Here is a 57,671-nt window from a genome sequence, read left to right as displayed (position 1 = left end):
AACGATGTTACGTGGACCACGAAGTGCACGAATGCTTATGGCAACGCGTACAACAAGCGTGATGACTCCTACCCGACCGAGGGCGCGAAGGAATGCGGCTCCATGGATTATGACACGGGCCAGACCGTGTACCCGAACCTGATCGACCATGGTCAGGTGACGGTGAACGACGCGCTGCCGGCCGGCGCATCCTTCATGTTCAAGTACTACACGACCGCCGGTGCCGAGGAGGGCGACCCCATGGTGGGTGGCCGTAACTGCGCTACCACGACGGGCAGCGACGGCACGAGGCTCGACTCGAAGTGCATCGGTGTGGATTACGACGTCGAGTCCCTGAAGAAGAACGCGGTGACGGGTTCCGGTTACGTGGACTCGAACGGCCAGTACCAGTCGGAGTTCGAGTGGCACATCGGCTGGTCCCTCAGCGGCTCCAGCGGTGACGCGGGCAAGACCCTCGTGCTCCACGAGACCCTGCCCGAGGGCGTCAGCGATGTCATCGTGCAGTACACGAACCCCGACGAGTACAAGGATGGTGCCGTGACGGCCGACACGTTCGACTGGAACAAGACCTACGATGTGTTCGCGCTCCGGCCTAACGGCCTCGTGACCATAGGTTCCTTCTCCGACATGGAGAAGGTCGGTGACCAGACCGTCAACACCAGCGGGTCCAGTGCGAAGCTCGTCAGGACGGGTGAGCGCACGTTCGACATCATCATCGACAAGGCAGCGAGGAAGGGGTACCTGGCCATCGCACCGACCGCGATTGACCCGGCCTACGTCGCTGCCAACGGGAAGCCGAGCACGAACGCTCAGGGCCGCTACTGCGCCACGGTCCCCGTGGAGAACACGGTCACGAGCAACATCGCGGCCAGCGTGGATGACGCGGTGGCCGGCAAGTACCTCGACGGCGCGTACACGCACACCGCGAAGAGCGGGGAGAAGAACTACACGGTCTGCACCGTGAGCAAGAAGAGCGGCGGCTACGGGAACGCGAGCGAGAACGGGACGGACTCCACCTACACGATCAACTACAACAGCATGGGGTTCCAGCTGAACGGCGGCAAGCCCGTCACCATCACGGACAAGCTCACGAACCTGCCCGCGAACGCAGCGGTCGCGCTCCTCGGCCTCGACCAGCCGACCGACTACAGCGGCAATGGTGGTGTGACCATCACCACCTACGCGGCAATGGGGGGTGGCAGCGGATCCTGGCAGGAGCTATGCGGGTCCGGGGTCCGTGACGCGCAGGGCAACCAGTCCATCCCGAAACGCTGCTCGGATTACGTGGATTGGGACTCCGCCACGGGCACCATCAAGTTCAAGAACATTCCCGACGGCCGTTACGTGCTCATCCAGTACAGGTACCGGTTCAACAGCCCGGACTCCAGCATCCCCGGCCTGAGGAACGAGTTCAAGACGGACAGCACCACACAGGCCACCGGTGTCACGGACGGGTCCACCACGAACGACCTGACGATAATCCACGCGGCCGGCACGATCGACGCACGCTCCGTGAAGGTTCTGAAGACCGACGCGGGCGGCTACACGAAGCTGAAGGGAGCCGTGTTCCGCGTTGACAAGTACGACGGGACGAAGTGGAACGAGGACACGAAGAACAAGGACCTCACCACCGGCAGCGACGGCTACGCGGTCATCGGCCAGATCGACTGCGGGGTCGCGTACCGCGTCACGGAAACCACCGCACCTGACGGTTACGCGCTCAGCAACGTGCCGAACTACTTCTACATGAAGTGCGCGGACGGCACCACCACCGCGATACCCGACGACTTCAGGGAGGTCGGTGGCAACGCGGTCATCGCCGGGTCCGTCATCCAGGTCCGCGACGTGGAGCGGCCACTCGCGACGCTCACCATCGTCAAGGCCGACGGCACCACGATGGACCAGTGCGACTCCATGCGCTGCCCGAACCCGCTCAAGGGAACCGAGTGGGACCTCACCCCCACGGACGAGAACGGCACCGCCACCGGCAAGACCACGCACATCGTGGATAACGGGGCGAGTGACGGTGACCCGCAGGAAGGCTGGATAAGCGTAGCGAAGCTCGAGTACGGCTGGTACAAGCTCGTGGAGACGAAAGCCCCAACGGGCTACATCCTCGACTCCACGCCCGTCGTGTTCCAGATGGCACGCGACAGCTACGGGTTCGACGGCATCACCATCAAGAGCGCGTCCGACTCCGCGTCCGTGCACTACTTCTACGGGAGCGCGTCACTCCTCGTCGGCAACTACACGACGCCGCCGGCACCGAAGCCCAGCATCACCTGGTCGAAGATCGGCAGCGACACCGGCACGGTGCTCGAGAACAGTGAATGGGAACTCCGCGACTCCACCGGCAAGCCGATGACCGTCGTGGATAACGGAGCGAATGACGAGGACGACCGGGCCGGCTACCTGAAGGTCAGCAGCGGCATCACGAACGGCTCCACCTACTACCTCACGGAGACGAAGGCCCCCAACGGCTACAAGCTCAGCACCGCCACGCACACCATCACCATCACGGACGACGCGAAGGTGACCATCACCGGGGCCGACGCTGCGAAGGGCAACGCTATCACGAACATCCCCGAGGGCCAGAACCCCGGCCTCAGCGAACTTGCGCAAACCGGAAGCATCATCACGCTCATCATCCTCGCGGCCGTCAGCATCGCCACGCTCATCACGGTACGTGCCATGAAGGCCCTCGACACCAGCAACACCACCACAAGCAGCAGCACGAAGTAACACGAACCACCGGCCGGTAACGGCCGGAACGGCACCACGAAACAAGCGGGGCCGGGCAGGGGACGAAACCCCGGAACGGCCCCGCAGCCGTTTCCACACAAGCAACAAGCAGGGCAACGCGCAAGGAGAAGACCACAGGGACGTAACGCGGGTGGGCCGGGATCAACGAAGAAAATCCCGGACCACCCGCGTTCGTTTTTCTGTTCTCTTCATCCGTCACCGGTGACTGGTCCCGGCAGCGGTGCGAATCCAGCGAGCGACTGGGTAAGAAGTCCCGGACCACCCGCGTTCGTTTTCCGGTTGTTCTTCTGCCGGTCGGTGACTGGCCCCGGCCGCGGTTCGTCGGCTTTGGATGGTGCGCGTCAGCGAGCGCGTGAGTATGGATAATCCCGGACCACCCGCGTTGCTTCTTGTTTCCCCTTCTTTTTCTTCTTGCCGGTGATGGTGCGTTGCTTGTGCGGGGTTTGGATATGCCTCTTGCGATTGCTTGTTGCCCTGTTGTGTTTGGAGGGTTCGTGTCATGGCTCGTTATCATTTGACTCCGGAGGGTCCTAAGCGTTGCACCGCGTCGGTGCGGCCGTGCAGGTATGGGGAGCATTACTCGGACCTTGGGGATGCGATGGATGCGTTCGAGGAGCGGGTTGCTGCCGAGGTGGAGGCTGAGTCTGGTGACGCGGTGGCTGGTTCCTCCGGTTCCGGTTCCGCTGGTGATGGTGGTTCCGGTTCGGGCATGGTGCCGGGCGGTCCGATGGGTCGTGGTGAGGTGGAGGATGATTTGCTGGCCGCGACGGGCGGCGATCTTGGTCGGGATTACCACGGGTTGGATTGCGCGTCGCGGTCGGAGCACCGGTGCATCTGGGTGAGTGATGCCATCGCGGGCCTGCTGGGTCGTGACTCCGCGAACGCGGTTGATTGGACGATGCGTGACCAGTCATACGCGCGCATGATTCAGAACTACATCTCGTTGGATGGCAGCCCCGTCGGGTATGACCGGGAACCGCCGGCGGAACTCCTCGCTACGCGCGGCCGCATCATCGAACTCCTCGATACGCTCGCGAGTGATGAGGAATGGAGGACGGACCCGGTGGAGGAGCTGCGCGGCTACGTGCGTGACGATGGTCAGGTGACGGGTTACGTGATCGACGACCCGGATGGTGCGAAGCGCGCCGGTGTGAGGGCCGCTGGGAAGCTGGAGCGTGTCCTCGGGAAACTCGAGCGTGAACGCGGCACCGGTATCGAGTCACCGTATGACGATGGCATGCCTGTCACTCCGGAGGATTGGTCATCCATCGACACGGACCTCAAGCAGCGCTACGCGAACCAGGACCCGACCACCATCAGCCCGGAGGAGCAGCGCATCATGCGTGACGTGCACCTCCTCAGCGGCCTCAAGTAATAACCACCGACGCTGACGTCCCCGCACGTGTTGGATGGGACTGCACCTTTTTCGTCCGTGTGCCCGCCACCGGCATGAGCAACGCATCATTACCCGCTTGCGGAGGAGAAGGAGCAAGGGAATGAGTAGTTGCGCGGGTGGTCCGGGATTATCGTTTAGCGCCGGGCGCTCGCTGGTTATGAGCGTTACGGGCTTTACTAATTGCTTATGTTCAAGACCATCAGCGCAGCGTCGTCTCTTTGTCTGGTCTTCTGCCTGTTTGTGTCTTCTTGTTCAGCGCATTAGCGCGGCTTGTCGTTATCGTTCTGACCGCTGGTGCTGCTTGTTCCGTGTGCTTGCTTCGTGCCTTTTTGGGTTGTTGTTCGGTCCCTGTTGCGGTTTCTCGTATGGTTGCTTCGCGTGGGTCCGGTGCTTGAGCGTTGGTTTTCGTGTGGTGCTGGTGTGTGGTGTGCCGTCCCTCGTGACCGCGGTTTTTGGGGTGCTTGTGGAGCCGTTGCCCGTGGGGGATTAGCAGGTGGTGCGTTCTGATGGTGGTTTTGCTGAGAGCCGTTTTCAGCGCGTGTTTTCGTTGGTGCTGTACTGGGTATCGTCGGTAATGGCCCCGTGGAGCGTGATTCTCGTGCTTCACGGGGCCGTTCCGATGGTTCCGGGGTTCCCGTGGTGGTTCGTGTGGACGCGGGGCCGGTTGGTGCCGGGGCTTCACGCGTGATGGTGCTACTTGTCCGTTGGTTCCTTGTCCCCGTTCTCCTCGTCGGGTTCGGTTCCGTTATCGTCGCTGGTGGAGCTGGTTCCCGCGTCATCGCTCGGATCCGTTCCCGCGTCGTCATCATCCGGTGCGGGGTTCTTCTCGATGGCCTCGATGATTTGCTTCTCGGCCTCGGCTCGTTGCTCGTCGGTTATCTTCGGTTCCTTCAGTATTGCGAGTTGACGCTTCACCGCGTCGATAGCTCCGGGTCCGTACTTCACGGCAACACCACCGATGATGAGGCACGCGGCCCCGGCTCCCGCGATGACGATTCGCGCGGCTGACCACGCGTCGCTTGAACCGTCGCGGTATGCCGCTTTCTTCAGCAGTTCGACTGCGGCTTGCGGTCCACCGTTCTTCGCGGCCCATTGCGATAGCTCCGCGTAATCCCATCCCTTAGCCATGACGCGCTCCTTCGCTTGACGTTTGTTCCGTTCCCCGTCCAAGTTGGACGAGGCATACCTGCTACGGTACGCGCTTATGCCTGATTGTTCCTCAGCTGGCAACTGATTCTTGCGAATGCTTCTCCATTAACGAACGAACACGCGGTGATGTGAACTGTGTGCGGCATCATCTGCCGGGCATCACAATGGCTAACCGAAAATCCCGGACCACCCGCGCTACTTGTCATTCTTCTTTCGTTTGTTTCTTCTTTCCTTCTGCCGGTGTTGGGTCTCGTGTTCGTGATGGTGTTGTGTGATATAGCTACCGTGCGGTGTCCGTGATGTGTAGCGGTTCACCGTAGGGGTTGAGGGGCCAGTGCGATTCTGCGTGGTGGCCCGCTTGGCCCGCGGGTAGCGCGGGTGCTTGGTTTGGTCTGGCCTCGGGTCGTTAGCATCGGGAAAAATGGTCCGGCTCGTGGCCCCCTGGTGCCCGCGCTTCTCTATTGCCCGTTTGCTCCTGTCCGTGCTTCTCTGACGCCGGGCGTGAATCATGCCTCCTCACCTGGCTCGGTGCCATGACGGTGCGTGCCTGGCCTGCCTTGCTTGGGTCGGCCGCCGCGTGGTGGTCGGGACTGGTTCTTGGGGGTTCTCCTTCGGTCCCGTGACGTGCGGTGACGGTTCGCGTGTGCTGGTGTGCGTTCGCTTGGTCGGATATGCCCGTTCCGAATGAGGGGCCGGCTGCTGTTCTGTTGATCGTTAGCCCGGTTCGTACTTGGTGGCCGGCCCCGTTCCGTTCTGTCCGTTTGGCCGGCTCATGGGAAGGGAAGCATCATCATGGTCAGGGGAATCGTACTCGTCATACTCGCGCTCCTCGCGTTCCTCATCACCGGGTCGCTCGCGGCTTGGCTGGACGAGAAGCGCATCGGCTGGCTCAGCCGCGTCTTCATGCTTCTCGCTATCCTCACCGGGGGCTACTCCGTGTGGAGGATACTCAGCGCGGTGCTCGCGTTCCTCGGGCCGGGGGTGAGCCGGCTCATACTCATCATCATGGTCGTCGCGCTCATCAGCGCGGTGGGTCTCATCTACCTCCGCATCGGCATGAAGCAGAAGGCCAACCGAGCGAAGCCCCGCACGCTCGATGACTGAGAGGATGGGGAAGTTGCTGACACTCGAACGTAACGTACCGATGGCCGACCAGCATCAGCAGTGGATGATGCGCAGGTACTTCAGCGCGGCCTACTTCATCACCGTCAGCTCGAAGCTAGTTCCATTCGAGGTGCTGATGGACATCTTCAGACAGCATCCCGATTGGGAATGGGTCGGTCAGAAGGAGGAAGGCAACGGCAAAAGAATCACGAAGAACGGCAAGCCGGACGGGCTGCACGGTGTTGGTTATCCCTACCGCGGGTACCGTCACTACCACTTCTACGTCCAGCTGCCGAAACCCATGCGCGGGTACGACTTCGTGAAGTACTGGCCGAGGAACATCTGGATGACGCCCGCCCGCTCAAAGGAAGGTTCCATCCGATACGTCCAGAAGAAGGAAACGAGGATAGCCGGGCCATGGGGCACCGACAAGCTCCTCGACCCAGAGACATAACAAGAAGGGCATAGTAAGAAGGTGCAGCACAGTAGCGCGGGTGGTCCGGGATTATTGGTTAGTGAAATCCCGGACCACCCGCGTTCGTTTTTCTTCTTTCTTCATTCGTCGCCGGTGGCGGGTTTTGGCTGTGGTTTCGTGGGTCGTGTGTTCGGGGTTATGATCTGACCGCTGGTGCTGTTTGCCGTGCGTGTCCGTTCCGTTCGGTTGCCCTGATGGTGGGGCTGGAGGTGGTGGTTCTCGTGTCTGATTGGTCGGTTCGTGATGGTTCCGTGGTGAGCGTGAGCGTGGATGGGGGACCGGGGCCTGATGGGTCGCCGCGCGTGGTGGATGTGCTGGTGAATCGGGTCACCGGGGATTTGAGGTTCGTTCTGTCGGATGGGTTCGTGTATGAGCATGACTCATCGGACCTTGGGTTCGGGGAAACGGACCCGGTGCGTCGTGCCCGTGCGTTGGAGGCCATTGCCGTGGTGACGTCGGTTCGTCTTGACCATCCGGACCTGTTCGTGGATAGCGATAAGACCCGGTACGCGGGGTACCGTTCCGGTGGTGCAGCTGCTGGTGTGGATGCTGTCCGTGGTGCCGGGGATGTGGATGCCGGTGGTGCCGTTCGTGGTGATGCTGCTGGTTCGGCTGGTTCCAGTGATGGTGTGTTGGATGACGGCTCGTTGCTTGTCGTGACGCGCGTGCCCGTGGCGGATTAGCTTCTCCGCTTCTCCGTGGGGTCGGCTCCTCGAGCTGATTGGTTCCACGGTGCCGGGGAATGGTCGGTGGAGCAGACGGGTAGGTAGCGCGGGTAGTGTGCGGGGCCATCGGTGAAAATCCCGGACCACCCGCGCTACTTTCTTTTCTCCTCCTTTTCTTCTCCTGTGGCCGTCCCGCGTCGGGTTCGTGCGTTGCTGGTCTTGCCGCTGTTGGTTCTTTCCGTGCTCGTGCCTTGTGGGGATATGCGGCTCGTGAGTGATTGTTTATTGTGTTCCGCTGGGCCTGCCCGGTGGTTCGTTCCTTGATGTGTGGAGGTGCTTGGTATGGCTGGTTGGCATGATGCTGGGGATGGTGTGGTGCGTAGGTGCACGGCACCGGATGGCCGTTGCCCGTATGCGGATTACCCGACGCGGGATGCCGCTATGAGGGCCGTGGAGGAGCGTGCGGCCGAGGAGGCCGAGCGGCTTGGTTCCCATGCCCCGATGCGTAAGGGGCCGCATCGGTCATCCGCACCGGCTGCTGCGGCTGCTGGTTCCGCTGGTGGTGCTTCCGCTGGTGATGGTGCCGGTGCTTCTGGTGTTGCCGTTCCCGCGGACGGGAATCGTGCGCCGGCCGGTGGTCTTGCCGGTGTTGCCTCGCGGCTCCGCGCGGGTTTCATGCGTAGCGTGGCTGGGTTCCGTGCCCGGCTCGCGGCATGGAGGAGCGGGGCCGGTGCGGTGCCCGGTGCTTTGGATAATGCAAAAAACGTTGCAAATAGTGTTGCTGAAACGCAAAACGACTATAGAACCGGCCCCGCTGCGGTTCCTCGTGCCGCTGGTTCGGCTCCGGTCCCTGCCGATGCGCCGGGCGTGGCCGTTGGGTCTCCTGCCCGTGGTTCCGGTGCCGGTAATGCCGGTAATGCCGCGGGTGGTGGCCGTGTGATTGGTTCGACGCGTGAGCTGGCCGCTTACGCGCTGCGCGTCATGGACAGCTACGACGTGGAGTTCCTGAAGCGTACGGGGGATTGGTCCCCGGAGCAGCTGAGGGTGTTCATGGATAGCCCCGCTGAGTGGAGGCATCAGCTCGCGCTGGCGTATCAGCCGGGTTATCGGGAGCTTGATCTTCAGGTGAGCCGCGCGTCCCTCATCATGCTCAGCGAGGGCCGTGAGGTACCAGCCGGTGATGTGGAGCGGGCCACGGTCGCGAAGCTCATGAAGCTGGCCTACGTGACGAAGGCCAGCGTCCCCGCCGGGGTGTGGTTGAGGCTGAATGATGAGTGGGATGACTCGTGGGCCGACCCGGATGAGAACCGGGAGCAGATAGCTCGCGACCTCGCCCGCGTCGGTATCGAGGCCCGCGTGAACGGCCTCGCTAAGCGGTACGCGCGTGGAGTAACGGATGCTCCGTTCGACTCGATACTCGGTGAGGCCCAGCGCGGTGCGCGTGACGTACTCGGCCAGAAGCTCTGCCGGAGGGACCCGACGTATGAGGAATCCCCGATAAGGCATGAGCTAGCGTCGATGCTCGAGGGCATGGACCGTGAGGACCTCGAGGCACGGTTCCCCGCACCGGAGCCGAAACCCGGTGACGACGAGCTGCTCCACTCCATGACGCTGAAGGCCCATAAGCAGGTGCTGGACCTCGTTGACGAGGCACGCGAGCGTAGGGACTGGAACGCGTTCTCGGACCGCGTGCTCGTGCTGCGACGCATCGACGGTGTTGTGGATGACGACGACACCAGCCCGCTCGACCTGCCGGATGATGCTTCATGCCTCGCATACGCGGCAGCGGTGGCCGGGGGCAGTGTCGAAATCCGCCGCTCCGCATTGCCGCTCCTCATCGACATGCAGGACCGCGAGGAGGAACGAGGCTACCGCGAGGGGGCCGAGAAGAACGCGCTCCGCAAGGCCGCGCGCATGGCCAAGCAGCCGCTCGCCGGGAGCGGGAACGGCAACGCTCGTAAAGAGCATAGCCCCGACGCGCTCATGATTCAGGAGGCCCGGCTCACGATGCAGGAGCACGAGGGATACGGCTACTCCATGGACGCGCTGGACCTCGAACTGCCCGGCACCACGACGGACATACCGGGAACACACACCACCACGAACGGTGGGGGAAACGGCAAGACACCGACGCACGGGTACCGGCCATTACGGTTCCTTGACGATGAGGACGCTGACGACCTCCGCAGAAACAAGACCCTCCAGGCAAGCTACCTGCGACGCGGCCCCGGCATCATCCACGCGGCACGTCAGGTCAAGCAGGAGCAGGAGGAAGAGATGCGACGGCACCAAGCCGAGCGGGCACGACGAGCGGCACCACGCGGCAACGGCACTGGCAGTGGAACCGGAGCCGGAATACCCGGCTTGACATGGCCCATGGGGGATAACCGGGCACGAGCAGCCGGCCCCGCTCAGAAACCGCTACGAAAAAGCAGGTGACCGGCACTGACCCAACGGCAGTGTGCGCCGGTGGTAAGCGAAACCACGGCCGGTGAACAGGACCGGCGGCGCTCAACGGAGGAGGAGCAGCGAAAGGAAACGAAAAAGCAGCTAAAGGCAGCGAAAAAGTAGCGCGGGTGGTCCGGGATTGTCGTTAGTTGTAATCCCGGACCACCCGCGCTTGTTTCCTTGTTCTTTCTTCTTCTGGTCGGCTGGTGGTGGTCTTGGCCTTTAGGCTCGTTCGAGCGTGACGAACCTTGCTCGTTCCCCGCCGGGGAGGCAGGTCTGGAGCATGATGGGGTCGGGGTCCACCTCGTTGAATGCGAAGTCCCTGAGCTTGGTCGCACGGTAGTGCTCACCGTCGATGATTACCTCGTCACCGACCTTCACGTCGAGTATCCATGCCCCGCCCTCGTTGTTGTGCGCCGCGTAGTCGATGAGTGTTTCACCGGGGCCGCCGTCGTAGGTGGTCTTCACGAGGCCCCCGAGGTTGATGGCCCACGCGCATTCGGATTGCGGCTTGCCCTGCCCGGCGTAGCATGTGCGGACCGTGGCGTGGTTCACGGGTTCCTGCTGTACGGGTGCTGGTTCGGGGTTGGTCTGGTTCCCCTCGGGCTGGTTCACCGGTGGTTGCTGCTCCTCGTTGGCCTCCTGGGACGCGGCATCCTGCTCGGCCTTGGCCCTGGCGGCCTCCTCGGCTTTGCGTTGCTCCTCGGCTTGTTTCGCGGCCTCCTCGCGGTCGTGCTTCTCCTTCACGGCCTGAGTGATTCGCCTGGCGCATGCCGTGGCTTGGCTCACGGTCATTTTCTCCTTCAGGCAGTCGGGTAGCTCCTCATCCGTGAGCGTTGTCCCGAATCGCTCCTCGGCCCGCTGCCTCGCGGTGCCGGTGATTATCGCCGCGCGTTGCCCCTCCGTGGTCTCGCGGGCCATCCCCATGCGCTGGTCCTGCTGCGCGGCGGTGATGCCCGTCTGCTCGGACGCGCGGTCGGGTTTGGTTATCCTCGAGGTGATGAGCACGGCACCAGCCGCGATCACCAGAACGATGATGATGCAGGTAACGACCAGCACGATGCGGCTGGTCCTCCTCGTGACCCTAATCATTCCAGGGTCTCCTTTCCTGTTCTTCTCCATTCGTGCTTTTCCTTTGTTTAACCGGTCGTTGCCATTCCCGGTTATTGCTGCCCCCGTCGCTCCGAACCCGCATCACCTGGCCCCGGTGGTTCCGCGGGGCCAGGTGATGACCATCGGCCCCGTAGGGAACGGCCACCGATGATGAGCAGGGAAAGGCAATAGGTAGCGCGGGTGGTCCGGGATTATCATGTCCGGCTGGAAATCCCGGACCACCCGCGTTCGTGTTCTTCTTCGTCTTGTTCCCCGGCTGTTCCCCGGCGGTGCTTGTTCCTGGCCGTGGTTCCTTGTGGTTGTGCTGGTGCCTGGCTTTGGGTTCGTGCGCCGGGGCTGGTTTTAGTGTTGCTCCATGCTGCTTGGTTTCGTGTTGGGGCCGTCGTTCTGCGCGATGAACCATTCCCAGTCATTCGGGTCCTCGGGGGTCATTACGTCCAGCATCTTCTCGAACTCCTGTTCGACTTCGCTGAGGGAGTCCATGTACCGCTCGTGGTGGAGGTCGTCGGTGTCGTCCCCGTCGTCGGTTTCCTGTTCTGCTGGTGGTTCGGTGCCGTTCGTCGGTTGTTCCGGCTGCGGCTGCGTGGTTGGGCCTGCGGTGGTGCCCGTGTCGTTCTGGGCCGTGTCGTTCTGGGCCGTGCTTGGGGTTGTGTGGTTCAGGATGCTGAGGAACCACGGTTCATGCTCCTCGTGGCTGTCGTCGGTGCTGAGGTCCCATCCCTCGTCAGCGTCGGGGTCGTTCCAGCTCGTGGGGTCGTTCTCCTCGTCTTCGCTGGTTATGGTCTCGTCTGTGATTGACTCGTGGGGTACCCTTGTCGTTGGTTCATCCTCGTAAGCGGCAGTGATGCGCGGGTCAGGGTCATCCGGCCCGTCATCGGCAACGTCGGGTTCCTCCATCGGGACCGTGGCCGTGTCGGCTGGTTCCTCAGTTCCCGTGCCGGTGCTTGTCGTGCCTGTTGTTTGGTCTGCCGGTTCCGCTGCTGGTTCCTCGGTCTTGTTCTCCGCGATCTCGATGCCGGGGACCTCGATCAGCTGGATGCCCGCACGGTCCATCAGGGCAGTGATGATGTCCGTTGCCGTTCCGGTGATGGCCGCTGTGGATGGTGTGATGATGCGTGTGACGCTCCTATCCGCGAGGAGGAGCGCGAGCTTAGCGTGTGGTTCACCGGGCATGGTGACTTCACCGACCTGCTTGGTGACCCTCCAGCCGTTCTTCTTCACGTAAGCGTGGCAAGCTCGGTTCAGTTCCTTGCCGTGGCTGATTGCCTCCGGGCTGGCGTCGGGGATGGTGACGTACACGACCGCTGCGGTGTCGTTGGTGCTGGTGAACCGGGTTGCCGGTGGTTGAGCCATGGCCTTGGCCGGCTTCTCCTTCCCGACCGGCTTGTTCGTGGTGGGGGAATCGGGTATGAGGGACTCGGGAACGTAGATGCGGCCCGTGTCCGTCTTAACCGCGCCTGGCAGCATACCCTTGTAGAACCTGCGTCGGGCCGTCCTGCTGGTTATGCCCATGTGCCTCGCGTACTCGGTCAGTTTGATCATTTCGTGGCCTCCTCGCTCCTGCTCCTGCCGAGCGCGGTCCTGCCGGATGCTGACTCGTCGGTGCCGGCCTCGTCAATGGGCCTGCCGTACTCGTCAAGTCGGAACGGCAGCGCGTCCGGTGTGGAGAAATCCACCAGTAGCGCGTCGGTGCCGTTCCCCGCGTTGTTCTCGATGACCGGCCGGGAATCATCCTCGTACATCCCGCGGCCGAACGAACCGTTAACCATCAATCCGCTAACCATCAACTTGCTCCAATCATGTGCCGCGCGGGGCCGAATTGATACCGGACCCCGCAAGAATCTTGACACCATCGGCAATATCGTTGAGCAGGTCAAATGTCCCCATTTTGGTACCTTTTTAGTACCAATTTGGTACCAAAACCCAAAATCGGACATCTCAAGGCAGGGCTGGGTAAGGGTCGAAAATGGTACCAAAATGAGGACACCCCCAGAAGCGCGGAACCAGTCACATCACCAGGTGAGCCGCGCGTGGAAGCTGGCTATGACACCCCGGACGTGCGGAACCAATCAACGAACCACGCGATGGGCAGACGAACCAGACCACGCGACGGATTGACGAGTGAAGGGCACGCTTAGAAGGTCGCGTCAAGGAGTCACCACAGCAACGCGCGGCACGTCGAGGAGACGCGGACCGACCCGCGGCGCTCAGCCTCAGCCTCAAGCCCAAACAAAAAGCCCAACCCAAAAGGACAACGTAAAAGCAGCGAAGCAGAAACAGGAGAAGAAGACGAAAATGCTGCGCGGGTGGTCCGGGACCACCGGTTAGGGGCCGTTGGGGCCGGGCGCTTGCTTTTCGTCCCGTAGCGTTTCTCGTATCCGTTGCCCCGGTTTGTAGCGGTAGCTGGACGGGGACCATTGCTTCATGGCCGTTGGGCAATGGTCGTCGGAAAATCCCGGACCACCCGCGCCCGCGTGTCGTTCTTCTTCGTCTTCTTGCTCTGGTTCTCGTGTTTCGTCTTGATTCGTGCCGTAGTGCGTTGGTGCGTGGGCTTGGGGGTGACGCTGGTCATGGTGCGGTTTTTCGGGCTGATGGCCACGGTGCCGTGCTCGTTGGGATATGCGCCGGGTGACCGCGGTCATTCACGACCTTGGCCGTTGGTTTGTTTTTCTCCTTTCTGTTGCACGGTTGGGCCGTTCCCCGGTATTCGCTGGGGAACGGCCCAACTTGTTTTCTCCTCGGTTCGGCCGTTTCGTCCCGTGTGCTTGTACGTGACCCGCGCGTCGGTTGTGCCGCTTGCGCTTTCCAGGGGATATGTGCCGTGCGTACCCACCACTGACTCGGTACGGTTCCATGAACGTCCTTTGTTCGTTAGCGGGCCGCTCTTCCCCCCGGTGTTTTGCCGGTGAGCGGTCCGCGTTTTCGTCTTTCCTGAAGTCTGGTGCCGGTCCCGCTGCGGTGCGGCTGAGGGCCGGTTTCACGGGCCATTCCAGCGTCGCGCGTAGTGCGGGTCGGAAACGCGAAAAACGAGGAGGAGATGAACGGGCTAATCACCGGGGATTAGCAGGTGGTGGCTGCCGGTGATTAAAACGCTGAGAGCCGTTTTCAGCGCCGGTCATGAAACGCGCTGCGGAGGGGCAGAGCGGAGGGTTCCGCGGTGCTGCTGACGGATGGCCCGGCACGTGCCGCGCGCACGGCTATGGTCCCCTTCTACTAATTAGCAGTAGACAAGCGTCGGCTAGAACCAGCCCCGATCGGTGAGAAGAAGGAAAAACAAACGTGCGCGGGTGGTCCGGGACTTTCGTTAGGAACGTCTGGCACTTGATTCGCGTCCGGTCCCGCTTGGTGCTGATGCTTGTTCTTCCTTGCCTTGGCTTTGCGCCGGGCGTGATCGGCTTCTCGTTTCCTCTTGATGGTCGCTGACCCGTACCTGCGGCGCTCCCGACCAGTGCGGCTGGCCGTCGTTTTTTCTTGTTTTTCCTGCTTCGGGTCTCCTTGACCCTCGAAAAAACGAAAAACCGGAAACTATTTTTGAGGATTTTCCCGGGCCGGTTCCGGTCCCACCTTCCCTTTTATTGTGGAGCTGACTCGAAGGGGTCGGGTGGGGGAGGACCCGCGGGACGCTGGATCATTCAACTTCTTCTTTTCCCCCTGTTCTCTTTGGTCCGGCTAACTGCCCTTCTTTTCTTTCGTCTCATTGTTCACCGTATCGGCCTTGACTTTCACTATTTTTGTATATCAAGTTCCTTTTCCCAATTAAGGTCGGAAACCTGCCCTGAGCCTCGGCCTTGGTTCCGGAACATCGGGGTTACACGTTACTCACCCCCGAAAAAATAGGGTGATTTTAGAGGCAAAAAATAGGGTTTTATTTGACTTTTCTCTTGTGTAACTGTGTAATTCGCTTTTTAGAGAGGTCCTCAGCCCTACTCCCGCTTGGGATTCCAGTGGTTATATAAGAAAAGTAAAAAACGCGGAAAAGCGGGGTAAGACAGCGTGGAAAGGGCCATTTCGGGGCCGATTTGGGGTCGATTCTGGGTCGATTCTGGCCGTTTTTGAGGCCGTTTTGGAGGGTTGAGGGGCTGAGGAAAACCACCGGCAGAAGAGACGTCTTAGACCCCGATCGCGGAAAAACACAGGGACGGGCAAAGACTTCGGACTGATGGATAGACGGTAGTTCCAAGCACCGCCCGGCACCAGTAGATTCATACAAAAATGAATAACAGAAAGTGATACAAGGCAGTATCTCCGTCTTGGCTTCGCGCAGCAGTCTGGACCTATGGGGTAGATGGCTCGGAATGGGGTTCCGCTGGATATTATGTACGAAGGAACGGAGATGAGAACCCGCTCCACGACATCAGCACTTGCAAGTACTTCTTGTCGTTCTTTCTCTCCTAAGTAGTGGGTCGGCTCGAGTGAGGCCCGGCGAAAGCCGGTTCGAGCCGACCTTTTTTGTTCGGTACTGGCACCTGCTCGATAGCATCCCACGGAGATCGCGCGGGATTTTAACGACATCCACGATATTTCCCGGGCGTAATCTTCAAAGCCCTCCTCGGGAGGGTGGCTCGTGCCTCACACGGGTCCTACTTAGGAGAAGCATCATGCGTATTGTTTCTGGCCTTAACTCGGCAAATGCCGAGACGCTCAAGTTCGATAACGTCAGTCGAGACGACGTACCGGACACGCTTCGCAGGTACATGCAGAAACGAACCTACAAGCTCACCGAGGTGCGTCAGCTCCTCAGGTCCATGACCCTTGTTCAGTCCGAAGCGGATGAGTACGAAGGAGGGTGGTTCGACCTCGAGGACTCGAAGGGGCAGAACTGGTGGGTGGTCGTTGACCATAAGCTCCAGAAGAAATGGGATGCCGGCCGTAAAGGGCTGATAGCAAGACTCGCAGCGAGCCTCATGCTTAGCGCGCGGGGTCTTGACACGATGGCCCTCAGCGTCGTGGATGACCGTGGTGATGAGATGCAGCAGAGCAGCTCCGTCGATGATTACCACCTCTACGACCGCACCGAGAACGGCAACTGGGCCGAATACGTCATGAAGGAGAACGACGACCCCATCACCGGTCGTGAGCTATCAGCGCTGCTCGTCACTGCACGTGGCTGCGACGGAGTGCCCTCGGTCCGGAGGTGCATAGACCTGAACGGCACGTACTACGGTAAGGTCAGCAAATCACGGTTCGGCAAGCTTGAGCTTGCCCAGAACGAGGTGCCCGAGTTCACTATAAGGACGAGCGGACCGGACCTCGCATACAAGTACATCCGTCCACTCATAGGTGAAAAATGCTATGACCTGCTCAGCATGGTGTTCGGCTATTCCCTCATCGAGCAGGCTCCGAAGAACTACTTCATTGCCTCGGATAGCGGTGGCACTGGAAAGACGACGCTCCTTACAAGCTTCTGCGACAGGTTCAGCACGGTAGCGACAGCGAAGCCGAACATGGCCGGCCTCACCTCAACCGATAGGTACGCGAATGGTCTTGCCTGTGCACAGCTCATCGGGAAGCGCTTCGCTTTCGTGGACGAAGCCGGGAAGCTCGGTCCGAAGGCGGCCCAGGTACTCGCTCAGATCAGCACGGGCAGTAACCTCACGGCACGTTTCGGCAACGCGCAGCAGACGGACTTCTACTGCCGCGCGGTCCTATTCCTCGCAACCAACGTAGCGGATGAACTGCCAGACATCACCGCGACGAACCGCAGGCGAGTCAATGTTGACTTCAACCGGGCTAAGGATGGTGCGTGGGAGGCCCCACTCGAACCTGCCGACGCTAAGAAGACCAGCAGGGCCGCGGGCAAGGACATAGACAGCGTCCACACTTACGCGGAGCAGGGCCGCTGCATGGATGAAATGGTCGCGCATGGCATTAGGCTCATCCTCGAAAGGCAGAAGGAAACCAAGAAGTACGACATCTTCGATGGACTGTCCATGGAGGATAAGGTCTCTGCCCGAAACGCTTTCGGTGATAACGAGGACATCATCAAACTCGCTACGATGCTCAGCGAGGATCCGGAGGTCCAAGCATGGCTTGACCCGGAATGCCACAAGAAGAACTGCAACACTCGTATCAAGGCCAAGGGCCTGTCCGCTGAGTCGCTCCTCCCAAGCGTCAGGAACCCGGAGGTCATCTTCAAGACCTGCGGAATAAACCTGCGCAACGGCCGTCGTCAGCTGAACGGCAAGCTGGAGCGGGTCATCCAGCTCACGGACAAGGAAAAGGCACAGAACCTCTGGGACGTGCTGGATGACAACCCGTTCCAGGAGAAGGACGACATCGAACAGCTCGGCAAGGTCCTCCAGTACAACGGCGACGAGATGCAGTACAACTCCGCGGAGCATAATGACGTCGCGGTGGAGGTGAACCGCAAGATACAATCCAAGCTCGGCCCGGATTACGAGGTCAGTCTCAAGATGCGCGGCCGGAAACCCTGGCTCCTCATTACGAAGAACAATACGGTGCTCGCTGACCTGCACCTTCTCTGCATGAACAGCGAGAAGCCACAGCCCGGCGAGGACGCAATCCGCATCCGGCCCTACGGGGAAACGACCGTGTACATGAGCGACGAACCCGGCAAGAACGCGCCGGGCCTCCTCATCCAGCGCATCCGCAACGGTGAGGCCATCGGCCACCGCAAGGCATGACAAGCCTGCCGGGCGGAACCGGTACGCCGGCGGCGTCAGAACCGATCGGCACAAACACAACCAAACAAAGAAACCAGCGCGGGTGGTCCGGGATTATCGAGTATCGCCGCCCGCGCTTGGTTTCCAGCGTTGCTTTTCGTGTGTTCCTGTGCGTCTGACCGTGCCCTGCGCGGTAAGCGTAAAAACCGTCCGACGAACGCTGATTATCGCTGGTAGCGTGCTGTCTTAGAGCATAGGAGGGGTGGAAAAACCCGCTCCGTGCAAGGAAAACCACGGGGATAAGAAATAATCTGAGATATTTCGGTGGTGACCAAGGAAGACCGGGGATTGGCCCCGGCGATTAGGGGAAGGAACCCAATAATGGCAAGGAAGCTGATGGACATCGCTCAGGACGTGCTGAAGGAGCTGCCGCGCGTTGGCACCGGTCACTACTCCATCACCGATGGTTACGGATTCAGCGCGGTGGAACAGGACGCCCCGGAGGGTGGCGTGTACATCCAGCCGGATGAGCTGGATTACGGCTACCTCTACCTCTACGATGCTACGCATGAGGGTCTCGGCTCATGGGATGATGACGACACCGAGGGCGACGACACGGTTAGCCGCCTCGGGGTGATTCTCCAGTGGGCCGATAACGAGGACCGCAGGGGCGTCGAGTACGGTGACGAATTTACCTACGAGGCAACGAAGAGCGTCTATGACCGGGATCGCGACTGGGCCATGGAGTACGAACAGCGGAAGTACCACGAGACGGACAGCTGGCAGGCATCCCTCTTCACCGCGGCACCGGGTCCCGATGAGGACCCGTACCAGTGGCTCGTGAACCACATCGCCACCGAGGCCAGCGACCTCCTCGAGGACTGACCCCCGAGGCCAAAGGGCCGTTACCGGCACGCGCGGAGTGGATGGGAAACGAGGCTCCGCGCGTGCCCACCGACAGCGAGCGCCGGGCTTCGTCCGTTAAATCCCGGACCACCCGCGCTCGTGTTTTTTATTCGTTCTTTCTTTTGTTCGTTTTTTGTTTTGTCCTTCGGTTTCTCGTGGGGCTTGTTTATTGAGGGGGTTGTCATGATTAGGGAAGTGGATGGGGTGTTTTACTGCTCCACGAGCGACGCGGCTGTGTTGTTGCGGTTGCCTTACTTGCGTGTGATTCGTCTGCGTGAGATGCGTTTGGGGGATTCGTGCGTGAGGATTGGGAATCATTGGTTCTATAACCTTGATGAGGTTCTGAGGCTGAGTCGTGAGGAGTTCCGTGGTGGGGACCCGTTGGAGCGTCTGGCCGGTGTGCTGAGTGGGGATGGTGCCGTGCAGCGGTTCCTTGCTGGTGAGGCCGTGGCTGGTGTGCTGACGGATGTTTGGGCCAGTGGTCCGAGCGTGGAGCCTGCGTTGACGCAGTACTGGCCGCGTTATGGCCGTGAGGTGGAGGGCATGGGTATTTCGTATGAGCGTTCGACTGACCCGGTGGATGGCAGGTTGCATCTTCGGGTCGTGTTGCGTGATGCGGATATGCTTCGCGCGTTCCTGGAGAAGCATGGCCACGGGTCGGGTGAGTCGGGTTCGCGTGAGCCGGGTTCCGGTAAGCGTTCCGGGAAAGGCTCGGCTGGTTCTCGAGGCTCCGGCAGGGGTGGTTCGGGTAAGCGCGTGCGTGGCCGTAGGTCGAAGCGGCTGGCCGAGTGATGGCCAGGTGACGTGGAGGTGGTTCGTGCGCCGGGTGTTTCGTTCCCGGTGCGTGGATACCGCTGGTTTTTGCGTTTTTGCAAAGATCGGTGGTGATTGTTTGTTGTTTTTTGCGTTTCCTATCGTGACCGGCCGTGCCGGTCGGTTGCCTCGGGTACCGCGTCGCTGATCGTCGCTTGCGCCGCGGGCGTCCGGACCGGCGGCCGGGTGGGGATATGCACGATTCGTTGGGATGATTGACGGGGCCGTGCGTGGCTCATGTGGCTCGATGCTTGCGCGGCTCGTCGGAGGGAGAAGAATGATGGTTGGAACCACGAGCATGAATGGAGCCGGGTCCGTGACCCGGAGGAACGGCCGCATGACCATGCGGCTTGCTGCGGTGCTGGTTGCCGCGTCGCTCGGACTCGCGGGGCTTGCCGGCTGTGGTTCGAGCGGCAATGCGGAAACCGGGTCGAACGGCTCCACGAGCACAAACACGAATACGGGCACGAGCAAGGGCAAGGCCGGTAAGACGGAGGAGAGGAAGGGCCTCGACGCGAAGCAGACCGGCAAGCAGGAACTGCGCTGGAACGGCCTCCTGAGCGGGTTCGATAACACGAACAAGGACGAATACGTGTTCATGGTGGATCTCGATTGGAGGAATACGGGTGATGGTGACGCGCAGGCGTCCCAGGTGCTCACCGGTGAGGTAACGACCCCAAGCGGCAAGCAGGGCAAGGTCACGTTCGATTACCAGACCCCAAGCACCGACGTTGCTGACCAAAGCCTCTTCAAGCCGGAGAACCCCACGCTCAAAGTCGGTGAGACCGGCAGGGTCAAGCTTTACATCCACATGCCATGGGACGAGGTGAACGCGGTCCCCACACCGAAGAACCCCATGCAGCTCACCATCAGGGACAACGGTGGCAACGAGTTCCACTGGACCATTCCCGTGCTGCCCATCCAGACCGACCCCGTTGCAGGTGACGGCATCACACCAGCCGACCCGAACGACCCGGATAACTTCATGCCGAAGTACGACTGGGTGAAATGACGCTGAAGGCCGGAGCCGCTGAGACGGCCACGGAAACGCGCACTAACCAATGAAAGGCCCCGGCATTTTTATGGAGCGCCGGGCCGTTCACCGTTCCGTGTCGTTGATTATTGCTTCGTATTGTTCCCCGGCCTTGAGCGCGGGGGTTGGTTTGATTGGATTGATGGGAGGTCATTATGAGCGTGGATGATGGTTTGAGCGAGGCCCTGTCCATGAGGGGCGAGGAGGATGCCCGCATGGCCCGTATCGTCGGTCCGGCCGTGGATTCCACCACAGACATCGAAGATGATGATGACGACTGGAGGAACGACGGGTACGCGCACTATCCGGATGGCTCGTTCGTCATGAACCCCGATCGTGACGGCTGGGTTGGTCCCGACGACGTGATGAACGACCCGGGCGACGGCATACCGCTGGATGGCCCGGTTCACGCTGGAGTGGATTACGGGTACGAGGACGTGATGGGGATGCCAGCGAGGCTAGCGCGGAGCGTCACGTACTGGCAGGAGGACCTCGTGCCACGGCTCCTCGACTATGCGAAGGGCCGCGTGAACCTCGTGCTGAAGCACTACGCGGAACGCGCGGGGGTTCCGGGCATCGACACGCTACCCATCGAGATACTCGTTGAGGACGCGCTGGACGAGCACATCATCAGCCGCGAGAGGCTCGATGACATCATGCGCTGCGTGGCCGACACCACGGGCGGATGGGCCTTGAGGGAACTTCAACTCGACCCGCCCGCGTTCAGAGCGGCGGCACTCGCGGCGGCCCGGATCACCGATTACTACGACCCCGAGGCCGGCGACCGTGAATGGGAGACCGACCCCGAGTGGCTCGAGCAGGCCGAGTACGTCGTGGAGAAGACCCGCGAACGCAGGCAGCAGCACAGGGCCGGCTCACGCAAATGGCACCCCACACCGAACCGGCCACCGCTGCCACCGGAATCATGGCCGGGGCACGAGAAGCAGGTCCTCGCGTCCTGGGCACGCGAACGCGCGTTCGAGGTGTACGGCAGCATCTGCATGGACGAGCAGTGCGTCGTCATGGACGTCCCCCTATACAGCGAGAGCATCTACCGTTATGGGCCGCTCGAACCAAAAGCGCGGGAGGCCCTCCAACGGCTCGTCACGCGCACCATCTGGTTCCGCAGGGACGTTCAGCTCAGCGTGGGGGAAGGGAACCCCAAGGAACTCCTGCCCGAGGGGTACGTGAACCGCGCCGGCGCACCGCTGCCCGGCTATACGGACCGGCAACGGCAGGCCCACGTCATCCTCCACGCGGCCCTCGAACAAGCCCCCGGCCTCAGCGGGGAAGCACAACTCGAACGCGACTTCATACGCACCACACCGGTCCCCATACCCGATAACCCCCTCGACTGGCGCTACGCACCATTCGAGGAACCATGGTGGGTCTGGAGACGAGCCGAGTAACCAACTCGCTGGCCGTCACCAGACCAGAAAACCCACGGCCGGTGCCCGTCACCAACGGGATGAAAGGGGAATGAGGAACGAGCGCGGGTGGTCCGGGATTTAATTAACCGATAATCCCGGACCACCCGCGTTGCTTTTATTCGTCCTTCTTTTCCATGGTCCTGTCGCTTATCCTCGCTGTTTCTTCCTTCCCCATCGCTTCACTGGTGCGGGTATCCGTGCGCCGGGCGTCGCGGCTCTCCGGGTTTGCCTCCGCGCGGTGCGCGTGGGATGATCGGTGGCACTTGCTGGTGGTTCGTGGTGGTGGTCCCGGTTCCGGGACTGGTGCTCATGGACGGGTAATGCGCGTGGGGGTCTGTTATGGCTGGTGTGGATGCGGGTGCGTTGAGCTGGATTAGCGACGTTACCGGTGGTGATTGGGGGTGGCTGGATGATGCTCGGGGTGATGGTGACTGGCTGGGGTGGCTGGATTCGTTCCGTGCCGCTACCGAGGGTGGGCCGGTGCCCGTGTCAAGCGATTCGGATGCGGAGGCCCTGCTCGTGGAGCGCGGTAACGCGAAGGAGGACGTTGCCGCTCTCCGCATGACGCTGAGCGTGGGGCATAGTGACATCGACGCGCGTGCCAAGAGCCGGTTCGTCGTGGACGCGAGCGACGTCCTCGCTCGGCTCTACACGGTCGGTGCCGTGCCGGACCCGGAGTGGGTGGCCGGCTGGTGTGCCCCGATCTGCGGTGAGCTTACCGATTATGACGCGCGCGTGGTGATGAGTGGCCGTGGTTGGGCCGGGGCATGGCTGCACCGGATGCTCCTCGTCGCGGGCCGTGAGCCGTTGAGGAGGCCGGGCCGTTCCATCATCGGTGATGCCATGCGCGAGTGGGTAAGGATGGCCCCCGCGTTCGGCAAGGGCAGTGACCCGCTGGATGACAGGGACGCTGATTACCAGCGGGAATGGATGCCATCGGATGCCGCGGTGCGGTATGCCGCGGCTTATGGTGTGGAGCTGCCATGCCCCACGACGCTCTGGCAGACGCGGGCAATCCTCACGCTCCTCAGCATCGCCTGGGAGGACACGGACCCGCGCAGCATCGAGACCGACGGTTACCCGCACCCCACGTGGAGGGACCGGCTCGCGAGTTCCATACACCTCTACGGTGACACGGGTTACCAGAAGGGCTGGGAACACCTGCCGGGCATCCTCGAGCGGCGCATCGACCATGACTTCGCGGAACGGGACTGGAACGCGCTGAGCGATGACGTCATCTCGCTTCTCAACGCGCACGACGGGCCGGATGAAGTTGGCCTCGGCAACCTCGCGGCCATCGCCGGTGGTTCCCGGCCCATGACGCTCGACGTGCTCGTGGATTGCAGCCTCTTCTGCCGTTTCCAGCCCGACGCATGGAACGACGGGGAGCAACTGGTGCTCTACCGCTACGCGGAGCAAGGCACGATACCCGAGGACCCGCTCATCGACGTGCCCGGAGCAATCCGCGCATCATACGACGGGTACGAGGACTGACGGCACGAAACACAGCGACGCCCGGCGCTCGACGGGAGGGACCCGGCTGCCCGGTGGTGGGCATGCAGGAAAGTCTGCGCGGTCCGGGATTTACGGGGATGAGGCATCGACGCTGATGCTCATTCGGTGGAGGTGTATTTGGTGGTGCGTTCCGGTTAGTTACTCCATCGCGCACCACCGCTCGGTCATGGACCGGGCCGCACAATGGCCGTTGCCCTTGTCTAAGGGGCTTCGGCATCCCTTGTGTTCCTTACCGGCCGGAGGGCCAGCGGGCTATTTATAGGTGCCCTAGCGGATGGGTTTCTGGGTGGTTGGTCCAGGGAAGGCACACACCATGTGCGACGGTGGGTGCTCACCCGTGCTGAGGTTCGTCAGCAAGGAAGGCTGGACAAATGGAGGTTCAGCCTTCCTCTATTGTACATGCAGCCGTTCACACGGGGTGAATCGAGCGGGAAATGCCCTATTTGGACAGCTTCGTTGACGTTTTTCGCTCGAATAATTAAGCTCATAGCGAACATTTTCGACTTTTTCCGAGGGGTGGCGCGGGTGGTCCGACTTCGTGAAAACCTAATCAGGAGTAGGGTTTACGCGGTGTTCCAAGCGTGAGACACGCTGAAAAAACCGCGTCGATGGGTGTGTGGTAGTATTTTTCGCTTTTGCATTATCCCGCACTTGGTGTACCATAGGAACCGTTGCGAGGAACAACCGGTCCGACCGTCTAACGGGCCGACAAGTGAATTACTTAATTCGGGATTAGTTACCCCGGATTGGTTTAAGAAAAGGTTCCCGTCGGGACACCGGCGGTCAGGTAAGGAGAAGCATCAAAATGCGTATCGAATCTTCAAGGTAACGGCACCGTAGCCGTCGGCCCAAACCCCAACGCGTAGAACCCGCATGGCCCCTCCATACCCGTATGAGCGGGGGAGTAGGCCTTAGACGCGCGATCCGTGAACGGCATGACCGTCATGCGCCGCGCGGCGATGGTCGGGCAAATCATCAACGCGCTTGAGGGCAATCCAACGTAGGGCCACAATCACCATCACCAGCGAGGGCACACCGTGCCGCTCGTCAGTCCCAACGCACCCTAAGTCGGTTTTCGATGACCGGGGCCGCGGGCCTGGCGGAGCATACCCAAAAACAGGGTACGAGGACTGAAACCGCGCAATGACAGCGCGAACCACAATCACCACGAAGCGCCGCGCGGCACGACAACAAGCAAGCGCGGCGATAACGGCACCACGACGTGCCGAGGAAGGCTCGAGAAAATGAGCAGCAAGACGAAGACCGGCCGCAACAACAGGACGAAGAAGAACCGAGGAGCGCGCAAGACGCGGAAAGCGGACAAGCCGCAGAACCGGCAGTCGTACCGTGAGGACACGGTATCGGATTGCCGCATGAGCGTATGTGATGTTCCGATGAAAGTGCGGGAATACGTCGAAACCCTCATTCGGGAGGGATACGTCGTTGCGATTGACAACCCTCAGATTGGGGTCAACGAGGAAGGTGAAAGCTTCGCGGTGACACCATGGGTGGCCTACTACGCAAAGACCGAGGAGGAGTTGGAGCGCGCCGGCGACGTGTACCAGATGGTTTTCGAGATGAACTGGGGGGACGATCTCGTCACCGAACGTATCGAGGAGGCCCTCCGGCACTGCAACGCTCCGACGGTGGGGGACCCGCGCTCGGACTTCATGGTGGCCGAAGCAGTTTTCCTTGGCACGTACACACATGTCGAACCGCTTGACGAATCGATCAAGGAGTACGTGAACGCGTATGAGCAGGCGGCCCTCGCCGCCCTTCGTGATGATGCCCCGCTCACCGAGTGCCTAATGGCCGCCATGGGTGCCCCGGTTCAAGGAGGGAAGGACTACATGCCGGTCGTCGTGTACGAGCACTGAAGCCGGGACCGCGGCGGAAGTTCAGGACCATCAGCGCGGCCCCCGGTAATCCCTTTGTTCGTAGGGGTGACGGGTATACGCCGCGCTGGTGGCCCGGACCCCGCGTACCCGAATAACTGGGTGCGCGTATTGAAACCTGCGCATCATTGCGCGGAAAAAACAACCAAAGCCGTGCACCGGTTAACGATGAGAAGAAAGAAGTGAGTGCGCGGCTATAGCGGCACCATGACGTGCCGGGAAAGGCTCAAGAAGATGAGCAACAAGAAGAACCCGACCAGCACCACCAGCGTGAAGAACGGGAACAAGGTGCAGCACTTCCCCGAACTCGTGAGTGAGTACGCGGACGGCTTGCGGAAGGAGGGGTACGTCACCTCCGTCCTGCCACCGAAGCAGGGGCAAGCCGGGAACACCGGAAGCGTTGTGGTCCAGCCGTGGGTCGTGTGCTACGCGGCGAACAAGAAGAACCTTCGGGTCGCTGAGGTCGCATCCCAGCGGCTCCTCCTGAAGAACATGGGGCACGTCGAGGTTCTCGTGCGAATCATCAAGGCCCTCCGCGAGAGCGACGCACCGACCGTGGAGAACCGCAACGCGGAATCCCTCCTCGCGGGTACGGCAATCATAGCCACGATCGACGAGATAAAGGACCCTACGGACGAGGAGCTGGCGGAGTACGTGGAATGGTACGGGCAGGCGACGAGGGCCGCTATCCGCGACGGCATGCCCTTCGCGGACTGCTTCATCGGAACCACCGGTGTCCTGCAAGTACCGGGTGACCCGGACCAGCTCTGGGGCCAAACGGGAATCATCCACCGGAGCTAAGACCCAAGACCGGCACAGCGGAAGTTTAGGACCACCGGCGCGCGACCCGGCATTCCCTTCATGCGTAGGGGTGACGGGAGCGAGCCGCGCCGGTGGTCCGGACCCCGCGTACCCGGAATCACCACTGTGCCACTCGAAACAAGAACAACGACCAACAAACACACAGCAGGAAGAACAATCGTCCCCGCGCAGGTGGCGGGGCCGGTAAGAAGAAAGGCAGTAATCATGGAGAAGCGAATCGGTAATTGGTCCGCGATCCGCGTAAGCGGTAAGCACGGCATCGGAGAGAGCGGTCAGTCCCTCAGGAGCGAGGTCAGCGACTTCGCGCGGGGATGCTGCGGCATCGACCCGGACCGCTTGGACCTCACGGCCGCGACGCGCGAGTTCCGTGAAGCCCTCAACGCTCAGATCGCGCACTGCGGTTACCGCGTGAAGGGGAACGACCTCTACCGCGTCAGTGATGACGCGTGGCCCCTCTCGACGTTCATCGAGACGGAGGAGTGGAGCTTCGCGGATTACGAGGACGTCATCCACAGCAACATCATCGGTGGCCGCGACGGCGCGACCGAGTGACGGCCCGCTGAGCAAAGAAGCAGGGGCCGGTGGCCACGAGCCTCCGGCCCGGCCGGAACCACGGAACAGTAAGTAAGGAGCAGACCCATGGGAATGACCGGAGCGATGCTCAGCTCGAGCATGGTCGCCTGGTCGGGGCTTAGGAGAGCCACCGACGAGTTTATGAGTAATGACCGGTGAGGGGAACGCGCGCGTCAGTGGCAATAAGAAAACCACGCGCGAACCCAACCGGCAGTAAGGAATAACCATGAGGAGCACAGCAGACCCGCGGAAGGAACGCGCGACCATCAAGAAGGCCGCGTGGCGGACGAAGCCATGGAAGGAGAACGCGAAGCGTCCCCATCGGCTTGAGGATGGAGCACACATCCTCTCGCTCCATGAGAACGAGGACGGCTGGATGGAATGGTATGTGGAACGGGCAGGCAGGGTCACATGCTACAAGTCCCCGCTTGGTGGTGGTCTCTGGTCCTACCAGCAGGCTGTGAGGACCGCACCGGCCGTGCCCGGCAAGTACGTGCCGCCCCGGTACGAGTGGGTCAAGATCCGCGAGGAGAACGAGTTCAAACTACCCAAAAACCGGGCGAACATCCACTGTGCGATAGCGAAAACCCTCGGACTCTACCAAGGGCAGCAAACGCAACGAGCGCAAGCAAGCCGCGCAGCCCACGAATAAAGGGGAAGGAACGCGGGCGCGGGTGGTCCGGGATTATCCACGGATGGTTAGGGCCACTCGCGTTACTCCTTGGCACTGGTCTGCCCGGTCCGGTGCCGTTGGTCCACGGGCACGTACAGGCAATCAGGGAATGAAGAAGACGGAAGGACAGGAGCAGGAACCATGAGGAGCAACGTGAAGAGGAACAAGAAGACGGTGAAGAAGTACGGGAACCCGCAGCGTAGCGGTGGCGCGGGGCCTGATTTGGCCTCGTGGGAGATCTCGGACATGTGCCCGGCGATGCGGGGTCTCGCGTCGTTATTTGATGTCGAGATGGAGTCGAAGCACCGACCGCACATGGTGCTGAAGCCGTGGAACGGTCTCCGCGCGTGGATGATGATCGACGCCGCGAGCGGGAAGGGGGTGGAGGAGACGTATGACCGTTTCTACCAGCAGTACCTTGCGAACATCAGGCAGCTATTGAAGGAGGGTGTCCCCGATGACGTCGCTGAACTGATGAATGTGGAGTTCGTCGGGGAGGAGAACGAAGAGGCATGCGTGATGATGTTGTTCGCTCTGTCCGTGATGGGGAAGCGCGCGGATGTTCCGACGGTGACGCAGTACCTGACGTTCGTCCATAGCCTGATGGATGGCTCGCGGCTCATGGGGTGCAGCGCTCAGGACTGCTTCGCGGTTTTCGTGCATGGGGACGAGGAGAACGGGGTCAGGCTCAAGCTTGGTGCCGCCGTTCCCAACGTCATGATGTCCGTCCCCGCATAAGGGGGAACGCGCCGGGGGCGATGATAGCCCCCGGCGTTGATAGGAAACAAACCAACAAGAAAAAAGGAAAAGAACATGTCGAAGAAGACGGTGAAGAAGTACGGAGGCCCGAGGAAGAACGAGGCTCCTGCGCGCGGGTTTGTGGACGAGGGGGATTGCAGCCTGCCGTACATGCGCGTCATCCCGTTCCCCACTGACGGTGCCGGTAGGCACGTCGGGCCGCGTTTCCTCCTCATGGGGGGCAGCGAGGAAGACCTCGACTGGTCCGAGCACGAGACGAGGAACGAGCGCGAGGAGGTGCTGTACGACGTGGACACCGCGGATACGCGCAAGAAGTTACGGGCGCTGGACCCGTCCATCACGGAGCAGGAGTGCCGGGAAGTCATCTCCTACATCACCGCGATGGACGTCCCCGATGAGGACCATTACGGTGCGAACCTTGCCATGCGGCTCAATCGGTACCGCATGCTCCAGTACATGGCCGGGGGCGATAGCGTGTGGGACCACCTCATCATCGGCCTCGAACGATGGAGGCCGACGGCAGGCTCGGACGAAAACAGCATCCTTCGCACCGGGCTGGCCCTGGTGGCCAGCATCGACGACGAGGCCCTGCGCCGGGCCGTGAACATGAGCAACAGCATAAAACGGAAGTTCGGGATCGGGTACAAGCCGGGCGCAGGTGCATGGGTGTACACGAGGCGGATCCTCAACTCCGCCCTGCGCGGCATGTAGCCGACAAAGAAGAAGAGTGAATTAGCGCGGGTGGTCCGGGATTTTCGGACCGGGTCGTTCGCGCTTAGCTGGGAACGCGCCGGGGGTGGTGGTCGCCCCCGGCGCTCAATGAAACAAGGAACGAGGAAAAGGACGAGCGTGACCGAACCAAAACAAATCCCGGCCCACCCGCGTGTCGCGCGGGGTGCGTGCGCGGGTCGTCTGGTATCGTTGGAGGGAAGCGCAGGGGCATCCGAGGCCCCGCGCGTCACCGAAACGGGGGACCGGATGGCTATTCAGGTCGGGCAGCACATCAAGACGTACACGAGGGGCGCGCGCAAGTTCAGGGAGACCTTCAGCGCTAATGGTCATAAGCCGATCGTTACCACGGTGGATGAACCGTTCTATGGTGGGGACGAGCCGGACTACATCATCGAATGCCTCGGTGGCCGGAACCATGACAAGCCGGTGACGTACCGGGCGTATGGGACCCCGGTGGATGACAGCGAAGTGGATCTGCCGAGCCTAGCGAGTCGTTACTGCGGCACGGCCGTCGGTGATGGTGTCATCGTGCTTCGGCTGGGTGCCCGCGAATCGGCCAGCAACCACTCGGCCAATGCCGTGGATAGGGAGCCGGTGTTCCTCTGGAGGGGCAACGACGGCAGCGAGCGCGTAGTCACGTGGAAGGCCGTGAAGCGTTTTCTGGAGGGGAAGCAGGATACCCCCAGCGACATGTCCGAGCCGCTGCGCAGCTTCTACCTCAACCATGCGGAGATTGAGTATGGTGAGGCCGAGTACGTGCAGGACATCGAGAAGGCCAAGGTGAAGCGGTTCTGGGAGTTGGATGACCCGGAGCGCGTGAAGCGCATGGCCAGGGTCCGCAATAAGCGACGCAGGGAGGAGCTGAAGCGGGAACGCGAGAAGGCATCCAACGCTGCGTAGCCGCGAGCGTCAGTGGCCAGAGCGACGCCTGGCGCGTTGCCGGTCCAAGGGGCACCGCACACGAAACCAGTGTGTCGGTGCCCCTTCTTTATCCGGTGCTTCTATCCCGAGTGCGGGTATGTGCTTTCCGGTCATGCGTGGGTATGGTGCCCGTGCGATCTGCGCCCGGCGTCGGGATGCGCTGAAGCGTCAAGCGAAGCGTGGCCACCGGGCTTGTGGACGGATACGGGGAACGACCGGTGCGGTGATACGTGCCCGGTGCTGAGAACCGATATACATGACGGGTCGATGATTGATAGGAATCCCGAGGAACGAACCGTTATCCGCATGAAGGCCATCGGTGATACCCCGGCCGGGTGGCGAGCGGTTATCTTCAAGTGAATGGCACCGTATATATAAGGAGCAACGCACCTATATATAAAGGAGCAGTGCGCATATAGATAAGGAGCGGGCGAGCGCGTCCGGCCTCGTTTCATCAAGGCACGCTCCATCAAGAAGCAAGGGGCAAGTGCCCGGCGCATCATCCATGCCCCGGCAACCACATCCAAAATCCCGGACCACCCGCGCTGCATTTCTTTTCTCCTCCTTTTTTGCCTGTATTGCACCGTCCTTTGGTTCCGTCATTGTCCGTTGGCCTTTCGTCGCGTTCCCGCACATTCCTGTTGCCGTTCGGCTGTGGCATCGCTTGATGGTCTGCTGGTCGTCGTCGCTCGTTCGTTCTCCGGTTCGCGGCTCCGGGTTTTTCGCCCGGGCGTGTCGTGGTTCGTTCCGGTTCGTGGTCGTGGGGATGCGGCTGTTGGTGGTGTGGTATAATGACGGCACCCACGAGGGGGCGGGTATCGCGGATAATCACCAGGCAAGCGTCGATCGGAAAAATAACCGATAATATACCTTATGTGTGGTGTGCTATTATGTTCGGTTATGTTCACTGAATCGAACATGGTAATCGGGGGAGTTGGACCGGTTTCCGACGCGCGACACGCCCGGGCGGAGGCTGGAAAGCGAAAATAAGCCAAGGGCATAACCAGTCAATCCCTATTGACAAACCAGTAACCGAGTGCTACACGCAATCCGCGCATGAAGGGCTGTTGCAGGTATGAACCCGGAGCGTGGACACGGGTCGCCGGCCGCTCCGCATCGGTAGCATCACACAAGCGGACCGCTCGCGTGGAGGACCCGGCCGGTCCCCGCGTCGGCCTCGAGCCGTTCGGTCGGACGCAAGTGAATCTGGAGCGTGATGGTGATGGCAATACGGAATAACGGCCATGGCCGGTGGCACATTAACAAGGACGGGGACGCGAAGCGCTGCACCGCGACGAACGGTGACTGCCCCTACAGTCGGCACTACCCCGACGAGGCCAGCGCGATGCGCGAGGTCGAACGGCAGCAATGGGAGATACACAAGGACGACCCCCTCCACACGCTCAAGAAGCGGAACCGGACGCGCACCACGACCCGCTAACCACACGGGCCGAACAAGCGACGATATGCAGACCACGCACCGGGAGCCGAGCGGGACCGGTGCCACGGCCAAGCAGCCGCTCACTCCTCTTCTCGAAACGGAAGAACGGAATCCAAACGGGGCCGTGCCCCTGACCAAGCCATGAGTCAGGAGCACGGCCCCTACCGATTCACAGGGAATCAAAGGACAGAACGGGGAACCACCGGCGCTCAAGGAAAAGGAAAAGTCAGCGCGGGTGGGCCGGGATTTTCATATGGTGGGGCCGGGTGCCGCCGCTGCGGTGCGTGTGACCGGTCCGTGCTCGGGTTCCGTGGCCACGGTCACCGGCCCGTCGTAATCCACGTCGATGGTGCCATCGTCCCTGATGGCCATGCTCGTGTAGTCAAGCAGCACCAGCGCCTCGCTCCGCTCCAGCGTGCGGGGATGGAGGGTCGAGCCGTCGAGGGCCGCGAAACGCTGGATTGCCCGGTCCGTGTTCGGGATGATTATCCCCATGGCACGCAGCACCGGCAGGTCCCCGTTCACGAGGGCCTCGCGCATCAGGTTCGACTCGGGGTCACGCGCCGCCGGGTCCAGCATGGCACGGTACCCGGCTATCTGGGCCGCGTAAGCCCGGGCCGCGAATCGTTGGACGCCGGTGCGGGGAGCGGCATCCAACGAGCCTTCCCGGCTCAGCCGGAACCGCAGCTCACGGTCGTTCCAATCCGCATCATCCATCCATAGGGAACCGAGCCGGTACGTGGAGAGGATGGCAGCGCTCGACTGGTCATGGGCCGCGGCGCGCAGGGTAAGGGCCATGAGCCGGGCCGAGGCACGCGTCAGCATCGACGCTTCGGGCCCGGCGTCGCGCAGCAGCACCTCCAGCAGGTCAGCGCATGCCATCGGCCCGTGAAGCGCGAGCCGGTCCATGAGGATTGACTCCGTGGGGGAGGGGCCGGCCGCGTAATCCAAGGGAACGAAACCCGCGTACCCCAGCGCGGCGACCACGGAACGGTAATGGCCGTCCCCCACCCAACGCTCCACACGGGTGGCCGCGTCACGCATTACCAGCCCGCGCAGGTTCTGCAACCCCATCGTCACGCGCACGCGCGGCTTCGGCTTGCGACGGTACGAGTAACGGGACCAATCCACCGGCCCAGCGGCCACCGAGGCGTCAACGGCCTCGCGCAGCGTCGCGTAATGCTCACCGCACCGGCATGCCACCCAATCCGGCTCACGGCACGGCTCCACACCGTTCGTCAACGGGTCCAGATGATACAAGCGCACGACGGCCTCCTCGCAAAAGCGATCAGATCATGCCAGATCCACACGGGGACACGCCCGGGAAACCCAAAATAATCCCGGACCACCCGCGTAACGTGTTGATTCCTTCATGCCGCGGCGGCCACAAGGGTTCGCGGTCGTGGATATGCGAGTGGCCGCTGATACTTGTGCCGTTGGAGGGAGGCAATCATGCGTGGTGGTGGAGCATGGGGTGTCGTGCGCGACACGCTCATGGTGATAGCGGGCCTCGGCCTGCTCGTAGCGCTGTGGTCCATCTTCGGGAACCCGATAGAGGTGGTGAAGGCCGGTGCGAACTGGGTCATCTGGGCCGTGAACCAGGTGGCCGATTACCTCACGGGCAGCAAATGGTTCGTGGATACCGTCACCACGGACCCCGCGACCGTGACACCGTGATTGACGCATAAGTGATTAAGGAGCGCCGGGCGGTACCGGTTCCCGCTGGTTGAAGGGAAAACGCGAATGGTTGCGCGGGCCGGGGCTTCTCACTAGTGCCGTGCGCTCGCTCGTCACCGGTGCCATGGCCGGGGACCGGCTGCCGGTGACGATAAGAAGAGAAGGAAAACGAGCGCGGGTGGTCCGGGATTTTCGTCGGACGACGCGCGCTCGATGGCCGAGGCCGGGACCTGCGATGGTCGCCGGCCCCGGCCCGTCATCGCGTCATAGCTCGAAGCCTGCCGGGGGTATGGTGCTTTGCGCTTCGTCTATGAGGTGGATGTACGTCTCTATCGTGGTGGAGATGTCCTTGTGGCCGAGTTCCTTGCTGATGAGCGTGATGGGCACGCCGCTCGCGAGTCGTATGGACGCGCTGTAGTGCCGCAGTGAGTGGTGCGTCCATCCGACGCGCGGGGCCTTCCATTCCTTGCCTCCGACGACGGGCACGGTCATGCCGGTGTACGTGTTGTGGTTCGGTGGCCATGGGTTGTAGCGGGTGGCGAGTTCCATGCGCTGACTCACATAGTCCATGACGGGGTTCGTGAGGAGCTGCATGCGTTTCTGGTTCGTGTAGCCGCCCGTGCCGGGTATGAGTTTGCCGTGCCCCTTGGCCCTCCAGTCCTCGCTCATGCCGACCTTCAGGCTGTCCGGGTCGTTCGTGGGCCGTCGGGTCGGGAACATGAGCAGCCTTGTGAATAGGGCCAGCTTCGCGGAGAGCGATCCGCCGGCGGCGCGGTTCAGGGTCGGTGTGTTCCACAGGTCGATGAGCCACTGGAGCATGCACCAGCCGAGCGGCGTGTAGCCCTCGGCCCAGGCGTAGCCCACCTCCTCGCGCGTGGAGGACCAGAACGATTCGTCGTCCTGCGTCCTCGCGTGTGGTGCGAAGCGCTGCATGCCGTCCATACCCGCTATCTGCTCGCGCAGCGGCCTCGGGTCGTCCTCGTACTGCCACGAGGGAAGGTAGTAGGGCATGTGGACCCAGCGGGTCTTGTCGTCCATCTCGTTGTTCCACTTCGGTCGGCCGAGCCGGTAGCCGGAACCGGCCTGCGTGTACTGCTCCTCGATGTGGATGGCACCGTACCAGCCCCTGCGGTTCTCCGGTGGTTGCCGGCCGTCGAACCTCAGCGCGTCATCCGTCTCCTCGTCCCAGTTCTGGATGTGCGCGTCCACGAAGAGGAACGCGGCCTGGTCCGGTGTGAGGACGTTGCCCACGCGCAGCGCTATCTGCTCACCGACGCGGGTGCCGACGCCGGCCCCCATCGCGAGGAACGCGGTGAGCCTGCGGTACTGCCGTGCCACGTCCTCGTTCGCTCGCTGGTAGGCCTCCTCGGTTCTGATGAGCGGCCCGGTGATGCGGGCTATTCGCTTATCCGCGGGAATCCCCATCCTCCAGATGTCGTCCAGCGGGTTGCAGCCCGTTGGGCCGTCGAGCGGCTCGTTGGTCCAGCCGCTCGTGGTCTGCTTCTCGCCGCTCACCGTGTCTATCCACGTGGTGTACTTCGGCACCTGGCCGGCCCCGCGGCCGGTGAGCATCTCATGCGCCGCGTGTGCTGTCGCCTCGCGCTGGGTGCGCATGTCCATCTCCTCGTCAAGCGGGGTGACGTTCATCGTGGAGGCCGTGAGCGTGATGAGGCACGCGACCCACCGCGTGGAGGGCACGTCCTCCTTCTTCACGGTGACGTTCGTCGTGCTTTCCTCGCGACGGTAGTTCGTCACGACGGGCACGGGCTTCGCGTAATCGTCGCCGGTTCCCTCGATGCCGTACACGGAGTGCGCGTAGTCGAAGAGACGACGGACCTCGCTGCGCAGGCGCTTCTGCGCCGCGGGGCGAATGCCGGCCATGTCGATGCGCGCGAGGTCGCTCGGAACCACGTCACGTATCTTCTTGTCACCGATGACGAGCCACACGCGGGTCATGGCCTGCCGCTTCTGACTCGTGGTCCCGGAACCCCACTTCGGATGGTCGCCGGCCCTGACGTACTCCTCGTACACGTCCTTCACGAGCGGGTTCTTCGGGGTGCCGTGAACCGGCCCCTTGGGTTTCCGGTAGCCCAGCTTCTCCGCCGCGGTGTTGTACGCGTCATCCTCGGTGCCGCTGACCGTGGTGGAGTGCTTCTTGCCGGCGGCGTCGAGCCACCAGACCCTCCAGTACGGGTAGCTGCGCGTCGGTGGGTTGGCCCAGGCCTGCGTTCCTATGAGGGACACGCGCTTGTTGTTCCTCCTGCCCGCACCCCTGCGGGTCGTGGCCTTGCCCGAGTCGGTGGCCTGAACCGGTTCGGTGTTCTTGGCCGTGGTGTCCGTGCCCGTCACCGGCCTGGCGTCGCTGCCGCTCGTCCGCGCGGCATCCGACTTCTTGCCGCTCCTCATCCTTCTCTCCGTGCTTCGTTGCCCCGGCTCCTCCGGGGTCCCCACTCCAGAGGTTAAGCCCGCAGACGCGGCCCTGCCGATCGGGTTTTCCGGTGCCGGTGCCTCGGGTCCGGTTCGCGGTACACTGGTCACATCATTGTTCGTGCTCATACCGGGTAGGAGGCCGGTGTTCGGCTTCTTGAAGTTTCTGGGGTCCGTGGTTTGCGGCATTGTTTGCTCCTCACCGGAACGGCCGCGGTTTTTGCGAAGTGTTTTGCGAAATCGGGTCACGGTGGGGTGGAAAACGGCTTCTTTCCAAGCGTTGGATTAACTCGACCCCCTTATGGGGGAGTTCAAGTTCAACGTGTCCAAGTAGGGGGTAAACACCCCTGAAAACGGCGTGATTCCAACGTTTCCGACCCTACGGAAGACCGGAATCGCGCCGTTTTTCGATTCACGGAAAACCGCCGTTTTCCGCACGTATTCCGCCGTTGTACGCACGGATAGAGTGCCAATAGAGTGCCCTTTTGTACGGGGCGCTCGCGGTCATGGCATCCGAGGGGCGCTCCCGATGACGGGAGGAAATCATGGCGGCCAACGGCAGACGACGCACCAAGGGTTCGGGCAGCATCATCCATCGCAGGGACGGATCATGGGAGTTCCGCCGCGAGATCGACCCCGATCCCGCCACCGGCAGACGCCGGTTCATCACCGCCAAGGGCAAGACCAAGGCCGACGCGCGCGAACGGTTCGACGCGAGGATCGCAGAGATGGAACGCACCGGCAGGCTGCCCGGCGCCAAAAGCCCGCTGCTCGAGGACTATGCGGAACGCTGGCTCGAGGAGTACCGGCTGAACGTCAAGCCGACCACGTACCGGACGCGGGCAGGTCGCATCCACGCATGCATGCAGGTCATCGGCCATGTCCGTCTGGACGAGCTGAATCCCGACCACATCCGCCGCTGCATGAGGGTGCTCGGCAAGCGGCTCGCCCCGTCCACTCTCAAGGACCATTACGTGAGTCTGAAGATGATGCTCGACCAGGCCGAACTCGAGGAGCTCATCCCCGTGGATCCGTGCCGCAGGGTCAAGCCGCCGAGGGTGGAGCCCGCCGAAACGCGGATGCTCTCGCCCGACCAGCCGAAACGACTGATCGAGGCCGTGCCCAACCGGGGCGCGAAACGGCGCGGCCCGGCATTGACCGTGGACGTGGACGAATCGTGGATGCTGCTGTTCGAGCTCGCGCGTTCGCAGCCGGCATGAGGGAGGGTGAACGGTACGCGCTCATGCCGTTCCAGCTGAGGCGCCGCGACGGCGTGCCGGGAATCGACGTGTGCCAGCAGATACAGCAGTACGGGCTTCCCGGCGACGTGGAGATACCGGGGTGGCTCAAGGCCGAGCACCTGTACGGCACCCTGTGGATCACCACGCCGAAGACGCGCGCGGCCAGACGGTTCGTTCCGATCTCGGAGAGCCTGTGGACGCGTTTGTGGTCGCGCATCGAACGGTTAAGCATCGGCCCGCGCCAGCTTGTGTTCACGAACGCGCGCGGCAACCCGGTGCGCAGCTCCACGGAACGCTACAACTGGCGAAAGGCTCTGAAGGCGGCCGGCCTGCCGATGGTCAACATCCATTCCGCCCGCCACTGGATGGCCAGCATGGCCGCCCGAGCCAACATGCCCGACGACGCACGCACCGCCATCATGGGCCACACCAGCATCACCATGACCAACCACTACACCCACCGCGACGCCGCATCCCTTGCCGCCCTGTTGGGCCAGGCGATACCCGACCTGCACGACGGGAAGAACATTATCGACACCGAGACTACGGGGAAGTGAACATATGAAGGACCCCAGTCGTGTACCGTATGCGTGGCCGGCATCCCTATGCGTCCTCCTAGGATGGAAACGATACGGCGTTTTGCTCACATCGTGAGAAAATGGATTTGATTTCCTGCCCCTGAGGTGAAATAGTATAAAAGATTTTCTATTTACGGGAGACGGATTAAGCCCCGTAATCGATTCAAAGTTGAGTATTGCTTACTGGGTAAAAGAGAGTGGCGCGATATGAAGAGTCAGATCAGCAGTCTTGACGTCGCCGCATGGTTTATTACGGTCGCCGAGCAGGAAGGGACCCCTCTCAGCCGTATGGCGCTGCAGAAAATGGTCGCCTTGTCACAGAGCCTTTATGGGTATGAATACAATGAGAAACTGTATGATGAGGATGTGATGGCTTTCCCGTATGGCCCAGTGACCAAGAAAGTCCGCGAGGCATATGGAGATACCCATAAGGATCCGATTCTCATATCTCGGACACAGCTAAAGCCTCTTAGCGACGATCAGTTAACCGCTCTGTCTAAGGTATGGGGTGAGTTTGCTCCATTGAGCCCGCATGACCTTGTTGAGGCTACCCATGAAATGGGGCCGTGGTCCAAATACTATCGAGAGCACGATTACCAAGCAATCCCATGGGATGAGCTGGTTGAATCTTGGCCCGACTATGAAAAAGCCGCTGAGACGATCTCCCACTCTATGGTCGACCATACTCCCGGCGACTATTGCATTCCGAAGGGGCATGATCGGAATTACGATGATATGTTATCTGCAGCTGGACGCAATGCCCGCGTTCTGACTTTGAACTGATATTGGGGATGATTGATGCCGCAGAAGCCGACTGTCATTGTTGTACCCGATGTGAATGTGTATCTCACGGCTGCTTGCCAGCTCGACCGAGGGTTCTCCATGGAGGGCCTGGCGGGACGCTTGAAGGAAGCCAAATCACGGAGGAATGACAGTGATGTATTCTGTGCGTTGAGCACATTGCTCGAACCTCTCCCTGATGGGAGTGCGGTAGAGATTTATTCCGGGGAGCATATAGTAGAGACCGCAATATATAAGGCATGCCAACCGAAGTACGGTCTTACCCCGGAGGACGTTGGATTGGGATGGAAGGGAGATGAGGCCCAGTCCATCGCTGACATGGTGTATAGCCTAGTGAAAACAACGGGAGGCTCCGTGCTGCCGCGTAACGGTTCTATACTGAACCCGCCGTTGGACTATGAGGATGGTAGCGTGATGCGTTGTCTGGCTGATGCCAGGCATGAATCAGCCCTTTGCCGTCGAGTGTGCCTGACTTATGATCATAAAATGATTCATGTCCTTCAGCCGAGGCTCGGTATAGTCTCCCCACCCATGGAAGTCATCTCTCCGGAGAACTGGTGCTCTCAAGTCCGGGCCAGTCGATTTTCTTCTATTTACCATCGGATGTGTGGATTGGGGCAATGACGACGTTGCATGGGGACGCGTCTTTCAGAGCACTGTGCGTGGTCGCGTCCCTACTTGTAAAAACCGCCCCGGCGCTCTCCGTGAGCTGCCGGGGCGGCTCCGGCTCGTTATGTGGTCACAGGATGTGAGAGGCGATGAGCTGCCCGATTGCGCGGATGTCCACGCCGTTGGAGAATTCGAGTTTGACCTTGCCAAGTCCGCTGAACCACATCTCGAGTTCGCTGTCGAGATCGAAATGGCCGGCGGTCTCCACGCTGTACGCTTGGATATGACCGTAAGGCAACGACGTGAAATCACGTTTCTTGCCGGTCATGCCCTGCACGTTTACGGCGACCACCCTGTGCGAGGTGAATACCACCCAGTCTCGGATGCCCTTGAATGCCATGAGCACGGTCTCTCCCCGGAGCATGATCCCATCAAGAAGCTTCGCCGCGTCTTGCGGGTTGGCGTTGCTGAGCTTCACGAATGAAGCGTTGTTGAAATCGATCATGATGATCCTTTCCTTTTAGGCTGCACATCCGTTGTACAGCAAAATCCTGTAGTCGTGGATGATCTGGGTGGTGACGTCGAGTTCGGCGGCGACCCGGTAGACGCCGCGTACGTGCCCGACGTCCTGCGCGACGGACGCAACGCCGGCCGCCAGGTCAACACCCGGTCCGCCCAGCCCGGCGACATCGTGATTTTCCAGTGGGATTCCGGCCTCGCGGATCATAGCGGCTTTGTGGAGATTAACCGCGGATCCTATGTGCGGACCATCGAGGGCAACGCCGACAACGGCATGGTGGCTCGCTGTGCCCGCTCGTGGGGCACGTCGCCGCGATCCTGCACCCCGCCTGCACGGGCGCCCGGCCCTGCAGCCCTACGCGTACGGGGGAGACGGCTCCCAGCTCGTCCGCCGCACGCAGGAGGTCCTCGAATCCGAAGGCGTCTACTCGGGCAGAATCGACGGGCTCGCCGGCCCCAAGTACATCGGTGCTCTGCCCCGCCACCTCGGCGTCGCCGTCCAGAACATGAAGCCCTGGACCAACTAGGGATACGGACTCGGCCGAGCGTTCTAAACCCGACTCAACCAAGGAAAATTCTAGAAGAAAGGAGAACCCCCGATGGATGAAACCCCGCAGCACGCGGCCGAACCCACGTCGAACCACGTCCTGTGGGCCAGAGCCGTCGGCATCTCCGAGGCCGGCAACGGCATCAGTCTGAACAATGCTGGCCAGGTAATGTTCGCTGCGCCAAGATCGAAAAGGTCCTCGAATCCATCCGCATGATGCGGTGGATTCGGGGGACTTTTCTCTGTTTCTACCGGGCGAAGATACTCATGTATTCGCTTGGGGTGACTATGGCCGGACTGGATACGGACACGTCGTCGAAGTCCTTGTCTCCGGTCACGAACACGTCCGCCGCCCCGATGATCGCCGAATAGAGCACTGGATAGTCGAGGGGATCACGGATCTCGAACAGTCCGGGCTTGGGGGTCAGGGGAGTGACCACGGTCTCGAAGCTCAGCTGGAGCAGATACTGCTCGAGCACGTCCGCACGTGTCGGCCACTTGCGGGCCACGACCTCGCGGGCCTCGTCGATCGTGTACGTGGACAGCAGCAGCGTGTTGTTTCCACGTCCGGCGTCCACGATCACATTGGCCGAGTTCGTCGACCGGAATATCACGGCGGACAGCAGCACGTTGGTGTCGATCATCACGCGCATGCGCTCACCCCTTCGCGGCGCGATCCCGTCGCACCGATTTGATGAGGGCGGTCAGGTCGTCCTCGTTGGACAGTCCGGCCTCCTCGGCCGCTCCATCGAACCCGGCCTGCGCTCGCTGGATGGCCTCGAGGTTCGAGTTGCGCAGGGACACGGTACCGTCGTCCATGCGCACGAACACGACCTTGTCTCCTTCGCGGATGCCGACCGCCTCGCGCACGTCGGCGGGGATGGTGATCTGTCCCTTGGCGGTCACCTTCGCCACGTCCATCACCACGCTCATAACGCACCTCCTTAAGTAATGCATTCCTTACAATCATTATTGTATCGAACAGTGCTATACGCGGTCAATATGCGCATACAATGGTTTTCGACAGCAAAATAGAGTGCCCTTAGAGTGCCCGTGTCGAAACGATGGTCCGTGAGGTGTTGGAAACACTGCGAAACGAGAAACTGACAAAGATTCAAGTTCAACGTGTCGAAGTGATCGTCGGGTAGCATCGGGGGTCTTGGAATCCCAGTGATTCCAAGACCCTTAGTGTTATTAATTTCATGCTCATTGCTGCCGTCCCGATTGGCTTCAGGAATGGGTTTTTGACAGTGGTATCCGCCCATGATGTGTGTTGCATGTGCCGGTGACTCAGTCCAGTGTTTCGAGGTTGGCCTAGATTGTTTAATGAATTATCTGGAGGCAAGCGGCACGATTCCAGTTGGTTGGCACAATCGATGACCATGGTTCGTTGCACTGGCGGAGCGGTGGGTCTAAACACAAGTCGGTAATTGATGCGGCGCAGAATGAGCTTGGCAAGGATGCCTACGCCAGTATCGAGTGCTACATGGTTCCGCTGTTTATAATCATACTGTCGTAAACAGAGTCTAGGGAGAAATATGTACGCAACACCGAGGATCAGATCTGGGAAGATGCTGTCTGTCCCTCTGGTCTCTAACCATGATGTGGTCTCTCCGCTGAGGTATCCGGGAGGAAAGAGCGTGTTGTCCAGATATGTGGCGTCTCTCATCGGTATGCTCGGACTTCGTGACGCCACATATGTTGAGCCATACGCCGGTGGGGCGGGTGTTGCGTTGCGTCTACTGCGGGACGGTACTGTACCAAAAGTTGTCATCAATGATTATGACCCTAATGTGTTCGCTTTTTGGCATAGTGCAATCAATGATTCGACATCATTCTTGGAGATTTTCGACAAGACGGAACCCACTATTGAGGAGTGGCATCGACAGAAAGATATTATCAGGAATCCTGGCAATGAACTTGACAGAGGGTTTGCGTTCTTCTTCCTCAACAGAACCAACAGGTCCGGCGTACTCAACGGTGGCGTCATCGGCGGGTTAAAGCAGAGCGGCGCATATAAGGTAGGGGCCAGATACAATAAGGACTCCCTAAGGAAGAAGCTCGAGTTCCTCGGCAGTTGCTCGGATTCCATCGAGGTCTTGAACGAGGATGGACGCGCCGTAGTCGAACGGTTCATCGGGGATGATAGAGCTTTCATCTATGCGGATCCGCCGTACGTGGAAAAAGGGCGGAGTCTGTACATGAACGCTTTTGACGAAAGCCAGCACGAGAATCTTGGAAAGACATTGAATGGTCATACCTGTTCCCGATGGATGCTTACGTATGATGACACGTCGCTGGTCCGGGAATTGTATAAGGACAGATACGGCGGGTTGTTTCCCCTGAGCTATAGTGCATCTTCGCGTCGTTCCGCGAATGAGCTGATGATTTTTTCCGATACACTGGGTGAAGCCATAGCATGCAATGCCGCAGAAGGAGAGTGACATGGCGGGCGGAAGACGAGGAAGTGTCGGTGTGTGGAAAGGACAGCGGGTTGAGTACATCCCGCTGGATGATCTGGTTCTATGGACGGAGAACCCCAGAGATCCACTGGAAGGCGCCTATACTAATGACGATGTCATTCGTCGCGCGATTGATAAGCGTAATGAGGGACAGTGGCAGCTGCATAAACTTGCAAAGGAAATGGGGGACAAGTTCGATTTGAGCGAACTACCCACGGTATGCAAGATAGACGACGGACCGATGTATAGGGTGTACGACGGCAACAGGCGTGTCATCTTGGCAATGCTTCGCAAGAGAGGTTTTTCTGTCGATGGGCAACGGCAGCTGATACCTCCGGACTTCCCCGACCCCATGCCATGCAATGTATGCGACAAGCGAACCGCTCTGGAGAATGTGGAGCGCAAGCATAAAGGCAAAGGAAGCTGGAAACAGTATGAGCGGGATTGTTTCATGTTCCGATACATGGGCGGTCCGAAAACCGTCCTAATGAAGCTGGAGGACCTCATTGGCGCAGTGACTGAATGGCCTATACTTAATACGGGATTCGTTGAAAAAGATGTCTTCAACAAGAAGCATCTCGAAGAGATGGGGCTTCTCCCCGATGAACCGGATTTCGGTGTTCCTTCCGAATTATTGCGAGAACTCGTGGAAGCCATTGCTGGCAAACTGGACAACGAGTTAAATACCCGCAACGCTCGAAACAATCCAGCAAGCGCATTGCCAAAGGACCTCATCAAGCGTCTTAAGGAATCCCAACGCCGTCACTCCGCCAATAAAAAGACTGACACACAGGAGAAGGCGCATGCCGACGCCCGTTCACATTCGATGCCGGAACCCGTTGCTGAAAGTGAAGAGCAGGATGGTGCTGACCTCTTCGATCTTCCCAAAGTCCCTGTCCAGGACAGCACTCTCAAAGAGAACCGGAAAGCTCGCACGCGTCAGGTCAGTTCGTCTCCTGTCGCTGTTTTTGGCGGGCCGTTACATCTGAAATCAGGCAACGTAAACAACATGTACCGCACTTTGGAAGAGCTTTGGAACATGTATAGGAACGAGGACATACAGAATCGGGAAGCGTTTGTCCCGATCTTCCGCATGGGCCTGCGTCTGTTGACGGAAACAGCGGCCTCGGAGCACTGGGAACATGGTGGTCTGAAGAGCTATGTGGATGCCTACGCGGAGAGAGGCAAGACGAACCTGAGAAAACGTAAAGAAGGTCAAGATCTTCTCACGTTCGTGTCCAACCACCAGGTATCGCCGGACAATCTGCTGCGATTACTCCAAAGCGGTGCGCATGCATACGCGTCGACCAGAGCCGAAGGACAGACTCTGGCCATGAGCGTTTTAGTCGGAGAGATGCTTACGTTGAGCCATGGACGTTCATAACTGCCGCATGGTGCGTTCTCGATGGATGGCCATCATGGACGCACTCTCATATCCGGTTTTGCCCACGGTCGAAACCGAGCACGGAACCGGTTGTCGAATCCGTCCAGCTGCCCAGTCCGGTGTGTGGCATAGCATTCCCCGCTTGTTGCGCGAGAAAAACATGGCGAATTGAAGCATTATTTGTCATCTGAGGATAACAATGGGATGGTGATGTCCACGCTCCAGTTGCCGTCATCAGTGGCTATGGCGAGTGTCCCGGACATGGATTCGACAACGGTTTGGTATCTTTCGAGGCCGCTGCCGAGTCCGAGTTGCGCCGCACTGTTTTTCAGCGCGTCGCTTGCTGAGATGATGACGTGCTGTTGATCGAAGGAGATCGTGACGGCGTACCATGCGTCGGGATCGGCGTGCTTGGCGATGTTCGCGTATAGTTCGTTGATCAGTCCTTCGAGGAGGTCAAGGATGTCGTCCGTCAACGGATAATCGAACGTCCCGAGAATGTCATCGCCTTGAAAGCCAAGACTCGTAAGCCATTGCCGTTGCGTTTGGATGATTCCTTCAAGCCGTTTTTGCTGTCGTTTGACTTTCTTGCCGGTTCCGTCGTCGTCCTGCTGAACAGCACGGTTCCGATCGTCCGCCTCATCGTCATGCTCGAGTTGTCGTATCACCTGATGGGTATGATCGAGCGCCGTTTCGGCGATGGCACGTAGATTGTCGAGCTGCCGTTGATATTGGTCCCGGTCGTCAGGCAGGTCGTCGTGGCTTGCCTGGTCGATGCGTAGGATCATGTAGGCGAGGTCGTTGCTGATGGTGTCGTGCAGGTGTCGTGCCGTGTGTTCGCGGTCGAGCTGCTGTCTGAGCGCCGCGGTCGCCTGTCGTTGGGCGAGCAGCAGGTTGAGACCGAGCCCCAGTGACAACGGGCACAGGCACATGACGGTCATGCCGACGATGTTCGATGCGGTGAGGTTGTTCTGTGTATTGCTCACGACGAGGGCGGCGAAGGCGACCAGCGCGGAAGCGGCGCCGAGGCTGGGTCTGACGAATGAGAGCACCGCAATGGACGTCAGTGCGGCGATCATGATGGTCGTCAATGGCGAGAACAGCCACAGCAATGCGTATCCTGAGATCGCGAACAGCAGACAGGCGGTCCATGTCGGTGCCACTCCGAGCATGGCGCACAGAACGGCAACAAGCAGCGATATGCGTATGGTCGACCATGACAGCAGGTTCTGGGATGAGTACACGCACATCTCGATGGGGATCGCCGCCGCGAGGACCAGTCCCGCCGCCAGTATGGCCGGATGATGTACGCGGTTCAGAACAGATCGTATCGAGCGCATATGGCGAGGGCCTCCTTGCGGTCGGCGGCGTGGAGTTTGCGGCATGCCCGGTTGACGTAGGTGAAGACGCTTCCCCTGTCCACGTTCAGGAGCGCGGCTATCTCGTCGGTGGACGACCCGCGCGCGTAGAGCCGCAGCACGTCCCACTCCCGGGGGACAACGACGGCTTGTCGGTTTCCGGCAACTGCGTCCGGTAGCGCGTTCGTCGTTGAGTCTCCGATGGGCTTCCCGCGCGGTGGGGAATCCGGCGTCGGCAACGGGTTCGCCCTGCGCCGCGCATCGTATGGCCTGCGGAAGTTCCCTGACGATGCGGTCCTTGGCCAGCAGGCATTGCGCTCCCGCCTCTATCGCGTCCTGGCGGTACGAAGCGAGATCATAGGATGTGACGCATACCAGGCCGATAGTCGGGGTGCGCCGGCGGATTCTCATGCAGATGTCCGCGCCGGTGATGCCTCCCAATGCCATGTCGACTATCAGCACGTCGGGTTGCGTGCCGTGTGTCATGCAGCGTTGCAATGCCGACGCCGGTGACGTGGTGCTCCAGATGACGTGGAACCGCGGGGGAAGACGGCTTGTCATCATGGCTATGGCGTTGAGGGCGAGCGAATCGTTGTCCAGAACCCCGATGGTTATGGTCCGCGATTCCGATACGTCTGTCATGGCATCCATCGTATGCGCGTCCCATACCCGTCGCCGTATCGTTGTCATGCACGCGCATGACAATCCTTTGCTTCCGGGTTGCAGTCTGTGGGCTAATGGTTGGTGACAGTTGTGCGATCCGTCCGAAGGAGCATGATGATGAAACCGAGAACACGACACAAGGCCGCCATGCTGATTGCGGCGATGCTGCTGCTGTCCGGCTGCGGGACGACCTCGAACGGTGGCGCCTCGGACAATGGCGGCATGCTGACCTGGCAGCAGGCGAACGAGGAATACAAGGCGACTGTCGAGGACTTTCCCTTTGCTCTGATGAACGATGACAAGTTCCCCGCGAACATGCCCAAGGCGCAGTCTTCGTCCTCGTTGTATGCCAAGGGCAGCGGAGAGGGGCAGGCGTACTTCTACTGGCAGTGCTCGGTGGAGCGCAACATCCTCGACAACAGCCGGACCGCTCCGGAGACGGCACGTGAATCCCTCAAACAGCTGCGCAAGCTACTGGACACCGACTGGTTCAAGAACTACTACGAGGACAAGGACGGCATAGTCGAGAACGACGTGATCGGCAAGTCCGAGCTCGGCGATTATTCGACCATGCGGGACTTCTACAACACGGACTGCACGTGGTACCGTCAGGAGAACGGACTGGCGCAATGAACGTGCCCACCTTCTCCAAGCATTTATTGGCGTGCGTCGCGGCCGTGGTGTTGTGCGTGACCGTGACGGCCTGCTCGTCATCGCAGACGTCATCGTCCGACGCATCCTCCACGGCAGGGCAATCGGTGTCTACGGTCGAGGTGCGCAAGGGCGGCATCACGCCATTGGCCTCATCCTCCACCAGCGTGCAGGTGGCTTCGGTGTTTTCGCTCGTCGCTCCGGCGAAAGGCTGGTTCCATTCCACGGCCGAGCAGGGATCATACGCTCATGCGGGCGACGTGCTGGGCACCATCGGCGACCAGAAGATCACAACCCCAGTCGATGGCGTGATCGAAACAATCACGCAGGACAACGACGTGGCCGCGAACTATCCGCTGTTCTCGATACGATACGGCGGCATGAGCGCCAATGTGGACGCGACTGCGCTGCTGACGACCATGGGCTCGGACCAGACGCTCACCGGCCGGTTCCAGATCACCGACGCGCAGGGTCCCACGGATTGCGCGGCGGTAGTGGACGACGGCATTGCCGCACCGGCCTCATCGGGAGAATCCGCGACCGGATCGACGACCGCGCAAGGCGCCGCATCGACGCGCACTATGCAATGCCTGTTCCCGAAGAACGTGCAGGCGCGCCCCGGGCAGAACGCCACCGTGGTGCTGACCGCGACCGCAATCGAGAATGCGCTGATCCTGCCCGTCACCGCGGTGGCCGGCAGACTCGGCTCCGGTCAGGTCAGCAGGCGCGACGGCGACTCGTTCACCGCCGTGAACGTGAAACTGGGCGCGTCGGACGGCACTTCGATCATCATCCTCGACGGTCTCAAGGAAGGCGACGTGGTGTCCGCAACTGCCCCGAACCTTGCTCCCGGAGCGCAATCATGAATGACACGCCACTCATCCGGCTGGATCACCTGAGCGCCAAAGTGCGATTGCCCGATGGCGGCAGGCTCACGACGGTGAACAACGTGAGCGCGTCTTTCGAGCGCGGCACGTCCACCGCCATCGTCGGGAAATCAGGGTCCGGCAAAACCAGCCTCGCCTCCATCATCGGCCTGCTTAACAACGACTACAGCGGAACGCTCTCCTATGACGGACGGGACTGCGCCGCGTGGAGCGACGCCGACCGGTCGCACTTCCGTTGCCGGCATATCGGGTTCGTGTTCCAGAACTACTCCCTCATCCCGCATCTGAGCGCGTGGGAGAACGTGGCCCTCCCGTTGCAGTACCGGGGAGGGACGCCCATGCGGACGATCAGAAGACGGGCCGTGCGCATGCTGCATACCGTCGGACTTGCGAAACGCGCGGACAGCATGCCGTCGCGCCTGTCGGGAGGCGAACAGCAGCGCGTGGCCATCGCCCGCGCGCTGGCGACCGATCCCGACCTGCTGATCTGCGACGAGCCGACCGGCGCGCTCGACACCGAAACCGGCGATATGGTCGCCGCCATACTGTTCCGACAGGTTCAGGAACTCGGGGTCACGCTCATCCTCGTCACGCACGACCCGCAACTCGCCGCCCGATGCGAACGCCGGCTGACAATCGACAGGGGGAAACTGTCGTGATTCGCATGATCGTCAAGGACCTGCGTATCAACCCGCTGCGCACCAGCCTCACCGCCCTATCGATGTTCATCGGCATCGTCGCGCTCATTGCCGGCGTCCTCGTCGGCACACTCGGCCGCGACTACCTCGAAGCGGTCAACGCGCGCCTGAGCGGCAAGACCCCCACCTACAGCGCCATCATCGACGTACGGTCACTAGCCGATGCGCGGACCACCACGACCTTGCAGGAACGCCTTACGACTTTCAGGCCGGGAACCGCATCCGCGCAGTATCATCTCAACGACCTCGCCGTATGGGCATCGTCCGGCGGTGGCATGGAGATACGCCACGTCACCATCGTCGTTACCGACGCCGAGCGGATGGGAGTCATGCCCGCGCCCATCATCGAGGGCGCATGGCTGAACGGGGCGGACGAACCCGCCACGCTGGAAACCGTGGTCAATGAAAGCGCCCGCCAATACGTGCATGACGGCACCGTGACGCTCGCCCGGACCGGAAACCCGCAGCAGGTGCCGGCACGGGTGAACGGCGTCGTCGCCGACGGGGCTGACGAGCCCGTCATCTACATCAACGCGATCACATTGCAACGCTACTGGCCCCAGGCCTGGGCCACGGATGGGCTGACCATCCTCGTCCACCCCGAGAAGGGCGTGGACGACCAACATGTCAAAACCGCGTTGGATGATCTGCTGTCCGACGTCGGAATCGGCAGCGTATCGTCATGGAACCGCTCCGACAACGCCGGAGACTACGAGCAGGTCATCGGCTTCCTCCGACTCGGCGTCATCGTCACCGCGATGCTGCTGCTGGCGGTATCCGCCATCGGCATGATCAACATCGGCTTGGCCGGCATCGAGCAGCGCTCGCACGAACTGCTCATCCGCCGGGCGCTGGGAGCGACCAGAGCCAGCATAGCCATGCAGGTCATCGGCTCATCCGTGCTGCTCAGCCTCATCATCGCATTCGCGGCGGTGCTCATCTCCGCGGCACTGGTCTGGGCGGTTCCGTGGATGTTGCCGCCGACTCGCCGCTCGAACCGCCGGCGTACCCGTACACGGCGGCTATGGTCGCGGCAGGCGCATCCGTCGCCACCTCGCTCGTCGGCTCCCTCGCCCCGGCCATCAAAGCCATACGACTGCAACCCGCGCTGGCCTTGCGATGACAGCATAATGGAGGGGTTAAGAGTCAAAACATGGGTCTTAACCCGGTTCGAGAACCATGCGGCGCTCCCAGCACGTCAGCCGTGTCTATTCCCAATGCAATGAGTGACGTATACCGTCACCGTAGCGATGCTGCTCGGAAAGAAAGTCAATAAGTTCGTCGGAATACGAATCGTCGCCGTTGATCTCATCCGCAAGATAGAACAACGCGATCAACGACTGTGCGACCGATCGTTGCTCGTAGTTGAAGTCCGGGTAGCGTCGACGCATGTCCCGGGTGACAGGCGGCACGATGACCATCTCGCGGTGCCACAGCCTGCTGTGGTGCGAACACAGGTTGCGCAGGTAGACCATCGCATGGATAATCTCGGATGCGGTGCGCAGGTTGGTACGTATGCCGAGCGACCGGTACAGCTCCTTGAGCGCGCTTGTGTCCCGATGCAGGCTGAGCATACGCGATACCGTGTCGAACGGCAGAGTCTCCACCGCCGCCCAGATCGGCACCGGCTCACCCACTTTGCGGTAATGGCGGATGCATACTTCGTTGGATATGTCCATCCATTTGCGGATGTTCGAGATCAGCGAGGTTCGCAGTTCGACGTCTTTGCGGTTGGTGATCGGCTCGTACGAATCGATGTCCGCATATGAGTATGCGCCACCGTGCTGTGCGACGAGATACGCGAAGCGGGACCTCACCGTCAACTCGACGAGTGCCGTGCCCCGCAGAATCTTGGGGCGTAATTCGCCGTCCAACCGATACGGTTCAAGAAAATCAGCTGTCGTAACGTCGGACTTGAAGTCGTTGTCCCCGTGCGCCGGATCATTCTGGAACGCGCGGAAATACCCGGACAGCCGGTAGTAGTTGGAGTCAAACAATATTCGGCGCATTGCGTCGTGATCCGGCACGGTCAGGCCTCGTGACTTCATGAGCTCGATCATCTCATCCAAGTTCTTCGCTGGCTTCACCGACACCTCCGGAAATGAAAAGAGCCTCCCGGGTTGCGCACTGTAAGGAGGCGTGGAAGGCTGCTGTTATCGCTGAATCTAGCATCCGGTCCCGACCGACAGTGATTCTTGGCCTTACCGTGCTACGACGGTGCGGGATAATCGCAACGCTGTGTGATTATCCCGGTCAAAATACGACACAGTCCGGTGATGGCATCGAGCTCAAGTTTCATCAACGTCTAAGAAGCGATTGTCGGACAGCATCGGGAGTTTTAGATGGAAAGCATGTCCTAGAACCTCCGCGCTACGTGTGCGACCAACGGCAACATGGCAACGGCCAGCATGAACGTCATCGCCAGAACCGCTCCCGCTGAATAAACGCTGTACGCCCAGCCGTATGCGATCTGTCCGAGAGGCTGGGCGCACATGCTCGTGGAGAGCGCGAGCGACATCACCTTGCCGGTCATGTCCTCGGGGCAACTCATCTGGATCGCCGGCACGGCAATGAGGTTCGCGAGGGTGATGGCGACCATGGTTCCGCAGGTGCTCGCCGTGAGCGTCGCAAGGCGCACTCCATCACCGGCGGGAAGCGCCATGACGAGCGCCTGGGGCAGGATGGTGAGCGAGAAAGCGGCGATTGTCGCCGGGAATCGTCGCTTGGAAAGCGACTTCGCGGCCCGTCCTCCGACGAGCGCGCCAAGCAGTCCGGATACTCCCACGAGACCATATGCAAGACCGTACGCCGTGGAGCCGAACCCCAGCACGGTCCGCACCATGTAGGGGAAACCGACCTCCGCATAGCCCGTCACCAGAAAGTTGAGCGCAGCGCAAAGCAGCACCAGATACAGTACATGGGGGCGCTCGCGAGTGAGGAAACGCCCGGCGCGCACAAGGTCATCGAGGGCCGAGGTACGCCCATCGGCACCGCGTTCGGGAGCGCCGAGCCGGATGAAGCACTCCACGACAGCGGCCGTGCCGAACCCCACGATGGTGACTCCCATCATGGGCATGGCGCCCACCGCCGCATAGAGCACGCCGCCGAGCACGGCCGGCACGAGCGTGCTCGTCTGGTTCACCACGTTCACCACGGCCATCGCGCGACGCATCACGTCCTCGCCGTGGGAACGGAACATCTGCGGCAACGCCGCCTGCACCGTGGGCGTCTCCATGGCATCGAGCACGGCGAGCACCACCTGCATCACGGCAATCGCCGCCAGATTAAATCCGGTAGCCGAGAAAACCGCTGCGCAAATGAGCACCGTTGCAGCGGAGAGCGCATCGAGCGCCACCATGACGGTCCGGCGGTTCGTGCGGTCCGCCACCACGCCACCAAGGGGCGAGAGCAGAATCGTGGGCAGGATACTCGCCGTGAGGATGGACGCGAACGCCGCGGCCGAGCCGGTCTCGTCAAGCACCCACATGGACATGGCGAACCGCAACATGAGGTTGGCGAAGAGCGATATGCCAAGACCTGCGACAAGCAGATAGAAGTCGCGTACGTGAAGAGGATTTGCGGCTGGGCTGTTTTGCTGCTGAGTCGTGTATTCGGACGTGTTCGTCATCGTGGATTCCTTTCTTGATTACTTATAACAACTATTCAGACCGACCGTCGGTCTGTTATGGTGATAAAAAATGCGCCATGGCGAAGGACGCACAAACGTCCTTTCACTTGGGCGCCATAATTTGCAAGCCGGCGTGTCCGGGTACGGCCTATGCGGACGCCGTTTCCCCTTCCGGCATCAGGGCTGTGAGGCCCTTGACCGCTCGTGGGATGAGCGTCTCGTCGAATACCGGCACGCCGATGGCGTCGAGCATCGTGGCGAGGCAGCGGATACGCCGTTCCATGTCGGTGCGGTCGGCGGGATAAAAGCAGGGCATGAGCCAATAGTTGCCGAGGAGCGAGAGCAGTTGCGCCGCCTCCTCGGGATATGCCGTGGGAATCGAACCGTCCTGCACGCCCATGTCGATGAGCGAGCGGAAGGGCTCCGGCAGCCTCGTTGACCAGAAGCGCATATTCGCGGTAAAGAACGCGGGATCCTTGAGAAGCGCGAGCTGGGATCGAACGAGATCCAAGTGATCGGGGGCGTCCACGGCGGAAATGACGAGTGCACGCAACTTCTCCAACGCGCTCATGTCATCACGCTCGATGAGTTCGTCGAGGAGACGCGAGGTGACGGCCCACTCATCGGCGTTCAGCTGGTCGAGGATCGCCTCCTTCGATTTGAAATGGTGGTAGAGCCCGCCCTTGGAAAGACCCAGATCGTTCAGGATGTCCTGGATGGATGTCTTCTCGTAGCCCTTCTCGGCGAAGAGCCTTCGTGCGGAATCGAGGATTCGCCGTTCGGTGTCCTCGTGGTGCGTATGGTGCGCCATGACCTCCTCCTTTGTCTTTCTCCCCCAGAGCATACAGACCGTCGGTCGGTCTGTCAAATAGTCGAATAGACTATCACGCGCTGTGCTTGAATATCCACAACAAGACAGGATGAAAAAGACCGACAAACATCGAACTTCAATTCAATGTGTCCGAGGACAGATACATGACTTTTGGCATGGCGAGATTTCACTGTCTGGATGAGACTACCCGTCGACTGTGCAAGTGTGAGGGCATGGACGGCTGTTGCGGTACGGCAAGTCGGTCGAGTTCAAGTTCTCCCCAACGTCTGAGAAGTGATCGTCGGGTAGCGTCGGGGGCCTTGGAATCCAAGCGATTCCAAGGCCCCCGGCTATTTTGCCATGCGGAGCTTCTCGGTTCGAGATTACGGTTTTACGATCGGCATGAGCAGGACGCTGTCGTAGACGCCGCCCGTATGCACGGTGTGCCTGCCCTGATTGACGGTGGGCAGCTGCGCGTCCGGCGCTTCATCGCTGGCACGGGCCTCGGCTACCGGACCGCAGGCATGTCCTCCGATTTCCAGCACCAGGGTCTCTCCTTCATGCAGGAGCATATCGGTCGGCCATAATCCCAGATCGATCTGCACCGGTACGAACGGGGTGACCGGTTGCGGGTTCGTATAGGTCATGTATGGTTCGGTCGGCGTCGATCGTTTCGTATCGAGTTCGCGGTGAGAGGCGCGCAGTCGGCCGTTGGGGCCGACGTAGATCGGTCCGCCGGGAAGCTGCTTGCCTTTCGGCGTGAGTGCTATCATCATGCGCAGTTTCTTCTCCAAGCCGGGGAAGACCACGTGGTACAGCACTTTGCCCTTCGCATCCTTCTTGTACAGCTGGGCGAACAGATCCATGTCGTCGCCGGCGTCGGTGCTCATCCATAGGCGGGCATTGAGTGGCCCGTGGATCTCCATGTCCCGGGGAATCCGGTATTCGAAGCGTGCAACGGCGCTCATGTCACGACTGACGGCATCGTATTCGGCGCTGGATTCCAGTGCGGCCTTTTGCTCGTTCATAGTGCCGTTCGAGGCGTCCAGATGCAGTGCCATCGTTTCGGTCCGCACGCAGGGATAGTCGTCGGACGTGGAGAACAGGTTGTGTTTGGCTCCCACGTCAAGCCGCGAATAGCGTACGCGTGGCGTCTGCTCCCACCCGTTGTCGATGCCCTTGAGATAGTGGTCGAAGAAGCGACGCAGGTCGTCGCAGTTCTCCCGGGTGTCGAGGTCGCCCCATTCATGGGTGTCGTGGATGCGCAGCCATTTGTCCTTCGATCCGAGTCGTTTGAATCCGGAGAGTGTGCTGCGGGTGTGGATCGGATGCGTCCAGCTGGCCACTACATAGGCGGGGACGGTGACATGTTCGAGATCGGGGATCTTATCGGTCCAATAGTCATCCACGAGCGGGTGTTGTTCGAGCATGCCGGTCACATCCTCGAATCGGCTCTGTCCGTACAGGAAGCCGACGATGTCGATGTCATGGAACGTGCCGTTGGGGATGCCTCCTCGGCATACCACGTCGCGGTATTCGTCGGTAAGGCCCTCCCACGGGGCGATTGCGGCCAGATGAGCCGGCTTTGCTGCTGCGGCGGCCCATTGGATCATGGCGAGCTGTGAATTGCCCATCATACATACCTTGCCGGTGCACCAGTCTTGGCTCGCGATGTATTCGATGGTGTCATGCACGTCTCGTCCGGCCTGAGTGCCCATGAAGTACATGTCACCGCCGGAGTGACCGATGCCCCGCTCGTCCACCACGCAGATCGCATATCCATACCTGCACCAGTAGGCCGGGTCGGGAGACTCGAAACGTTGCAGACCGGATACCTGATCCTTGGGGAACCCGGTGCTGGTCACATCGTAGTTGGCGTTGAACGGGCCTCCGCGCTTGCTGTAGGGCGAATAGACGAGAATGACCGGGGTGCGGGTGTCGCCCTGCCTGCGCCATAGGTCACCGTAGATGACCGTGCCATCGCGCAGCTCGATCGGGATGTCCTCCAGGCATTCGATGTCGATCGGCAGTCTCATGGCTCCCTTGGCGTTGACGCTTCCCTTCCGGTAGAGGACGGTTCGCGTTTCCAGCGGCGGAATCGGAGGTTTGGCCTGGTTCAGTGGATTCGCCGGTTTGAACAGGATGTCGCTCCCGTTGATGTCAAGCAACGGTGCGTTGCTGTTGGTGGTAACGGTCATGATGTTCCTTTCTGTGATGGGACTTGTAATGGAGAACAGATGATGTGATTCGGCCGGCGTGTCCTTTTGGACAATGGGCCGGGTATTTCCTATCCGACGATGGTGTCGGTTTCGCGGTCGCGTATGAAGATCGCGATGAATGCCGTCAGTGCCAGCAGAATCGCCGCGGCGGCGATGAATGCGATTTTGTCGCCGTAATATGCCGCTTCAAGTTCCGTGGCCGTGGGTGCGATCACGGAGGATAGCGCGGAGAACGATATGATCAGCGCGACCATGAAGGAATTGCTGATCTGGTTTGAGGTCTGGGCGGCGGCGTTCGCGTGGCGCACGAGAGTATTGCTCAGCGAATTGATGCCCCATGTGTTGCAGGGCGTGATGATCAGCTGCACGCCTACCGAGCAAAGGGCGTATGCGATGGCGACGACCGGCATGCCGGTGTCCATCGGCATCGTTGCAAGCAGTGCGATGCCGGCGAGGGCGCACACGCTGCCTGCCCGAACCGGGACATGCACGCCGAACCGGTCGTACAGTTTGCCGGATACCAGCGCCATCGCCGCGCTGAGCAGAGCGCCAGGCAGTACGACGAGTCCACTCATCACGGCGGATTCGCCTCTGACGATCTGAACGAACAGGGGCAGCACGGTACCGATGCCGAGATACACGCCCTGTGTGAGTGCGATGACGGCGACGGAACTGGAAAACCTGCGGGAGCGGAATACGCGCATGTCAAGCATGGGCTGGTCGAGCCTGCACTGGCGAACGACGAACAACGCGATGAGAGCGGCGCCGATCACGATGAGGAAGATGATGACGGCGGTATTGCTGGTCGACGAGAACGTCGACAAGCCGTACAGTATGCACAGCAGTCCGATTGACGACAATGCCACAGACAAGACGTCGAACGGCGTCCGAGTGGCCGTCTCCTTGGTCTCAAGCACCACCATTGCGACGCAGAGAATGATGATGCCGAGTACGCCGACGATAAGGAACAGCGCATGCCAGCCGACGGAATCGATCAACAGACCGGACACCGTCGGGCCTATCGCCGGTGCGAATCCCACCAATAAGCCGATCAGACCCATGGCCGTTCCGCGTCGTTCGCGAGGAAAGATGAGTACGATCTCGGTCATCACCATGGGCAGCAGAATTCCCGTACATGCCGCTTGACAGACGCGGCCGACGAGCAAGACTCCAAAATTCGGTCCCCACGCGGCCAGCAGGCTTCCTGCGGAGAATATGCTCATCGCGGCGACGAACAGGCGCTTGGTCGAAAAACGTCCGAGCAGGTATGCCGACAGTGGGATGATCAACGCTTCGACCAGCGAATACGCGCTCGACAGCCATTGGGCCGTGGTCGCGTCGATGCTGAAGTCTTCCATGATGGATGGCAACGCCGGAGACAGAAACGACAGGTCGAGAATGGCGAGCACCGTGCCCGTCAACAGCACGATGACCGTAATGCGTTGTTTTCGGGTCAATCCCATAAGAGCAGGTTCCTTTCCGTCGGCGGTCCGGCGCTGATTTCGGCCGTACCGCTGCAATTTGACCATGGTTGGTTATTGATCTAATGTCTATTTAGCAACCAAAGTCGCATATCTTCAACCGACGGAAATCATCGCAGGGAGCATATGCAACCGATGGGCGAAAATGTCGCTTATCGACATCGCCCATATGGACACGGAAACGAAAGGGCCATGCATGGCGGAGGATCTACGCATCGTCAAAACCCGGAAGGCGATTCGTGAGGCCTTCCTGGCATTGCGGCGAACCCAACCGCTGGAGCGGGTCAGGGTGCGCGACATCTGCGCGGAAGCACTGATCAACAAGTCGACGTTCTATCATCACTACACCGACGTGTTCGATCTGTCGGACCAGCTTGAGGACATGGTCCTTGATGAATGCTTCGAGGCGTTTCAGTACAAGGACAAGCTGCTCACCGATCCTTTGGTCTTCCTTGGAAACGTGCCGGCGGCCATGAACACGAGAAAAGACGCCATAGACATACTGTTCCGCGGCAGGCAGGACGTGCTGTACGACAAGATAGAACGACATCTACGGCAGTTCTATCTGACGGAAGACACCGCCGAGGAGGAGGACATCCTCCTCACCTTCGTCATTGGAGGGGCGATGTACGCCATGCGTACGCTCGCGGCCGAAGGGCCGTACAGCAGGGAATCCGTCACCGAGGTCTCGGCCCGCATCATCGGCAGGCTCGTGCAACGGGAATGAGGCCCGTCTTTCGGCGGCTGACGCGATTCTCTCCGTTCCGAACTGCCGTACCGAACATGGTCTGTTTTCTGCCGCGGTGAGACGAAAAGGTCGAGTTCAAGTTCAACGTGTCGGAGTGATCGTCGGATAGCGCTGAGGGCCTTGGAATTCCAGTGATTCCAAGGCCCTCGTCACATGGTGGTCGCTGGCTGTTGCGGTGTGGTCTGTGTCGGGAATGGTGTATCACCGGGGTCTGCGCCCGGCGTGACGGACGATTGGATCGGAGAGAAAGCCACGGTGCCAATCGTGGACATAATCGCGTTTTGTGTAGTGCGAAACAGGGCCTCTCCATCACACGGCGTTCTGTAATGGAGTCATGACCAACAACAGTGCCAACAATTCAGCAATCTCCATTCAGGTTATGGTGGCCGGCCGTGTTCGTGTCTCACCGGATCTGCCTTTCGGCAACGGGTGCGGACTGGTCCGCGGTTCTGGCTTTTTCGTGCCCGCGTCCAAGCGCATATGGCTGCCCGTATGCGCGTTCCTCGTCACCACGCCGCACGGCCGTATCCTGTTTGATACCGGCTGGGGCCGGGACATGAGTCCGGACGGCGTCTACGACCGTGGAGCGCAGATCCGCTCTCTCGGCTCATGGTCCCTGTATCGGGTCAACCAGGGTGTAGTGGGTCCGGGGATGACCGTGCCTGAGCAGCTGGCCGCGCAGGGCCTGTCCCCGGCCGATCTCGACGTGGTGGCGATCTCCCATCTTGATTGCGATCACGCGAATGGACTGCGCGGCGTGAGGGACGCCCGGCGCATCATGGTATCCAGGGACGAGATGCGGTGCGTCACGCGGTTCCCGAACAGCCTCGTGCGCTTCAACGCCTCGTGGTGGAGGGGAATCGACCTCGACCTGTACGACTGGAACGACCATGAGGGCCCCGCCGGACGATCCTACGACCTGTTCGGCGACCGCAGCGTGCAGCTCATCAACATCCCTGGCCACNNCNNCGNNCAGNTNATCAACATCCCTGGCCACACCGACGGTCAGGTGGCCATGAAGATCACGGCGCCG

Annotated in this window: 48 protein-coding genes and 1 pseudogene (1 of these 49 running past the window's edge); 32 read left to right on the top strand and 17 right to left on the bottom strand. The window is 60.9% G+C overall.

What is annotated here, in order from left to right; translation table 11 throughout:
- Together Tam10B_RS06475 and Tam10B_RS06470 are read left to right on the top strand one after the other, a co-directional pair.
- Window positions 1–2,742: the 3' portion of an MSCRAMM family protein gene (locus Tam10B_RS06475; protein ID WP_143248577.1), read on the top strand. 1,383 nt of this gene lie to the left of the window's left edge; the window shows 2,742 of its 4,125 coding nt (coding positions 1,384–4,125); its start codon lies off the left edge, out of view; its stop codon occupies window positions 2,740–2,742.
- Window positions 2,743–3,361: 619 nt separating this feature from the next.
- The gene (locus tag Tam10B_RS06470) at window positions 3,362–4,138 is read left to right on the top strand and encodes a hypothetical protein (RefSeq protein WP_093960440.1); all 777 of its coding nucleotides are present in this window, start codon (window positions 3,362–3,364) and stop codon (window positions 4,136–4,138) included.
- A gap of 714 nt (window positions 4,139–4,852) precedes the next feature.
- Here Tam10B_RS06470 and Tam10B_RS06465 read toward each other — a convergent pair.
- On the bottom strand, window positions 4,853–5,287 hold the full coding sequence (locus tag Tam10B_RS06465) for a hypothetical protein (protein ID WP_093960439.1): 435 nt from the start codon (window positions 5,285–5,287) through the stop codon (window positions 4,853–4,855).
- Window positions 5,288–6,100: 813 nt separating this feature from the next.
- Between Tam10B_RS06465 and Tam10B_RS06460 the strand changes: the two genes are divergently transcribed.
- From Tam10B_RS06460 to Tam10B_RS06440, 4 genes are all read left to right on the top strand, one after another.
- The gene (locus Tam10B_RS06460; RefSeq protein ID WP_093960438.1) at window positions 6,101–6,412 is read left to right on the top strand and encodes a hypothetical protein; all 312 of its coding nucleotides are present in this window, start codon (window positions 6,101–6,103) and stop codon (window positions 6,410–6,412) included.
- Window positions 6,413–6,452: 40 nt separating this feature from the next.
- Window positions 6,453–6,866 (top strand): hypothetical protein, encoded by a 414-nt coding sequence (locus tag Tam10B_RS06455; RefSeq protein WP_143248576.1) that lies wholly within the window; start codon window positions 6,453–6,455, stop codon window positions 6,864–6,866.
- A 242-nt stretch (window positions 6,867–7,108) separates the two neighbouring features.
- On the top strand, window positions 7,109–7,570 hold the full coding sequence (locus tag Tam10B_RS06450; RefSeq protein WP_143248575.1) for a hypothetical protein: 462 nt from the start codon (window positions 7,109–7,111) through the stop codon (window positions 7,568–7,570).
- A 918-nt stretch (window positions 7,571–8,488) separates the two neighbouring features.
- On the top strand, window positions 8,489–9,991 hold the full coding sequence (locus Tam10B_RS06440) for a hypothetical protein (protein ID WP_093960434.1): 1,503 nt from the start codon (window positions 8,489–8,491) through the stop codon (window positions 9,989–9,991).
- A gap of 231 nt (window positions 9,992–10,222) precedes the next feature.
- On the opposite strand, the gene Tam10B_RS06435 is transcribed toward Tam10B_RS06440, so the two are convergent.
- From Tam10B_RS06435 to Tam10B_RS13245, 4 genes are all read right to left on the bottom strand, one after another.
- The gene (locus Tam10B_RS06435) at window positions 10,223–11,092 is read right to left on the bottom strand and encodes a hypothetical protein (protein WP_143248574.1); all 870 of its coding nucleotides are present in this window, start codon (window positions 11,090–11,092) and stop codon (window positions 10,223–10,225) included.
- A 363-nt stretch (window positions 11,093–11,455) separates the two neighbouring features.
- Window positions 11,456–12,655, bottom strand: coding sequence for a hypothetical protein (locus Tam10B_RS06430; protein ID WP_093960432.1), 1,200 nt, complete (start codon window positions 12,653–12,655; stop codon window positions 11,456–11,458).
- Complete coding sequence (locus tag Tam10B_RS06425; RefSeq protein WP_143248573.1) at window positions 12,652–12,897, bottom strand: hypothetical protein; 246 nt, start codon at window positions 12,895–12,897, stop codon at window positions 12,652–12,654. The genes Tam10B_RS06430 and Tam10B_RS06425 overlap by 4 nt, the downstream gene beginning before the upstream one ends.
- A 638-nt stretch (window positions 12,898–13,535) precedes the next feature.
- Complete coding sequence (locus tag Tam10B_RS13245; RefSeq protein WP_158214151.1) at window positions 13,536–13,712, bottom strand: hypothetical protein; 177 nt, start codon at window positions 13,710–13,712, stop codon at window positions 13,536–13,538.
- A 1,999-nt stretch (window positions 13,713–15,711) separates the two neighbouring features.
- On the opposite strand from Tam10B_RS13245, the gene Tam10B_RS06420 reads away from it, so the two are divergent.
- The 14 genes from Tam10B_RS06420 to Tam10B_RS06350 all read left to right on the top strand — a co-directional run bounded on the left by Tam10B_RS06420 (window position 15,712) and on the right by Tam10B_RS06350 (window position 31,249).
- On the top strand, window positions 15,712–17,757 hold the full coding sequence (locus Tam10B_RS06420; protein WP_093960430.1) for a primase-helicase family protein: 2,046 nt from the start codon (window positions 15,712–15,714) through the stop codon (window positions 17,755–17,757).
- Window positions 17,758–18,117: 360 nt separating this feature from the next.
- Window positions 18,118–18,621: a hypothetical protein gene (locus tag Tam10B_RS06415; RefSeq protein WP_093960429.1), complete on the top strand. Its 504-nt coding sequence runs from the start codon at window positions 18,118–18,120 to the stop codon at window positions 18,619–18,621.
- Between the two features lie 204 nt (window positions 18,622–18,825).
- Window positions 18,826–19,434 (top strand): hypothetical protein, encoded by a 609-nt coding sequence (locus tag Tam10B_RS06410; RefSeq protein WP_093960428.1) that lies wholly within the window; start codon window positions 18,826–18,828, stop codon window positions 19,432–19,434.
- A gap of 358 nt (window positions 19,435–19,792) precedes the next feature.
- The gene (locus tag Tam10B_RS06405) at window positions 19,793–20,467 is read left to right on the top strand and encodes a hypothetical protein (RefSeq protein ID WP_093960427.1); all 675 of its coding nucleotides are present in this window, start codon (window positions 19,793–19,795) and stop codon (window positions 20,465–20,467) included.
- Between the two features lie 176 nt (window positions 20,468–20,643).
- Complete coding sequence (locus Tam10B_RS06400; protein WP_093960426.1) at window positions 20,644–21,897, top strand: hypothetical protein; 1,254 nt, start codon at window positions 20,644–20,646, stop codon at window positions 21,895–21,897.
- 384 nt (window positions 21,898–22,281) lie between these two features.
- Entirely contained in the window at window positions 22,282–23,412 is a 1,131-nt protein-coding gene (locus Tam10B_RS06395; protein WP_143248572.1) for a hypothetical protein, read from the top strand.
- A 1,265-nt stretch (window positions 23,413–24,677) separates the two neighbouring features.
- A complete protein-coding gene (locus Tam10B_RS06385; RefSeq protein ID WP_093960423.1) occupies window positions 24,678–25,310 on the top strand; it encodes a hypothetical protein in 633 nt (210 codons plus the stop codon).
- Between the two features lie 252 nt (window positions 25,311–25,562).
- A complete protein-coding gene (locus tag Tam10B_RS06380; RefSeq protein ID WP_143248570.1) occupies window positions 25,563–26,129 on the top strand; it encodes a hypothetical protein in 567 nt (188 codons plus the stop codon).
- Between the two features lie 225 nt (window positions 26,130–26,354).
- On the top strand, window positions 26,355–26,702 hold the full coding sequence (locus Tam10B_RS06375; RefSeq protein WP_093960421.1) for a hypothetical protein: 348 nt from the start codon (window positions 26,355–26,357) through the stop codon (window positions 26,700–26,702).
- A 247-nt stretch (window positions 26,703–26,949) separates the two neighbouring features.
- Window positions 26,950–27,375 (top strand): hypothetical protein, encoded by a 426-nt coding sequence (locus Tam10B_RS06370; RefSeq protein ID WP_093960420.1) that lies wholly within the window; start codon window positions 26,950–26,952, stop codon window positions 27,373–27,375.
- A 162-nt stretch (window positions 27,376–27,537) separates the two neighbouring features.
- The gene (locus tag Tam10B_RS06365; RefSeq protein WP_093960419.1) at window positions 27,538–28,134 is read left to right on the top strand and encodes a hypothetical protein; all 597 of its coding nucleotides are present in this window, start codon (window positions 27,538–27,540) and stop codon (window positions 28,132–28,134) included.
- Window positions 28,135–28,209: 75 nt separating this feature from the next.
- On the top strand, window positions 28,210–28,866 hold the full coding sequence (locus tag Tam10B_RS06360; RefSeq protein WP_093960418.1) for a hypothetical protein: 657 nt from the start codon (window positions 28,210–28,212) through the stop codon (window positions 28,864–28,866).
- A 267-nt stretch (window positions 28,867–29,133) separates the two neighbouring features.
- Entirely contained in the window at window positions 29,134–29,787 is a 654-nt protein-coding gene (locus Tam10B_RS06355; protein WP_093960417.1) for a hypothetical protein, read from the top strand.
- 1,243 nt (window positions 29,788–31,030) lie between these two features.
- A complete protein-coding gene (locus Tam10B_RS06350; RefSeq protein ID WP_143248569.1) occupies window positions 31,031–31,249 on the top strand; it encodes a hypothetical protein in 219 nt (72 codons plus the stop codon).
- Window positions 31,250–31,498: 249 nt separating this feature from the next.
- Here the strand turns inward: Tam10B_RS06350 and Tam10B_RS06345 are convergent, their stop codons facing one another.
- Window positions 31,499–32,515 carry a hypothetical protein gene (locus Tam10B_RS06345; protein ID WP_093960415.1) on the bottom strand — a complete coding sequence of 339 codons (1,017 nt, stop codon included), beginning with the start codon at window positions 32,513–32,515 and terminating at the stop codon, window positions 31,499–31,501.
- Between the two features lie 186 nt (window positions 32,516–32,701).
- Between Tam10B_RS06345 and Tam10B_RS06340 the strand changes: the two genes are divergently transcribed.
- Window positions 32,702–32,926 carry a hypothetical protein gene (locus Tam10B_RS06340; RefSeq protein WP_093960414.1) on the top strand — a complete coding sequence of 75 codons (225 nt, stop codon included), beginning with the start codon at window positions 32,702–32,704 and terminating at the stop codon, window positions 32,924–32,926.
- 264 nt (window positions 32,927–33,190) lie between these two features.
- Here the strand turns inward: Tam10B_RS06340 and Tam10B_RS13375 are convergent, their stop codons facing one another.
- A complete protein-coding gene (locus Tam10B_RS13375; protein ID WP_198947545.1) occupies window positions 33,191–35,332 on the bottom strand; it encodes a tyrosine-type recombinase/integrase in 2,142 nt (713 codons plus the stop codon).
- Between the two features lie 566 nt (window positions 35,333–35,898).
- Between Tam10B_RS13375 and Tam10B_RS13770 the strand changes: the two are divergent.
- Together Tam10B_RS13770 and Tam10B_RS06325 are read left to right on the top strand one after the other, a co-directional pair.
- Window positions 35,899–37,151, top strand: a pseudogene (locus tag Tam10B_RS13770) (tyrosine-type recombinase/integrase).
- Window positions 37,152–37,379: 228 nt separating this feature from the next.
- A complete protein-coding gene (locus Tam10B_RS06325) occupies window positions 37,380–37,955 on the top strand; it encodes a Panacea domain-containing protein (protein WP_093960413.1) in 576 nt (191 codons plus the stop codon).
- A 757-nt stretch (window positions 37,956–38,712) separates the two neighbouring features.
- Here the strand turns inward: Tam10B_RS06325 and Tam10B_RS06320 are convergent.
- Window positions 38,713–39,087: a PH domain-containing protein gene (locus Tam10B_RS06320; RefSeq protein WP_093960412.1), complete on the bottom strand. Its 375-nt coding sequence runs from the start codon at window positions 39,085–39,087 to the stop codon at window positions 38,713–38,715.
- Window positions 39,088–39,102: 15 nt separating this feature from the next.
- Entirely contained in the window at window positions 39,103–39,309 is a 207-nt protein-coding gene (locus tag Tam10B_RS06315) for a hypothetical protein (protein WP_093960411.1), read from the bottom strand.
- On the opposite strand from Tam10B_RS06315, the gene Tam10B_RS13765 reads away from it, so the two are divergent.
- Window positions 39,274–39,708, top strand: coding sequence for a hypothetical protein (locus Tam10B_RS13765; protein ID WP_332881264.1), 435 nt, complete (start codon window positions 39,274–39,276; stop codon window positions 39,706–39,708). The two genes, Tam10B_RS06315 and Tam10B_RS13765, sit on opposite strands and share 36 nt — an antisense overlap.
- A gap of 188 nt (window positions 39,709–39,896) precedes the next feature.
- Here the strand turns inward: Tam10B_RS13765 and Tam10B_RS06305 are convergent, their stop codons facing one another.
- Both Tam10B_RS06305 and Tam10B_RS06300 read right to left on the bottom strand, forming a co-directional pair.
- Window positions 39,897–40,301, bottom strand: a complete 405-nt coding sequence (locus Tam10B_RS06305; RefSeq protein WP_093960409.1) for a putative toxin-antitoxin system toxin component, PIN family — start codon at window positions 40,299–40,301, stop codon at window positions 39,897–39,899.
- A 4-nt stretch (window positions 40,302–40,305) separates the two neighbouring features.
- Window positions 40,306–40,581 carry an AbrB/MazE/SpoVT family DNA-binding domain-containing protein gene (locus tag Tam10B_RS06300; RefSeq protein ID WP_158214149.1) on the bottom strand — a complete coding sequence of 92 codons (276 nt, stop codon included), beginning with the start codon at window positions 40,579–40,581 and terminating at the stop codon, window positions 40,306–40,308.
- Window positions 40,582–41,186: 605 nt separating this feature from the next.
- Between Tam10B_RS06300 and Tam10B_RS06295 the strand changes: the two genes are divergently transcribed.
- Together Tam10B_RS06295 and Tam10B_RS06290 are read left to right on the top strand one after the other, a co-directional pair.
- Window positions 41,187–42,092 carry a DNA adenine methylase gene (locus tag Tam10B_RS06295; protein WP_198947544.1) on the top strand — a complete coding sequence of 302 codons (906 nt, stop codon included), beginning with the start codon at window positions 41,187–41,189 and terminating at the stop codon, window positions 42,090–42,092.
- A gap of 1 nt (window position 42,093) precedes the next feature.
- Entirely contained in the window at window positions 42,094–43,494 is a 1,401-nt protein-coding gene (locus Tam10B_RS06290) for a hypothetical protein (protein ID WP_093960406.1), read from the top strand.
- 176 nt (window positions 43,495–43,670) lie between these two features.
- On the opposite strand, the gene Tam10B_RS13870 is transcribed toward Tam10B_RS06290, so the two are convergent.
- Entirely contained in the window at window positions 43,671–45,503 is a 1,833-nt protein-coding gene (locus Tam10B_RS13870; RefSeq protein ID WP_456297850.1) for a response regulator, read from the bottom strand.
- 123 nt (window positions 45,504–45,626) lie between these two features.
- Between Tam10B_RS13870 and Tam10B_RS06275 the strand changes: the two genes are divergently transcribed.
- Genes Tam10B_RS06275 through Tam10B_RS06260 form a run of 4 tightly spaced genes read left to right on the top strand, consistent with a single transcriptional unit; the run spans window position 45,627 to window position 48,977 of the window.
- Window positions 45,627–46,148 (top strand): hypothetical protein, encoded by a 522-nt coding sequence (locus tag Tam10B_RS06275; RefSeq protein WP_233133624.1) that lies wholly within the window; start codon window positions 45,627–45,629, stop codon window positions 46,146–46,148.
- On the top strand, window positions 46,145–47,032 hold the full coding sequence (locus Tam10B_RS06270) for an RND family efflux transporter (protein WP_093960404.1): 888 nt from the start codon (window positions 46,145–46,147) through the stop codon (window positions 47,030–47,032). Before Tam10B_RS06275 ends, Tam10B_RS06270 begins: the two co-directional genes overlap by 4 nt.
- Window positions 47,029–47,712, top strand: a complete 684-nt coding sequence (locus Tam10B_RS06265) for an ABC transporter ATP-binding protein (RefSeq protein ID WP_093960403.1) — start codon at window positions 47,029–47,031, stop codon at window positions 47,710–47,712. Before Tam10B_RS06270 ends, Tam10B_RS06265 begins: the two co-directional genes overlap by 4 nt.
- 5 nt (window positions 47,713–47,717) lie before the next feature.
- Window positions 47,718–48,977, top strand: coding sequence for an ABC transporter permease (locus Tam10B_RS06260; protein WP_233133635.1), 1,260 nt, complete (start codon window positions 47,718–47,720; stop codon window positions 48,975–48,977).
- Here the strand turns inward: Tam10B_RS06260 and Tam10B_RS06255 are convergent.
- From Tam10B_RS06255 to Tam10B_RS06235, 5 genes are all read right to left on the bottom strand, one after another.
- Window positions 48,960–49,838: an Abi family protein gene (locus tag Tam10B_RS06255; protein WP_233133623.1), complete on the bottom strand. Its 879-nt coding sequence runs from the start codon at window positions 49,836–49,838 to the stop codon at window positions 48,960–48,962. The genes Tam10B_RS06260 and Tam10B_RS06255 overlap by 18 nt on opposite strands.
- Before the next feature lie 269 nt (window positions 49,839–50,107).
- On the bottom strand, window positions 50,108–51,379 hold the full coding sequence (locus Tam10B_RS06250) for an MFS transporter (protein WP_093960402.1): 1,272 nt from the start codon (window positions 51,377–51,379) through the stop codon (window positions 50,108–50,110).
- A gap of 148 nt (window positions 51,380–51,527) precedes the next feature.
- Entirely contained in the window at window positions 51,528–52,190 is a 663-nt protein-coding gene (locus Tam10B_RS06245; protein ID WP_093960401.1) for a TetR/AcrR family transcriptional regulator, read from the bottom strand.
- 383 nt (window positions 52,191–52,573) lie between these two features.
- Window positions 52,574–54,388: a CocE/NonD family hydrolase gene (locus tag Tam10B_RS06240; RefSeq protein WP_093960400.1), complete on the bottom strand. Its 1,815-nt coding sequence runs from the start codon at window positions 54,386–54,388 to the stop codon at window positions 52,574–52,576.
- A gap of 89 nt (window positions 54,389–54,477) precedes the next feature.
- Complete coding sequence (locus Tam10B_RS06235; RefSeq protein WP_158214148.1) at window positions 54,478–55,872, bottom strand: DHA2 family efflux MFS transporter permease subunit; 1,395 nt, start codon at window positions 55,870–55,872, stop codon at window positions 54,478–54,480.
- Window positions 55,873–56,086: 214 nt separating this feature from the next.
- On the opposite strand from Tam10B_RS06235, the gene Tam10B_RS06230 reads away from it, so the two are divergent.
- Entirely contained in the window at window positions 56,087–56,617 is a 531-nt protein-coding gene (locus Tam10B_RS06230; protein ID WP_143248568.1) for a TetR/AcrR family transcriptional regulator, read from the top strand.
- A 355-nt stretch (window positions 56,618–56,972) separates the two neighbouring features.
- Window positions 56,973–57,671: MBL fold metallo-hydrolase (locus Tam10B_RS06225; protein ID WP_143248567.1), on the top strand; the 699-nt coding region annotated here is incomplete at its 3' end.

This window comes from Bifidobacterium vansinderenii (assembly GCF_002234915.1).
Taxonomy (GTDB): domain Bacteria; phylum Actinomycetota; class Actinomycetes; order Actinomycetales; family Bifidobacteriaceae; genus Galliscardovia; species Galliscardovia vansinderenii.
The sequence above is the reverse complement of the archived record's forward strand: the minus strand, read 5'-3'. Positions and strand labels throughout refer to the sequence as shown.

Coding starts and splice junctions, on each gene's coding strand:
- Tam10B_RS06260 (WP_233133635.1), top strand. CDS start 47,718: ATGATCGTCAAGGACCTGCGTATCAACCCGCTGCGCACCAGCCTCACC.
- Tam10B_RS06375 (WP_093960421.1), top strand. CDS start 26,355: ATGGAGAAGCGAATCGGTAATTGGTCCGCGATCCGCGTAAGCGGTAAG.
- Tam10B_RS06425 (WP_143248573.1), bottom strand. CDS start 12,897: ATGGTTAGCGGATTGATGGTTAACGGTTCGTTCGGCCGCGGGATGTAC.
- Tam10B_RS06270 (WP_093960404.1), top strand. CDS start 46,145: ATGAACGTGCCCACCTTCTCCAAGCATTTATTGGCGTGCGTCGCGGCC.
- Tam10B_RS06305 (WP_093960409.1), bottom strand. CDS start 40,301: ATGCGCGTGATGATCGACACCAACGTGCTGCTGTCCGCCGTGATATTC.
- Tam10B_RS06275 (WP_233133624.1), top strand. CDS start 45,627: ATGATGATGAAACCGAGAACACGACACAAGGCCGCCATGCTGATTGCG.
- Tam10B_RS06325 (WP_093960413.1), top strand. CDS start 37,380: ATGAAGAGTCAGATCAGCAGTCTTGACGTCGCCGCATGGTTTATTACG.
- Tam10B_RS06315 (WP_093960411.1), bottom strand. CDS start 39,309: ATGATCCGCGAGGCCGGAATCCCACTGGAAAATCACGATGTCGCCGGG.
- Tam10B_RS06430 (WP_093960432.1), bottom strand. CDS start 12,655: ATGATCAAACTGACCGAGTACGCGAGGCACATGGGCATAACCAGCAGG.
- Tam10B_RS06340 (WP_093960414.1), top strand. CDS start 32,702: ATGCGTGGTGGTGGAGCATGGGGTGTCGTGCGCGACACGCTCATGGTG.
- Tam10B_RS06320 (WP_093960412.1), bottom strand. CDS start 39,087: ATGATCGATTTCAACAACGCTTCATTCGTGAAGCTCAGCAACGCCAAC.
- Tam10B_RS06365 (WP_093960419.1), top strand. CDS start 27,538: ATGAGGAGCAACGTGAAGAGGAACAAGAAGACGGTGAAGAAGTACGGG.
- Tam10B_RS06465 (WP_093960439.1), bottom strand. CDS start 5,287: ATGGCTAAGGGATGGGATTACGCGGAGCTATCGCAATGGGCCGCGAAG.
- Tam10B_RS06355 (WP_093960417.1), top strand. CDS start 29,134: ATGGCTATTCAGGTCGGGCAGCACATCAAGACGTACACGAGGGGCGCG.
- Tam10B_RS06250 (WP_093960402.1), bottom strand. CDS start 51,379: ATGACGAACACGTCCGAATACACGACTCAGCAGCAAAACAGCCCAGCC.
- Tam10B_RS13870 (WP_456297850.1), bottom strand. CDS start 45,503: ATGGATGCCATGACAGACGTATCGGAATCGCGGACCATAACCATCGGG.
- Tam10B_RS06455 (WP_143248576.1), top strand. CDS start 6,453: ATGGCCGACCAGCATCAGCAGTGGATGATGCGCAGGTACTTCAGCGCG.
- Tam10B_RS06470 (WP_093960440.1), top strand. CDS start 3,362: ATGGATGCGTTCGAGGAGCGGGTTGCTGCCGAGGTGGAGGCTGAGTCT.
- Tam10B_RS06350 (WP_143248569.1), top strand. CDS start 31,031: ATGGCAATACGGAATAACGGCCATGGCCGGTGGCACATTAACAAGGAC.
- Tam10B_RS06235 (WP_158214148.1), bottom strand. CDS start 55,872: ATGGGATTGACCCGAAAACAACGCATTACGGTCATCGTGCTGTTGACG.
- Tam10B_RS06405 (WP_093960427.1), top strand. CDS start 19,793: ATGACCATGCGGCTTGCTGCGGTGCTGGTTGCCGCGTCGCTCGGACTC.
- Tam10B_RS06460 (WP_093960438.1), top strand. CDS start 6,101: ATGGTCAGGGGAATCGTACTCGTCATACTCGCGCTCCTCGCGTTCCTC.
- Tam10B_RS06420 (WP_093960430.1), top strand. CDS start 15,712: ATGCGTATTGTTTCTGGCCTTAACTCGGCAAATGCCGAGACGCTCAAG.
- Tam10B_RS06295 (WP_198947544.1), top strand. CDS start 41,187: ATGTACGCAACACCGAGGATCAGATCTGGGAAGATGCTGTCTGTCCCT.
- Tam10B_RS06290 (WP_093960406.1), top strand. CDS start 42,094: ATGGCGGGCGGAAGACGAGGAAGTGTCGGTGTGTGGAAAGGACAGCGG.
- Tam10B_RS06230 (WP_143248568.1), top strand. CDS start 56,087: ATGGCGGAGGATCTACGCATCGTCAAAACCCGGAAGGCGATTCGTGAG.
- Tam10B_RS06240 (WP_093960400.1), bottom strand. CDS start 54,388: ATGACCGTTACCACCAACAGCAACGCACCGTTGCTTGACATCAACGGG.
- Tam10B_RS06410 (WP_093960428.1), top strand. CDS start 18,826: ATGATTAGGGAAGTGGATGGGGTGTTTTACTGCTCCACGAGCGACGCG.
- Tam10B_RS06360 (WP_093960418.1), top strand. CDS start 28,210: ATGTCGAAGAAGACGGTGAAGAAGTACGGAGGCCCGAGGAAGAACGAG.
- Tam10B_RS06385 (WP_093960423.1), top strand. CDS start 24,678: ATGAGCAGCAAGACGAAGACCGGCCGCAACAACAGGACGAAGAAGAAC.
- Tam10B_RS06370 (WP_093960420.1), top strand. CDS start 26,950: ATGAGGAGCACAGCAGACCCGCGGAAGGAACGCGCGACCATCAAGAAG.
- Tam10B_RS06435 (WP_143248574.1), bottom strand. CDS start 11,092: ATGATTAGGGTCACGAGGAGGACCAGCCGCATCGTGCTGGTCGTTACC.
- Tam10B_RS06415 (WP_093960429.1), top strand. CDS start 18,118: ATGGCAAGGAAGCTGATGGACATCGCTCAGGACGTGCTGAAGGAGCTG.
- Tam10B_RS13375 (WP_198947545.1), bottom strand. CDS start 35,332: ATGAGGAGCGGCAAGAAGTCGGATGCCGCGCGGACGAGCGGCAGCGAC.
- Tam10B_RS06380 (WP_143248570.1), top strand. CDS start 25,563: ATGAGCAACAAGAAGAACCCGACCAGCACCACCAGCGTGAAGAACGGG.
- Tam10B_RS06300 (WP_158214149.1), bottom strand. CDS start 40,581: ATGAGCGTGGTGATGGACGTGGCGAAGGTGACCGCCAAGGGACAGATC.
- Tam10B_RS06245 (WP_093960401.1), bottom strand. CDS start 52,190: ATGGCGCACCATACGCACCACGAGGACACCGAACGGCGAATCCTCGAT.
- Tam10B_RS06400 (WP_093960426.1), top strand. CDS start 20,644: ATGAGCGTGGATGATGGTTTGAGCGAGGCCCTGTCCATGAGGGGCGAG.
- Tam10B_RS06265 (WP_093960403.1), top strand. CDS start 47,029: ATGAATGACACGCCACTCATCCGGCTGGATCACCTGAGCGCCAAAGTG.